Origin of the sequence: Pseudonocardia sp. (assembly GCF_035305885.1) — a bacterium.
Classification (GTDB): Bacteria; Actinomycetota; Actinomycetes; order Mycobacteriales; family Pseudonocardiaceae; genus Pseudonocardia.
This window is the reverse complement of sequence record NZ_DATGOP010000089.1, coordinates 57,672-112,612: the sequence shown is the minus strand read 5'-3', so window position 1 is coordinate 112,612 and position 54,941 is coordinate 57,672. Positions and strand designations below refer to the sequence as shown.

Genomic DNA, 54,941 nt, shown 5'->3' with positions numbered 1-54,941 from the left:
TTGTCCCAGATCACGCAGTCGCGCGGGGTGGTGACCTCCGGCGTGGAGAACTCCGGGTGAGCGTGGTCGACGTAGAGGCGCGCGCCGTTGGTGAGGATCACGTTCGCGGCGCCGAGGTCGTCCAGCTCCGACTCGGCGGGGTTGTGCATCGTGGGCGCCGACAGGTCGAAGCCGCGCGCGTCGCGCAGGGGCGACTCCACCTCGTAGTCCCAGCGGGCCCGCCGCGAACGCGGGATCTCGGCGGCCGCCGCGTAGGCGAGCACGATCTGCGTCGAGGTGATCACGGGGTTGGCGGTGGGGTCGCCAGGGCTTGAGATCCCGTACTCGACCTCCGTGCCCATGATCCGGCGGGCGGTCATCGGACGGTCCCGACGTGCGCACTCATGGTGTCAAGCCTAGCCGTCCGGGAACCGGCGGGGCGCCGCGCGCCGCCCCGGATCCGAGATGATGGGCGGCGTGCAGGACGCGGACGAGGAGGTGGCCCGCTACGACGCCGACGGCAACGAGGTCGGGGTGGCGCCGCGCGGGGTCGTCTACCGGGACGGGCTGTGGCACGCGAGCACCGGCGTGCTGGTGCGCAGCGGCGACGGCGAGCGGGTCTACCTGCACCGGCGCTCGACCGAGAAGCTGATCTTCCCGGGGCACTACGACTGCTGGGCGGGCGGCGTGCTCGGCCCGGGTGAGTCCCCCGACGCCGCCGCGGCGCGCGAGCTGGACGAGGAGCTCGGCGTGCGCGGGGTCGCGTTGACCCCGATCGACCGGTTCCGCTACGACGACGGTGCGCTGCGCTACCACGTGTTCCTGTACGAGGTGCGGTGGGACGGCCCGCTGCGCCACCAGCCGGAGGAGGTCGCGTGGGGCGGATGGGTGATGGTGCCCGAGCTGCGGGCCGTGCTCGCCGACCCGCAGCGGCCGTTCACCCCGGACGGGCGGATCGGGATCGAGCGCTGGCTCGACAGGCGCGGCGCGCGGGTGTAGCCACGGGCCGACGGAACGGGGACGGATGTGACCAGCACGGACAGCAGCACCGACAGCGGTAGCGGCAGCAGCACCGGTAGCGACCTGGGCTACCGGAGCGCGACGGAACTGCTCGCCCTGCTCGACCGGGGCGCGGTGTCGGCGGTGGAGCTCGCCGAGGCGGCCATCGCCCGCATCGAGCGCCACGACGGGACGCTCAACGCGGTCTGCGTGCGGGACTTCGACCGCGCCCTCGCGGCTGCCCGCGCCGCCGACGAACGCCGCGCGAGGGGCGAGCGGGCGCCGTTGCTCGGGGTGCCGATGACGGTCAAGGAGTCGTTCCACGTGGCCGGGCTGCCCACGACGTGGGGCATCCCGGAGTTCGCCGACTTCGTGCCCGACGCCGACGCGCTCGCGGTGGAGCGGGTGAAGGACGCGGGCGCGGTGGTGCTGGGCAAGACGAACGTGCCGCTCGCCCTCGGCGACGTGCAGACCTACAACGACATCTACGGGACCACCACCAACCCGTGGGACCCGCGGCGCACCCCCGGCGGCTCCTCGGGCGGCTCGGCGGCGGCCCTCGCGGCCGGCTACGGTGCGGTGTCGATCGGCTCGGACATCGGCGGCTCGCTGCGCACCCCCGCCCACTTCTGCGGCATCCACGCCCACAAGCCGACCCTCGGCCTGCTCCCGCTGCGCGGGCACACGGCGCCGGGGATGCCGGTCGTGCCGGCGGAGGACGACCTGGCGGTGATCGGGCCGATGGCGCGCAGCGCCGCGGACCTCGGCCTCCTGCTGGACGTCCTCGCCGGGCCCGACCCGCTCGGCAACGGGGCCGCCTACCGGCTCGAGCTGCCCCCCGCGCGGCACACCGCGCTCGCCGACTTCCGCGTGCTCGTCGTCGACGCCCACCCGCTGGTCCCGGTCGCGGGGAGCGTCCGGGCCGCGGTGGAGGGGTTCGCCGACCGGCTGGCGGCGGCCGGCGCCACCGTAGCCCGGCAGAGCCCGCTGCTGCCGGACCTGGCCGAGGCGGGGCGGCTGTTCATGCGCCTGCTGCTGTCGGTCCTGGGCTCGCAGTTCCCGCCGAAGGTCTACGAGCGGGCCCGCGCGGAGGCGGCGCAGCTGCCCGACGACGACCGCAGCCTCGCCGCGGAACGCACCCGCGGCACGGTGCTCAGCCACCGCGACTGGATCGCCGCCGACCTGCGGCGCGCTGTCGTGCGCGAACAGTGGCGCGAGGTGTTCACCGAGTTCGACGTCGTCGTCCACCCGGTCACCCCGACGCCCGCGTTCCCGCACGACCACACGCCCGTGTCCCGGCGCCGGATCGACGTCGACGGCACCGAGCTCGCCTACCTCGACCAGATCGCCTACGCGGGCGTGGCGACGCTGCCCGGCCTCCCGGCGACGGCGCTGCCGGTGGGTCGGTCCGACGAGGGCCTGCCGATCGGCGTGCAGGCCATCGGCCCGGCCTACGGCGACCGCACGACCATCCGGTTCGCCGAGCTCGTCGAGCGCGAGCTCGGCGGGTTCACCCCGCCACCGCTCGCGTAGCGCCGGTCAGAGGTTGATCATGTGGCCGGTGAGGCCGTGGAACGCCTCCTGCAGGCCCTCCGACAGCGTCGGGTGGGCGTGCACGTTGCGGGCGAGCTCGTGGGCGGTGAGGTCCCACTTCTGCGCCAGTGTCAGCTCGGGCAGCAGCTCGGTGACCTCGGGGCCGATGAGGTGCCCGCCGAGCAGCTCGCCGTGGGTCTCGTCGGCGATGAGCTTGACGAACCCGCCCGGCTCGCCGAGGCCCTGCGCCTTGCCGTTGGCGGTGAAGGGGAACTGGGCGACCTTGACCTTCCAGCCCTTCTCCTCGGCCAGCTCGCGGGCCTGCGCCTCGGTGTAGCCGAAGCTCGCGACCTGCGGGTTGCAGAACGTGGCCCGCGGCATCATCACGTAGTCGAGCGGCATGGTCTCCGCGCCGGCGATGGTCTCCGCCGCCACGACGCCCTGCGCCTCGCCGACGTGGGCGAGCATGAGCTTCGCGGTGACGTCGCCGATCGCGTAGATGTGCGGGACGTTGGTGCGCATGTGGTCGTCGATGGCGATCGCGCCGCGCTCGGTGAGCTGCACGCCGGTGTTCTCCAGGCCGTAGCCCTTCACCCGCGGGGTGAAGCCGATGGCCTGCATCACCTTGTCGGCCTGCAGCGTCCTGGTCTGCCCGTCCTTGCCGGTGACGGTGACGGTGACCTGGTCGCCGGAGTCGTCGATCGACTCCACGCGCGTCGAGGTGAGCACCTGGACGCCGAGCTTGCGGTAGCGCTTCGCCAGCTCCTTGGACACGTCGGCGTCCTCGAGCGGCAGCAGCCGGTCCAGGAACTCGACGATCGTGACCTCGACGCCGTAGTTGCGCAGGACGTAGGCGAACTCCACGCCGATCGCCCCCGCGCCGGCGATGATGATGCTGCGCGGCAGCTCGCGGGAGAGGATCTGCTTCTCGTAGGTCACGACGCGCTCCGACAGCGTGGTGCCCGGCAGCAGCCTGGTCTCGGCGCCGGTGGCGATGATGGCGTTGTCGAACGTGATCCGCTCGGTGCCGCCGTCGCTGCGCTTGACGTCGATCGTGTGGGCGTCGACGAACGAGCCCCAGCCGTCCACCTCGGTGATCTTGTTCTTCTTCATGAGGTAGTGCACGCCCTTGACCCGGCCGTCGGCCACGGTGCGGCTGCGGTCGAAGGCCGCCCCGTAGTCGAACGAGACGTCGCCGGAGATGCCGAAGGTCTTCGCCTCCGCGGTGACGAGGTGGGCGAGCTCGGCGTTGCGCAGGAGCGCCTTGGACGGGATGCAGCCGACGTTGAGGCACACCCCGCCCCAGTACTTCTCCTCCACCACCGCGACGCTGCGGCCGAGCTGGGCCGCGCGGATCGCCGCCACGTACCCACCCGGACCCGCTCCGAGGACCACGACATCGACGTGAGTTGCCATGGCAGCGACTCTAGGCTTCCTCAGCCGTTCACCTTGCGCGCAGTGGCCTCGCCCGAGCGGTCGGCCGCGGCGGGCCACACCGGCTTGTCGGACAGGTGGGCCACCAGCGTGTCGCTGATGTCGCGCAGCGCGGCGACCTGCTCGGGCGACAGCGCGTCGAACAGGCCCCTGCGCACGGCCTCGACGTGTCCGGGCGCGGCGGCCTGCAGCCCCGCGAGCCCCTCGTCGGTGAGCTCGGCGAGCTGGCCGCGCTTGTCGTGCTCACACCGCCTGCGGCGCACCCAGCCCATCTCCTCGAGGCGGGCGACGGAGTGCGAGATGCGGCTGCGCGACGACAGCGACGTCTCGGCGAGCTCGCTCATCCGCAGCGTGCGGCCGGGCACCTCGGACAGTCGCACGAGGATCTCGTAGTAGGCGTGCGGGAGCCCGGACTCCTGCTGCAGCTGCCGCTCGATGCCGTCGAAGAAGAGTCGGGTGGCCGTCATGAAGCTGCGCCACGTCTGCTGCTCGTTCTCGTCGAGCCATCGCGTGTCCGACACCACACCTCCGGAATAGTTGAGCGCTCATGCGCCTTTCAGCTAGCGTCACTCTCAACAAGTGAGAGTTCAACTAACTCTGGGAGCGAGCTTCGATGACGACCGCACCGACCACCACCCCGATCCCCGGCTACGTCGCGGGCACCTGGGACATCGACAAGGATCACTCCGACGTCTCGTTCACCGTCCGCCACATGATGGTCAGCAAGGTACGCGGCCACTTCCGGGAGTTCTCCGGCGAGATCGTCACCGCCGAGAACCTGACCGACTCGTCGGTCACCGCGAAGATCGACGCACGCTCCATCGACACGAACAACCAGCAGCGCGACGACCACATCCGCTCGGCCGACTTCTTCGACGTCGAGAACCATCCGGAGTGGACCTTCCGCTCGACCGGCCTGCGCGTCTCCGACGACGGCCTCGCCCTGGACGGTGAGCTGACGATCAAGGGCGTGACCCGCCCGGTGACGCTGGCCCTGGAGATCAACGGATTCGGCAAGGACGCGTGGGGCGGCACCCGTGCCGGCTTCTCCGCCTCCACCACGATCGACCGCAACGACTTCGGCGTCGACATCAAGATGCCGCTCGACGGCGGCGGCGCGGTGGTCGGCGACAAGGTGAACGTGAACCTCGAGATCGAGGCCGTGCTGCGCCAGTCCTGATCCCCGACCGACCTGCGGCGGCCCGGCCCCTCCCCCGTGAGGGCCGGGCCGCTCCGCTTCCTGCGCACGGCTACGGGTCCAGCCATCCCGCCTGGTCGGGCAGCGCGGGCCGGGCGCGCGCCGGGTCGGTGAGCGCCGCGACGAACGCCGCCGCGACCGGCGACAGGGGGCGGGCGGCCGCGTGGACCACCGCGGTCGTCCGGTGGGCGGCGGGCTCGTCCAGCACGACGCGGTGCACCCCGGCGAAGCCCATGAGCGGCAGCACCAGGCCCGGCACCACCGAGACGCCGAGGTCGGCCGCCACCAGGCCGGCCACGGCGGCGATGTTGCGCGCCGCCACCACCTGCCGCGGCGCCACGTCCGCCGCGGCGAGGCAGGCGTCGACGTGCTGGCGGATGCTCGTGGTGCGGTCGAAGGCGATGAACGGCTCCCCCGCGAGCTCGCGCCACGCCAGCCGGTCCCGGCGGGCGAACCGGTGCCCGGGCGGGACCACGCAGCAGAAGCGGTCGCGCGCGACCGGGGTGACGTCGAGGTCGGCGAGCGGGTCGGGCGCCTGCGAGACGACCGTGACGGCCAGGTCGGCCACCCCGCCGCGCACCCGCTCGAGGACCTCGTCCGACAGCGCGTCCTCGATCGTGACCTCGACCTGCGGGTGCTGCGCGCGGAACGCCGAGACCACCCCGGGCAGCAGGATCGCCGCGAGCGAGGGCAGGGTTGCGATGCGCACGCGCCCCGTCCGGCCCGCGAGGTAGCCCTCGACGTGGCGCATCTCGGCGTCCACTGCCTCGACCGCGCGCCGGGCCGCCGCCACGACCTCCCGGCCGGCCGGCGTCGGCTCGAGCCGGCGCGTCGTGCGTTCGAACAGCGGCGTCCCGAGCCGCCGCTCCACCTCGGCGACCGTGCGGCTGAGCGAGGACTGCGCCACGAGCAGCCGCTGCGCGGCGGAGGTGAAGCTGCCCGCCTCCTCGACCGCCACCACGACCCGCAGCTGCTGCAGCGTCAGATCCGTGCGCACAGCGCATGAATCTATCGACAACTGGTGTTTGACCTGCATGAGTCGGGCACCGAGGGTGAGCCGAGTCGATTCCGCTTCGACAGTGGTGCCCGCGCGCGGGCCGGCGCCGCCCCGCGGGGAGCGGCGCACCGGGAGCGAAGGGGCGAGCGACCGAGCACCGCAGGAGCGGGGGCGACAGACGGCCCGCGCGCACGCCGGAGCGCAGCGGGAGGCGATGAGGCACGGAGGTCAACGATGCTCGCCGCGACCGGTTTCCTGACGATCGCCGCCTTCCTGGCGGCCGTGCTGTCCCAGCGCGTTTCGGTGTTCGTCGCGCTCACCGTGCTGCCGATCGTCGCGGCCCTCGTGGTCGGGGCCGGGGACCGGCTCGGCGAGCTGATCCTCGGCGGGTTCGAGACCGTGGCGCCGGTCGCGATCATGATCACGTTCGCGGTGCTCTACTTCTCCCTGATGGTCGACGCCGGGCTGTTCGACCCGGCGGTGCGCCGCGTCGTGCGCTGGGCGGGCGGCGACCCGCTGAAGATCACCGTGGGCACGGCGGTGCTCACGTTGCTCGTCGCGCTCGACGGCGACGGCGCGTCCACATTCCTGATCATGGTGTCGGCGATGCTGCCCGTCTACCGGCGGCTCGGGATGCGCCCGCTCGTGCTCACCGCCGTGATCTGCCTCGGCGCCGGCGTGATGAACATGATCCCGTGGGGCGGCCCCACCGCCCGCGCGATGGCCGCGCTCGACCTGACCAGCGGCGAGGTGTTCGTGCCCGTGCTGCCCGCGATGGGCGCGGGCATCCTGTGGGTGCTCGTGGCCGCGACGCTGATCGGGCGCGCGGAGCGCAAGCGGATCGGGACGGTCGCCGAGGCGCCCGCGCCCGCCGACGCCCCGGGCGCGGCCCACGCCCCCGAGGCCGGAGCGACGCCCGTGGACCGGCTGCGGTTCTGGCTCAACGTGGCGCTCACCGTGGCGCTCGTGGTGGTCCTGCTGGCCCAGCTCGCCGACCTGCCGGTCGTGTTCGTGGTGGCGTTCGTGCTGGCGCTGCTGGTGAACCGGCCCGGGTGGGAGGCGCAGAAGGACCTGTTCACCCGGCACGGCCACAGCGTCGTGCTCGTCACGACGATGATCTTCGCCGCAGGGGTGTTCACCGGGGTGCTCGGCGGCACCGGCATGATCGAGGCGATGGCGCGGGCGATCGTCGGGCTCGTCCCGGGCGGCGCGGGCGACGCGCTCCCGGCGCTCGTGGCCGTCACGAGCATGCCGCTCAGCCTGGTGTTCACGCCCGACGCGTACTACTTCGGCGTGCTCCCCGTGCTCGCCGAGACCTCGGCCGCGCTCGGCGGCGACCCGGCCGAGGTGGCCCGCGCCGCCATCCTCGGCCAGATGACCACCGGGTTCCCGCTCAGCCCGCTGACGGCCTCGACGTTCATCCTCGTCGGGATGGCGGGCGTGCAGCTGGGCGCCCACCAGCGGTTCGTGTTCGGCTGGGCGTTCGGCACGACGCTCGTCATGACGGCCGTCGCGCTCGGCACCGGGGCGATCGCATGAGCCGGACGGTCCGGATCGGGGCGGGCGCCGGGTTCGCGGGCGACCGGCTCGAGCCCGCGGTGGAGCTCGCCGAGCGGGGCGGGCTCGCCGACATCGTGCTCGAGTGCCTGGCCGAGCGCACGATCGCGCTCGGCCAGCAGCGCAGGCTCGCCGACCCCACCGCAGGCCACGACCCGCGGCTGACCGCCCGGTTCGAGCGGCTGCTGCCCGCCGCGCTCGCGCACGACGTCCGCGTCATCACCAACATGGGTGCGGCCAACCCGTTGCGCGCGGGCGAGCTCACCCGCGACCTGCTGGCCCGGCTCGGCTCGACCGCGCGGGTCGGGGTCGTCACCGGCGACGACGTGCTCGACCGGATCGACCTCGACGCCCCCGCCCTGGAGGACGGCCTGCCGCTGCGCGCCCACGGCGAGGTGGTCGCCGCGAACGCCTACCTGGGCGCCGACGCGCTGCTGCCCGCGCTCGAGTCCGGGGCCCGGGTCGTCGTCACCGGCCGGGTGGCCGACCCGTCGCTCTTCCTCGCCCCGCTGGCCCACCGCCTCGGCCGCGACCTCGCCGACCCCGGCTTCGCGGCGGCGGGAACGCTGGTGGGACACCTGCTCGAGTGCGCGGGCCAGCTCACCGGCGGCTACTTCGCCGACCCCGGGGTGAAGGACGTGCCGGGGCTCGCCGAGCTCGGGTTCCCGTTCGCCGACGTCGCCGCGGACGGAAGCGCGGAGTACGGGAAGCTGCCCGGGACCGGGGGCAGGCTCGACCGCGCGACGGTGCGCGAGCAGCTGCTCTACGAGGTCACCGACCCCACCGGCTACCGGACCCCGGACGTCGTGCTCGACCTGCGCGGGGTCACCGTCACGCAGGTGGGCCCGGACCGGGTGCGGGTGGCAGGCGCGCGCGGGCGGCCCCGCCCCGACGCGCTCAAGGTGAGCGTGGGCTACCGGGCCGGGCACAAGGTGGAGGCCGAGATCTCCTACTCCGGCCCGCGCGCCGACCGCCGCGCCCGCCTCGCCGCCGACGTCCTCGCCGCCCGCCTCGCCGGGCTGCCGGTCCGGCCGCGGATCGACGTGCTCGGCGTGGCGCCCCCGGGCGCGGACGAGGACGCCGAGTGCCGGGTGCGGGTCGCGGCGCGCAGCGCCGACGCGGCCGTCCTGGACGCCGTCGGGCACGAGGTGGAGGCGCTGTACACGAACGGGCCCGCGGGCGGGGGCGGGGTGCGCGTGCTCACCGGCGAGGTGATCGGCGTGGTGTCGACGTTCCTGCCGCGGTCGGCGGTCACGCCGTCGGTCACGATCCTGGGGGTGGGGGATGCCCGTCCGGCTGCATGAGCTCGCCCACTGCCGGGCGGGCGACAAGGGCAACGTCGCCACGCTGTCGGTGATCCCGTACTCCGACGCCGACTACCCGCTGCTCGTGCGCGAGCTCACCGCCGAGCGGGTCCGCGCCCAGCTCGCCCGCCACGTGGGTGGCGAGGTCGTGCGCTACGAGCTACCGCTGCTGCCCGCGCTGCAGTTCGTCTGCACGGGCATCCGCGACGGCGGGGTGACGACCTCGCTCGCGCTCGACACGCACGGCAAGTCGCTCAGCTCGCGGCTGCTGGCGCTGGAGCTGGAGCTGCCGTAGGTCGTTCGAGTCGACAACGCCGTCACCGGGCCGGAACGGGCCCTGGCGGGTGCGGGTCTAGCGTCCGGGCGCGTCCGGGACGATGACGACCTTGCCGGCGACGGTCCGCGACTCGGCCAGCGCCAGCGCCGCGCCTGCCTCCGACAGCGGGAACCGCGCGGCGACCTGCGCGGTGAGCACCCCGTCGGCGAGCAGCCGCAGCACCGAGGTGAGGTCCTCCCGCAGGCGGGCGCGGAAGGCGTCGATGCGGCGCCGGCCCGCCCAGAAGTTGTAGAAGTGCGCCGACCGGCCGTTGGGCAGCAGGTTCCAGATGACCAGGCGGCCGATCAGCTTCAGCACCGGGAGCCGGGAGTTGCCCTCCTCGTCCTTCGTGGCCGCGGTGCCGTAGGACATCAGCGTCCCGCCGCGGCGCAGCAGCCGCCACGACTCGCGGATCCCGGGACCGCCGACGTGGTCGAACACCGCGTCCACGCCGTCCGGCGCGATCTCACGGATCCGCGCGTACACGTTCGGGTCGCGGTAGTCGACGGGGGTGGCGCCGAGCGCGCGCACCGCGGCGTGGTGCCGGGCGGACGCGGTGCCGATCACCGTGATCCCGGCGTGGCGCGCCAGCTGCACGAGGGTCGTCCCGACGCCGCCGTTGGCACCCAGCACCACGATCGTCGCCCCGGGGCGGACCCGCGCGGTGCGGTGCAGCATCTGCCAGGCCGTGATCCCGTTGACGACCACGGTCTCGGCGTCGGCCGCGTCCACGCCGTCCGGCACGGGAACCAGGTCGGCGACGTCGACCAGCTGGTGCGACGCCCAGCTCCCGACCTTCGTGACCGCGGCGAACCGGCGCCCGACCAGCGCGGCGTCCACCCCCGGCCCGACCGCGGTCACCGTGCCGACCACGTCGTAGCCGGGCACGAACGGGAACGGCGGCTGGTCGAAGTACTTGCCGCGGCGCATCTGCTGTTCGGCGAACGACACGCCGGTGGCCTCCATCCGCAGGACGGCCCGCCCGGCGGTCGGGGCCGGCAGTTCGCGGTTGCGCACCTGCAGCCCGCTCGGCTCGACCCGGCCCGGCAGGACGACCTCCGTGACGTGCGTGGCGGTCTGGATCATCACGACTCCGTTCACGATCGTAAGCTTACGCACGTAAAGCTACGCGCGTTCACGCGACGACGGTGAAGCAAACACGTGTAAGTTTCTATGTGTAAACTCACAGCATGCTGGAGCAACCGCACACCCCGACGGCCCGCACCCGCAACCGCCGCGGCGAGGGCGCGCGACTGCGCGACGAGATCGTGGCCGGAGCCGCCGCCCTGCTCGACGAGACCGGCGACGAGTCGTCGGTGACCCTGCGGGCCATCGCCCGACGGGTCGGGATCACAGCACCCTCGATCTACCGCCACTTCGCCGACCAACCCGCCATCATGCTGGCCGTCGTCCAGCAGGCCTTCTCGGAGCTCGCCGCCGAGCTGCACCGCGCGCGCGACGACGCCGGCGACGATCCCCGGGCGCGGCTCTTCGCGGTCTGCACCGCGTACCTGGACTTCGCCCGCAGCCGTCCCGCGCGCTACCGCACGATGTTCGGCGGGGTCTGGATGCCCGAACTGGGGACGAGCTCGGTGACCGAGGCCGACCTGCACGCGCTCGGCCGCGACACCCTGCAGCTGATCACCGAGGCGCTCCGGGGCTGCGTCGCCGCGGGCGTCGCCACCAGCACCGACCCGGCCGCCGATGCCGTGGCGCTGTGGCTCGGCCTGCACGGGCTCGCGCACCAGCAGTCGGTGACCGTCTCCTTCCCCTGGCCGGCCGACATCACCGAACGCCTCGTCAGTGCGCTGGCGCACCTGCGCGACGAAGCGGCCTGACGGCCCACGGGGCCGGCCCGAACGTCATTCGTCGACCTGTCGGCCGTCACGATCCTGTCGAACGTCGAGCGCCTCGACGACCTCGGCCGCGAGCGCGGCGGCCACCGGCTCGTACTGCGCCCGCAGGCGCAGCGCCACGTGTTCGGCGCGCACCGCGGGCCAGTCGGCGGGCAGGTAGTCGACCGGGAGACCGGGGTCGCGCCGGGCGAGCAGGCTCCACTCGCCGTGCAGCCACAGCTGGCGGGCGAGGTCGTCGGGCGCGCCCGGCAGCGGGTCGGGGCGGTCCCAGCGGTCGAGGAACTCCTGGTAGCCGCGGGCGATCCCGGCGACGTCCCACGCGTCCTCGATGAGCTCGGCGACCCGGGTCGGGGCGTCGACGTGGGCGCGGAAGACCTTGACGTGCCCCAGCACGTCCAACTCCTCGAGCAGGTGCTCGACGTCGACGGCGCGGGGGGCCACCCACAGCCCGCTCTGCAGCATCCCGAACCCGGCCCACTGCAGCCGCGATCGCAGCAGGTGGCGGTCGGTGCGCCTGCTCTCCGGCAGGGAGAAGCCGAGCAGCGTCCACCGCCCGTCCCAGGTGCGGTTGACCGGCGACTGCCAGGCGCGCACGCCGCCCTCCTCGAGCGCGGTGCGCGCCGACGGCGTCGGCGACAGGTAGACGCGCCGCCCGCGCCTGCGCCGTTGCAGCACGCCACGGGCGGTCATCCGCGCGAACGTCGCGCGGGCCGCGTGCTCGCCGACCCCGACCCGCGCCAGCACGTCGATCAGCCCGGCGGTGGAGACGGCGGCGCCCGGCCGCAGGAGGTGGATCCCGCTGAACATCAGCACGTGGGTCTGCGGCCGGACCTGTGGCAACCCGTCCGCACCGCCGGCCGGCCCGACGCGCGGGGCACTGCTCGTCATCCCGCCATCTTCGCAGCTCGCCCGCCGTCGCCGACGTTGGACACCTTGTTGACGGGCGTTTTGATCACGCCTAAAGTCTGGCCCCACCCGTTCCGAGAGGGCCTCTCGCAATGGCGCATCCCGCCCACTCCCCCGTCCAGCTGCGCCGTGCCGTGGCGTCGAGCTTCATCGGCACGGTGATCGAGTACTACGACTTCCTGCTGTACGCGACGGCGTCCGCCGTGGTGTTCAACCGGGTCTTCTTCTCCGACCTCGACCCGCTGGTCGGAACGGTCGCGAGCTTCGGAACGCTCGCCACCGGCTATCTGGCCCGCCCGCTCGGCGGCATCATCTTCGGCCACTTCGGCGACCGCGTCGGCCGCAAGAAGATGCTCATGGTGACCATGTCGCTGATGGGCGTGGCCAGCGTGCTCATCGGGCTGCTGCCCACCTACGAGCAGATCGGCGCGCTCGCGCCGATCCTGCTGGTGGTGCTGCGCATCACCCAGGGCATCGCGGTCGGCGGCGAGTGGGGCGGCGGCGTGCTGATGTCCGCCGAGCACGCCACCTCGCGCCGCGGGCTGTGGGCGAGCTTCACCAACGCGGGCGGGCCCGCCGGCATGGTGGTGTCCACGCTCGTGCTCGCGGCCGCCACCGCGATCTCCGGGGAGGAGCAGTTCCTCGTCTGGGGCTGGCGCATCCCGTTCCTGCTCAGCGCCGTGCTGCTGGTCGTCGGCCTGTTCGTCCGGGCCCGGGTCGACGAGACGCCGGTGTTCCGGGAGGCGGCCACCGCGCAGCCGAGCAGGGCCCCGCTGGTCGAGGTGCTGCGCAACCACCCGCGCAGCCTCGCGCTGTCGGTCGGGGTCGGCTTCGGCTCCTTCGTCGCGCAGAGCACGCTCACGACGTTCTCCATCTCCTACGCGGTGGAGGCCGGCTTCACCCGGCAGGCGGTGCTCAACGCGCTCACGTTCTCCTCGGCGGTGGCCGTGGCCGGCGTGATCGGCTACTCCGCGCTGACCGACCGCCTCGGGCGGCGGCCGGTGGTGCTCGCCGGCGCGATCGGCACCGGGATCTGGGCGTTCCTGCTCTTCCCGATGATCGACAGCGGCTCGACGTTCCTGCTCTGGACGTCCGTCGTGATCGGGCAGGGCGTGATCCACGCGGCGCTGCACGGACCGCTCGCCGCGCTCTACGCCGAGCTGTTCGCCACCCGGGCGCGCTACACCGGCGCCTCCCTCGGCTACCAGATCGCGGGCACCGGCGCGGGCCTCGGCCCCGTCACGTTCGCAGCGGTGCTCTCCGCGACGGGCAGCACGGTCCTCGTCTCGCTGGTCATCGCGGCGTTCTGCCTGCTGTCGGTGGTCTGCATCCTGGTGCTGGGCGAGACGTCCAAGGCCGACCTGCGCTCCGCGGGCGCGACCGCGCCGAGCCGCGCCCGGTAGCCCGGTCGCCCGCCGAGGTCTCCGGTTCGTCGGTGCCCGGCGCTACCGTGGCCCGGTGGGCTACCGCGAGATCCCGCCGCCGCGGCCGCTGCGCGGGGAGATCGAGTGCGCCTGGACCGCCGGCGTCGCCCCCGGCGCGCCCGCGGAGTCGGTGCAGGTGCTGCCCGACGGGTGCATGGACCTGGTCTGGACCGGCCGGGAGCTGCTCGTCGCGGGGCCCGACACCGGTCCGCACCCCACCCGGCGCGAACCCGGGGTGCGCAGCGCGGGCCTGCGTTTCGCCCCGGGCCGGCTCCCCGCCCTGCTCGGGCTCCCCGCGGCCGAGGTGCGCGACGAACGGGTGCCGGTGGCCGAGTTCCACCCCGCGCTCGCGGCGCGGGCGCTGGCGCGCCTCGAATCCGGCGAGCGCCCGCTCCCGGTGCTGCTGGGCCTCGCCCTCGCGCTGCCGGGCGACCCGGCCGGGCCGGCGGTGCGGGTCGTCGCCGACCAGCTCGCGCGGGGCGCCTCGGCCGCCGAGACGGCCGACCGGCTCGGCTGGACCGAGCGCTCGCTGCACCGACGCTGCCTCGCCGCGTTCGGTTACGGGCCCGCGGTGCTGCGCCGGGTGCTGCGCTTCCGCAGGGCGTCGCTCCTGCTGTGGAACGGCGTGCCCATCGCCACGGCCGCCGCCGAGGCGGGCTACGCCGACCAGCCCCACCTGTCGCGTGAGGTGCGGGCGCTGGCCGGCGTCGCGCCCAGCCAGATCTTCCCCGCTCAGCGCGCGAGCGGCGCGTAGAGGTCCACGGTGTTGCCGTCCGGGTCGTTCACGCTCGCGTAGCGCTGCCCCCAGAAGGCGTCGAACGGCTCCAGCTCGCCGTGGTAGCCCGCCGCGGTCAACTCGGCGTACGCGGCGTCGACCGCCGCCGCGTCCGGCAGCGACACGGCCAGGCCGATCCGCCCGGCCCCGATCGCGGGGCTCCAGGAGGGGTGGAACGAGCGCACCGTCTCCTCGGTGTCGAACAGCAACCGCAGCCCGCCGCCGAGCGGTACCTCGACGTGCGGGGCGTCCTGCACGCCGTCGGGGATCGGGAGGCCGAGCGCGCGGTAGAAGGCCAGCGACTTCGCCATGTCGGCCACCACGATGCCGATGGCGTCCAGCTTCGCGTCGATCGTCATGGCGGCGACGCTACGGGCGGGAGCCGTCGGCGGTCGTGAACGGATCGGACACCGCACCGGTGGCGCGGTGGTGCGCCCCGGGCGTGTGACCGTACGCGCGACGGAAGACGTCGATGAACGCGCTCGTGGACGACCAGCCGCAGGCGTGGGCGACGGTGGTGACCGCGGAGCCGTCGGCCAGCATCCGCAGCGCGTGGTAGAGGCGCAGCTGGGTGCGCCACTGCGGGAACGTCATCCCCAGGTCGGCGCGGAACAGCCGGGACAGGGTCCGCTCGCTCACCCCGACCTCGGCGCCGAGGGCGGCGAGGGTGCGGGGGTCGGCGGGGTCGCGGCGCAGGGCCGCGCACACCGCCGCGAGCCGCGGGTCGCTCGGCTCGGGCAGGTGCACCGGCCGCTGCGGCGAGGCGCGCAGCTCGTCGAGCAGAACGGCGAACAGGCGCCGCCGCTCGGGGGTGTCCTCGTGCGGGGCGCGGGTGTAGGCGCGGATCAGCTCCCGCAGCAGCGGGCTCACGACGAGCACGGTGGGCCGGTCGAGCCCCAGCGGGTTCGTCTGCGCGGGTACGCCGAGCATGTGCAGCTCGAGGTCGCCGTGGGCGCGGTGGGCGTGCACGGTGCCGGCCGGGACCCAGATCGCGCGGGTGCCGGGGGCGAACCAGGTGCCCTCGTCGGTGGTGATCGCCAGCACGCCGGAACCGGCGTAGAGGATCTGGTGGTCGTCGTGGCGGTGCGGGTCGATCCCCTGCCCGCTGGCGAGGGGCTGCAGCCGGGTCGGCGCCACCGGTTCGTGGCGGATGTTCGGCATGCATTGGCACTTTATCGGAAGCGCGACAGGGCGGGGCGCGGCGACGATCACGGTGTGACGCAGCAGCTCGCCGCCCGCACCGGGCCGATCACCCTGCTGGCCGCCGGCCACGCCTGCGTGGACGTCTACCAGGGCGCCATCGCCGCGCTGGTGCCGTTCTTCGTGGTCGAGCGCGGCTACTCCTACGCGGCGGCGGCCGGGCTCGTCCTCGCCGCGTCGCTGCTGTCGTCGGTGGTGCAACCGGTCTTCGGCGCGCTCACCGATCGGTGGCCGATGCCGTGGCTGCTGCCGGTGAGCACGCTGGTCGGCGGCATCGGCGTCGCGCTCTGCGGGGTCACCGACTCCTACCCGCTCGCGCTCGCCCTCGTCGCGCTGTCGGGCATCGGGGTGGCGGCCTTCCACCCCGAGTCCGCCCGCGCGGCGCGCGCCGCGAGCCGCGGCAGCCACACCGCGATGAGCTGGTTCTCCCTCGGCGGCAACCTCGGCTTCGCCACCGCCCCGGTCGTGGTCGCCGTCGTCGTGGCGCTCGGCGGGCTGCGGGCCACCCCGGTGCTGCTCGTGCCCGCCGTGCTGGGCAGCGCGTTCTGCCTCGCGGCCATGCGCGCCGTCGCCGCGCCCCGGCCCGCCGACGGGCGTCGGCGGGCCGCGGAGGGCACCGACGACTGGGCGTCGTTCGGCAGGCTGTCGGGCTCGGTCGTGTGCCGCTCGATCGTCTTCGTCGGGCTCTCGGCCTTCGTCGCGCTGTACGCCGCCGAGCGCACCGGTGGCGGCGAGGCCGTCGGCAGCGCGGCGCTGTTCGTGCTCTACCTGGGCGGCGCCGTCGGCACCGTGCTGGGCGGGACGCTCGCCAACCGGTTCGGGCGCGTCGCGGTCGTGCGCTGGTCCAACGCCCTCGCCGTGTTCGCGGTGGCGGGCGTGGTGTTCGTGCCCGGCCCCGCGATGCTCGGCTTCGTCGCGCTCACCTCGGCCTGCCTCTACGTGCCGTTCTCGCTCTCCATCACGCTCGGGCAGGACTACCTGCCGCGCCGCGTCGGCACCGCCAGCGGCGTCACGCTCGGCCTCACGGTCAGCGTCGGCGGGCTCGCGAGCCCGCTCATCGGGGCGCTGGCCGACCACACATCCCTGCAGGCCGCGCTCGCCCCGCTGATCGCGTTCCCGGCCCTCGGCTGGCTCCTGCTCTCCCGCCTGCGCGAACCCGCGCGTCCCTGACCGCCGGAACGCGGACGGCCCGCCGATCCGGGTGATCGGCGGGCCGTCCGCGACGGGGGGCTACAGGTACTGGCCGGTGTTCGACGCGGTGTCGATCGCGCGGCCGGTCTCGGCGTTCTTGCCGGTGACGAGGGTGCGGATGTAGACGATCCGCTCCCCCTTCTTGCCGGAGATGCGCGCCCAGTCGTCGGGGTTGGTGGTGTTGGGCAGGTCCTCGTTCTCGGCGAACTCGTCGACGATCGCGTCGAGCAGGTGCTGCACCCGCAGCCCCGGCTGACCGGTCTCGAGCACCGACTTGATCGCGGCCTTCTTCGACCGGTCGACGATGTTCTGGATCATCGCGCCGGAGTTGAAGTCCTTGAAGTACAGCGTCTCCTTGTCGCCGTTGGCGTAGGTGACCTCGAGGAAGCGGTTCTCCTCCGTCTCGTCGTACATCCGCTCGACGACCCGCTGGATCATCGCGTCGATGCACGCCTTGCGGTTGCCACCGAACTCGGCGAGGTCGTCGGCGTGGATCGGCAACGACTCCGTGAGGTACTTCGAGAAGATGTCCCGGGCCGCCTCGGCGTCCGGCCGCTCGATCTTGATCTTCACGTCCAGGCGGCCGGGCCGCAGGATCGCGGGGTCGATCATGTCCTCGCGGTTCGAGGCGCCGATGACGATGACGTTCTCCAGGCCCTCGACACCGTCGATCTCCGCCAGCAGCTGCGGCACGATCGTGGTCTCGACGTCGGAGGACACCCCGGACCCGCGGGTGCGGAAGATCGAGTCCATCTCGTCGAAGAACACGATCACCGGGGTGCCGGCCGACGCCTTCTCGCGTGCCCGCTGGAAGATCAGCCGGATGTGCCGCTCGGTCTCGCCCACGAACTTGTTGAGCAGCTCGGGGCCCTTGATGTTCAGGAAGAACGCGCGGCCCTCGTCGGGGTTGTCGCCGCGGACCGCGGCCACCTTCTTGGCCAGCGAGTTGGCCACGGCCTTCGCGATGAGCGTCTTGCCGCAGCCGGGCGGGCCGTACAGCAGCACGCCCTTGGGCGGGCGCAGCTCGTACTCCTTGAACAGCTCCGCGTGCAGGAACGGCAGCTCCACGGCGTCGCGGATCTGCTCGATCTGGCGGAACAGGCCGCCGATGTCCTCGTACTCGACGTCGGGCACCTCTTCCAGGACCAGGTCCTCGACCTCGGCCTTGGGCACCCGCTCGTAGGCGTAACCGGCCTTCGTGTCGACCAGGAGGGAGTCGCCCGGCTTGAGCGGCACCGCGTCCGGGTTGTCCTCGCGCGGGAACAGCGGGTCGGCCAGCCACACCACGCGTTCCTCGTCGGCGTGGCCGACGACGAGGGCGCGGCCCGCCATCCCGTCCTCGGTGGGCTCGGACAGGACCTCGCGCAGGGCGCAGACCTCGCCGACGCGCTCGAAGTCGCCGGCCTCGACGACGGTGAGCGCCTCGTTGAGCCGCACGGTCTGGCCGGGTCGCAGGGCGGAGGTGTCCACGGCCGGCGACACCGCGACGCGCATGCGGCGCCCGGAGGTGAAGACGTCGACCGTCTCGTCGGGGTAGCGGGTCAGGAAGACGCCGTAGCCGCTCGGCGGTTGGGCCAGCCGGTCCACCTCCTCGCGGAGGGCGACGAGCTGGCTGCGAGCTTCCTTGAGGGTCTCGGTGAGCTTCTCGTTGCGGGCGGAGAGCTGAGCGAGCCGGCTGGCCGACTCGGCGAGCCGCTGCTCGAGGACGCGTGCGTGCCGCGGCGACTCGGTGAGCTTGCGGCGGAGCAGCGCGACTTCCTCTTCGAGGAAACGGATCTGTGCGGCCGCCTCGGCAGGGCTCAGCTCGCCGCGATCACCTGGTTCCCGGTTGCCGGGACCGTCGTAGTGGTTCACGGCATCCTCCCTCCGTGTTCCGTTTCCATACGGTACCTGCCAATGGGCGGTTCCGACCTTGCGGCGAACCGGTGATCCACCACTCAACCGGACGGCACCTTGACGCGGAGCGATCGTCCTGGTCCGGTCACCTCCGCGACGTCCGGCGTTAAGCCGGTCGGACCCCACGGCCGGTCGGCCGCCGCTGCGGCCGCGGGGGGACGACACCCTCCGCGAGCCTGCGGGCCGTCACGAGGAAGGCGGTGTGGGCCTGCATGCGGTGCTCGGGCCGCACGGCGAGGCCCACGACGTGCCACGGGCGCATGAGCGTCTCCCAGGCCTGCGGCTCGGTCCAGCACTGCTGGGCGCGCAGGTCCTCCACGAGCCGCGACAGCTGCGTGGTCGTCGCGACGTAGCCGACCAGCACGCCGCCGGGAACCAGCGATTTCGCGACGGTCTCGAGGTGCTCCCACGGAGCGAGCATGTCCAGGACCACCCGGTCGAAACACTCGGGCGGGTCCGAGTCGGCGAGCGCGGCGAGGTCGGCGACCCGCAGGTCCCAGTGCGCGGGCAGCTCCCCGAAGAACTGCCGCACGTTGCGCTCGGCGTGCTCGGCGTGGTCGGCGCGCACCTCGTACGACACGACCCTGCCCCGCGGCCCGACGGCCTGCAGCAACGAGCAGGTCAGCGCCCCCGACCCGGCGCCCGCCTCCAGCACGCGCGCGCCGGGGAAGATGTCGCCCCACATCAGGATCTGCGCCGCGTCCTTCGGGTAGATCACCTGCGCTCCGCGCGGCATGGACAGCACGTAGTCGGCCAGCCGGGGCCGCAGCGCCAGGTAGGGCGTGCCGGACGGGGCGACGACCACGCTGCCCTCCGGCTTGCCGATGAGGTCGTCGTGGGCGATCCCGCCGCGGTGGGTGTGGTACTCCGCCCCGGCCTTCAGGGTGATCGAGTAGTTGCGGCCCTTCGGGTCGGTCAGCTGCACCCGGTCCCCGTCGCGGAACGGGCCGCCGCGGGTGCGCAGGTCGGCCGCCTCGACGGGTTCGGCGGTCTCGTCGGGTCGGCGCTCGGACACGAGGCGCAACGCTAACGGGCGCGCGGAAAACCGTTCACGGCGGTCCGTCCCGGGCGTGTCGCGGCCGCGTGACGGCCGGTCGAGTGGTCCGATCGAGTGGCCCGCCGCGGTGGTTGGTCCAACAGGTTGAGCACCGGCTCCTCGGCGAGCTGCGGCCAGCCCGGGTACGCGGGCGGCGTGCCGTCCCACGCCGGGCACAGCGCCTTGTGGCTGCACCAGTCGCACATGCGGGTGGGGTTGGGGCGGAAGTCGCCGCTCTCGCCCGCCTCGCGGATCGCCGCCCAGATCGCCTCGAGGGTGCGCTCGAAGCGGCGCAGCTCCGCCTCGTCGGGCTCGTAGGTGAGGTGCACGCCGTCGGCGAGGTAGAGCAGCCGCAGCTGGGTGGGTACCACGCCACGGTCCTGCAGCAGCGCGAGCGCGTAGAACTTCATCTGGAACAGGGCCGCGACCTCGCCCGCCTCGCCCGGCGCGGAGCCGGTCTTGTAGTCGACCACGCGCAGCTCCCCGGTGGGGGCGACGTCGAGGCGGTCGATGTAGCCGCGCAGCAGCACCCCGGAGGCGAGCTCGGTCTCGACCAGCAGCTCGCGGGCGGCCGGTTCGAGTCGGCGCGGGTCCTCCAGCCGGAAGTAGGCCTCCAACAGGTCCGCGGCCGACTCCAGCCACGGCGGCAGCTCCGGGTCCTCCGGCCCCTCGAACAGCTGCCCGAGGAGCTCCGGCAGGGCGGCGCACAGCTCCTCCCACACCGGACCGACGAGCCCGCGCGCGGCCTCGGGTGACCGCGCGGCGGCCGGCAGGTCGTAGAGCCGCTCCAGGGCCGCGTGCACGACGGTGCCGCGGACCTGGACGCGGGAGGGCTGCTCGGGGAGCCGGTCGATGGCGCGGAAGCGGTACAACAGCGGGCACTGCTTGAAGTCGCTCGCCCGCGACGGCGACAGGGCGGGCCTGCGCCGCGGCTCCGGGTCGGCGCTCGACCCGGCGAGGGCGCTGTCCGTGCTCGCCGTGTCCGTCACGCTCCGCAGCGTAGGGGACCCCTCTGACACTCCCGGGCGGCGCGGTCACCCGTGGGCGGCTGCTCTAGGTTGACCCCGATGAAGACGATCCGCACCGCGGTCGCCGCCGCCGCGCTGGTCGCCGCCCTCGCCGGGTGCGGCACCCCGGTGGCGGGAACGCCCGCAGCACAGCCCGCTCCCCCGCCCGCCCCGACGACGCCGCGACCCGCGCCGACGACGCCACCACGCGACCTCGCGGCCGACCGGCGGGCGATCGAGACCGTGTTCCAGGACTACTACCGCGCGCTGCGCGCCCGTGACTTCGCGGCCGCCTGCAGCTACAACGCCCCCGAGACGACGAGCAGGATGCTCGCGGACCTGCACGTCCGCGGCGTCGAGGCGAACACCTGCGAGGAGGGCATGACCGCGGTCTACGCGATCCCGGAGAACGCGCGGGTCGTGGAGCAGGTCGCCAAGAACGCGCAGATCGAGAACATCACCGTGAACGGCGACCAGGCCACCATCCAGTGGTCCTCGCGCGTGGGCGGCCGCAACGGGTCGGGCACCACGAACATGCGCCGCGTCGACGAGCGGTGGCTGGTGTCCGGCTCCGCCAACACCCCGGGCGGCAGCGGGGGCTCGGGGGCGGGCGCGGGCACATGAGCGAGATGGAGCCGTTCTACCTGCCCCTCGACGGGCCCGACGGGTCCCGCTTCCACGCCACCGGCTCCACCACGGGCCCGTGGTTCGCCGACGCGCAGCACGTCGGACCGCCGTCCGCGCTGCTCACGCGCGCGATGGAGCGGCTGCCGGGCGGCTCGTCGCTGCAGCTCGCCCGGGTCACGGTGGAGGTGCTCGGGCCGGTGCCCGCGGGCGAGGTGGAGGTCGGCGCCGAGGTGGAACGGCCCGGCCGGTCCATCGAGCTGGTCGCGGCGCAGATGAGCGCGGGCGGGCGCACGGTGCTGCGCGCCCGTGGCTGGCGGCTGGCCACGAACGACACCACCGGCGTGGCCGCGGGCCAGGCCGACCCGCTCCCGCCGCCCGCCGAGGCCACGCCGCAGACGGGCCGGGCCGAGGGCTGGCTGCCCGGTTTCCTCGACGCCGTCGAGTGGCGGTGGCTCACCGGTGGGCCGCTCGGGTCGGGGCCGGGCACGGCGTGGCTGCGCCAGCGGGTGCCGCTGGTGGCCGGCGAGAAGCCCACGCCGGTGCAGCGGCTCATGGTCGCCGCCGACTGCGCCAACGGCGTGGCCGCGCGGCTGGACGTGCGTGAGTGGCTGTTCGTCAACACCGAGCTGACCGTCCACCTGCACCGCACGCCCGTGGGCGAGTGGATCGGGGTCGACGCCACCACCGTGGTGGGCCCGACCGGGGCCGGGACCGTGTCGGCGGTCCTGCACGACGAGCACGGCCACACCGGCCGCAGCGCCCAGGCCCTGATCGTGCGGCCCCGCCAGGGGTAGGCACGACCAGCGCCCCGGTGCGCCGGGCGGGCTACGAGTTCGCGTACGGCTGGATCTGCGCGCCGTCGACCGCGCGGCAGGAGCGGATCTCCGAGGTCAGGATCGCTCGCACGCCCAGCGCGGCGAGGTCGTCCATGACCTTGTTCGCGATGTTGCGGCGCACCATCGACCGCACGGCCGACCAGCCCGGCTCCGTGAGCGGGGAGACGGTGGGCGCCTGCATGCCCGGCGTGATCCGCTTGGCCTGCTCGAGCACGTCGTTGGGGCAGTCGTAGTCGAGCATCAGGTACTGGCGGGCGTAGACCACACCCTGCAGGCGGCCGGTGAACACGGCCTTCGCCTGCTTGATCTCCGCCGTCTCCGGGCGGTCCGGGCGCGGCTCGCGCTCGATCAGGGTGGCCTGCGACTCCGCGATCGCCTCGTCGAAGGGGACCAGGCCGTGCTGGCGCAGGGTGCGCCCCGAGGACACGACGTCGGCGATCGCGTCGGCCAGCCCGAGCTGCACGGAGATCTCGACGGCGCCGTCGAGCTTGATGATGTCGGCGCGGACCCGGTTGCGCGCGAGGTGGGCCCGGACCAGGCGGGGGTAGGACGTGGCGATCTTCTTGCCCTCGAGGTGCTTGATCGTCCACTTCTCGCCGTTCTCGGTGAGCGGCGGCGCGGCGAAACGGAACTTGGAGGCGCCGAAGCCCAGCTCGATGACGCGCTTGACCTGGCTGCCGGACTCCTCCATGAGGTCGGCGCCCGTGATGCCCAGGTGCAGGTCGCCGGAGCCGACGTAGGTGGCGATGTCCTTGGGCCGCAGGTAGAAGAACTCGACCCCGTTCTCCTCGTCCAGCATGCTGAGGTCGCGCGAGTCCGTGCGCTGCCGGTACCCCGCTTCCCGCATCATGGTCGCAGCGGGCTCGGCCAGCGTCCCCTTGTTCGGGAGTGCGACGCGGAGCATGGGACTCTCCTCACGAGCTACGTGCGGTGCCGTCTGAGAACGGCACGGGTGGTTCTAAAGGTACTTGTAGACGTCCTCGGGCGTGATCTTGCGCCCGATCATGAGGACCTGGATCCGGTAGAGCAGCTGGGAGATCTCCTCGGCCAGCGCGTCGTCGGGTTCGTGCTCGGCCGCGAGCCAGACCTCACCCGCCTCCTCGAGCACCTTCTTGCCCTGTTCGTGGACCCCGGCGTCGAGTGCGGCGACCGTGCCGGAGCCGGGGGGCCTGGTGGCGGCGCGTTCGGCGAGCTCGACGTACAGCGCGTCGAAGGTCTTCACGTCGACTTCTCCTCTCCTGGTCAGTGTCATATGTTTCGCGGAAGCGACGCGAACGTGACCCGACCACGTGCTGCGCCCGGTCAGCGTGCTGCGCCGGACGGTCTCAAGCCTCGCACCACCGCTCGCGGGCCCGGCGAGCGGACCCCGAACGCGGACGAACGGTCACGCGGCGCGTTCACCTCGTGCCTGCGCGTAGCTGATCTCGATGTCGTCGGCCGTCAGCCCCAGCAGCGAGGTGCGCTGCACGCGCCGCGGCCCGGCGGGCACCGGGACGTCGCACGGCACCACGAGCACGGCGCAGCCTGCCCGTTCGGCCGCGAGCGCCCCGGTCGGCGAGTCCTCCACGGCCAGGCAGGCCTCGGGGGTGACGCCGAGCAGCTCGGCCGCCCGCAGGTACGGGTCGGGGTCGGGCTTGCCGCGTGGTACCTCGTCCCCGCACACGGTCACGGTGAAGTGCTCGCGCCCGATGCTGTCGAGCGCCTTCTCGGTGAGCGTGCGCAGCGTGTTGGTCACCAGCGCGGTGGGCCAGCCCGCCGCGCGGACCATGCGCAGCGCCTCCAGCGCACCCGGCCGCCACACCAGCCCGGCGGCGAACAGCTCGCCGGTCCGGTCGGTCAGGTAGCGGGCCGCCTCCGCCATGCGCCCCGGGTCGGCCTCGACGCCGAGGTCGTCGAACATCAGCGCGAGCGAGCGGCCCATGTTGGACCCGACCATCGCCTCGCGCGCCTCGGCGGACAGCTCACCGCCCAGCCACCGCGCCGTGTCGGCGAGCGAGATCGTCCAGACCTTCTCCGAGTCGACCAGCGTGCCGTCCATGTCCCACAGCACGGCCGCGGGGTTCAGGGGCCCGTCGATCCTGGCTGCGTCGATCCTCGCTGCGTCGATGTTCGGACCCGACACACGGTCCTCAGCCTGCATTGAAGTACTTCGCCTCCGGGTGGTGGGCCACGAGCGCGTCGGTCGACTGCTCGGGATGGAGCTGCAACTCCTCGGACAGCTGCACCCCGATCCGGCCGGGCTCGAGCAGCTCCACGATCTTCGTGCGGTCCTCGAGGTTCGGACAGGCGCCGTAGCCGAGCGAGTACCGCGCGCCCCGGTAGCCGAGCCGGAAGAACTCCTCGACCTCGTCGGGGTCCTCGGCGGCGACCGCGGGGCCGTCGGGGAAGACCAGCTCCTCGCGGATGCGCCGGTGCCAGTACTCGGCGAGCGCCTCGGTGAGCTGGACGCCGAGGCCGTGCACCTCGAGGTAGTCCCGGTAGGCGTCCTTCGCGAACAGCTCGTTGGCGTAGTCGGCGATCGGCCGGCCCATCGTGACCAGGTGCAGCGGGAGCACGTCGACCTCGCCCTCGGCGATCGCCCGCTCCCGCGGCCGCCAGAAGTCGGCCAGGCACAGGTGCCGGTCGCGGCGCTGGCGGGGGAAGGTGAACCGCAGCCGCTCCTCGGCGTCCGGCTTCGGCTCGGTGAGCACGACGAGCGAGTCGCCCTCGGCCACCGCGGGGAAGTACCCGTAGACGACGGCGGCGTGGGCGAGCACGCCCTCGGTGGACAGCCGCTCGAGCCAGTAGCGCAGCCGCGGGCGGCCTTCGGTCTCCACCAGCTCCTCGTAGGTGGGTCCGCCGCCACCCCTGGCGCCGCGCAGCCCCCACTGGCCCAGGAACAGCGCACGCTCGTCGATCATGGTGGCGTAGTCGGCCACGGCGAGGCCCTTGACCACCCTGGTGCCCCAGAACGGCGGGGTGGGGATCGGGTTGTCGTCGGCGACGTCGGAGCGGGCGGGCAGCGGCCCGGCCGCCGCCTCCTCGGCCGCCCTGCGCTTGGCGGCGATGCGCTGCGAGCGCTCGTGGCGGGCCTTGCGCTCGGCGCGCTTGGCCTCCTCCTCCTGGTCCACCTCCGGCTCGACGCCACGCAGGCGGGCCATCGTGGCGTCCATGAGCCGCAGGCCCTCGAAGGCGTCGCGGGCGTAGGAGACGCGGCCCTCGTAGATCTCGGCGAGGTCGTTCTCCACGTAGGAGCGGGTGAGCGCGGCGCCGCCGAGCAGCACGGGGAGCTTCTTGGCCACCCCGCGCGCGTTCATCTCCTGCAGGTTCTCCTTCATCACCACCGTGGATTTGACCAGCAGGCCCGACATCCCGACCGCATGGGCGCCGTGCTCCTCGGCGGCGGCGAGGATCGCCGAGATCGGCTGCTTGATGCCGAGGTTGATCACGGTGTAGCCGTTGTTGGTCAGGATGATGTCCACGAGGTTCTTGCCGATGTCGTGGACGTCGCCCTTCACGGTGGCGAGCACGATCGTGCCCTTGCCGGTGGTGTCGGCCTTGTCCATGTGCGGCTCGAGGTAGGCGACCGCCGCCTTCATCACCTCCGCGGAGGCGAGGACGAACGGCAGCTGCATCTGACCGGAGCCGAACAGGTCGCCGACGGTCTTCATGCCGGCGAGCAGCGTGTCGTTGATGATCTCCAGCGCAGGGCGCTGCTCCAGGGCGGCGTCGAGGTCGGCCTCGAGACCGTTGCGCTCGCCGTCGACGATGCGCCGCTCCAGCCGCTCGAACAGCGGCAGCGCGGCCAGCTCCTCGGCCCGGCCCGCCTTGGCCGAGGACGCGGTGACGCCCTCGAACAGCTCCATGAACCGGTTGAGCGGGTCGTAGCCCGGGCGGCGGCGGTCGTAGAGGAGGTCGAGGGCGACCGCGCGCTGCTCGTCCGGGATCTTCGACATCGGCAGGATCTTCGCCGCCGACACGATCGCGGTGTCCAGCCCGGCCTGCACCGCCTCGTGCAGGAACACCGAGTTCAGCACCTGGCGGGCCGCCGGGTTGAGCCCGAAGGAGATGTTGGAGACGCCGAGCGTGGTCTGCACGTCCGGGTGGCGGCGCTTGAGCTCGCGGATCGCCTCGATGGTCTCGAGGCCGTCGCGGCGCACCTCCTCCTGGCCGGTGGTGATCGGGAAGGTGAGCGTGTCGACGACGATGTCCTCGACGCGCATGCCGTAGTTCTCGGTGAGGTCGCGGATGAGCCGCTCCGCCACCCGCACCTTCCACTCCTTGGTGCGGGCCTGGCCCTCCTCGTCGATGCACAGCGCGACCACCGCGCAGCCGTGCTCGCGGACCAGCTCCATGGCGCGCCGGAACCGCGAGCCGGGCCCGTCGCCGTCCTCGTAGTTGACCGAGTTGATGATGCAGCGGCCGCCGAGGCGCTCCAGGCCGGCGCGCAGCACGTCCGGCTCGGTGGAGTCGAGCATGATCGGCAGCGTGGACGCGGTGGCCAGCCGCCCGGCCAGCTCGCTCATGTCGGCCACGCCGTCGCGGCCCACGTAGTCGACGCACAGGTCGATCATGTGGGCGCCCTCGCGGGTCTGCTCGCGGGCGATCGCGACGCAGTCCTCCCACGCGTCGGCGAGCATCGCCTCGCGGAACTTCTTCGAGCCGTTGGCGTTGGTGCGCTCGCCGATCATCAGCACGGAGGTGTCCTGGCGGAACGGCACCGCGGCGTACAGCGACGACACGCCCGGCTCGGGCCGCGGGGTGCGCTTCGCAGGCTCCACGTCGCGGATCGCGGCGGCGACCGCCCGGATGTGCTCGGGCGTGGTGCCGCAGCAGCCGCCCACGAGCGACAGCCCGTACTGGCGGATGAACGTGGCGAGCGCCTCGGCCAGCTCGTCGGGGGTGAGCGGGTACTCCGCACCCTTCGGACCGAGCCGCGGCAGGCCGGCGTTGGGCATCACCGACAGCGGGATCCGCGCGTGCTTGGACAGCGTGCGCAGGTGCTCGCTCATCTCGGCGGGGCCGGTGGCGCAGTTGAGCCCGATGAGGTCGACGCCCAGCGGCTCGATCGCCGTGAGCGCCGCTCCGATCTCGCTGCCCAGCAGCATGGTGCCGGTGGTCTCGACCGTGACCTGCGTGATCAGCGGCACGCGCCTGCCCTCGGCGTCCATCGCCCGCTTCGCGCCGTGCACGGCTGCCTTCACCTGCAGCAGGTCCTGGCAGGTCTCGATGATGACCGCGTCGACGCCGCCGGACAGCAGGCCGCGGCCGCACTCGGCGTAGGCGTCGCGGAGCCGGGCGAACGACTCGTGGCCCAGGGTGGGCAGCTTGGTGCCCGGGCCGACCGAGCCGAGGACGAACCGGGGCCGGTCGGGCGTGGAGACCTCGTCGGCGACCTCCCGGGCGAGCGCCGCCCCCTTGTGCGCGAGCTCGCGGATCCGGTCGGCGATGCCGTACTCGGCGAGGTTGGGCAGGTTGGCCCCGAACGTGTTCGTCTCGACGGCGTCGGCCCCCGCCTCGAAGTAGGCGCGGTGGATGCCGCGGACCACGTCGGGCCGCGTGTCGTTGAGGATCTCGTTGCAGCCCTCGAGCCCGCCGAAGTCGTCGAGGACCAGGTTCGCCGCCTGCAGCATCGTGCCCATCGCGCCGTCGGCGAGCACGACGCGCTCGGCGAGCACGTCGAGGAACGTCGAGTCGAGATCGGACCGCACCAGTCCACGGTAGCCGCCTGCGGGGTGTGCACCGGTCGGGGAAGGCCCAGGGGCCGTAGGCTGGACGGATGACCGATCGCGATCCACGAACCGGAGCGTCGGGCGGCCTGCCGCGTCTCGTCGAGCCGGTGATGATCGCCGCCTTCGAGGGGTGGAACGACGCAGGGGAGGCGGCCAGCACCGCGCTGGAGCACCTCGAGTTGAGCTGGGACGCCACGCCGTTGGCGTCGATCGACCCCGAGGAGTACTACGACTTCCAGGTCACGCGCCCGCACGTCCGGTTGACCGACGGGGTCACCCGGAAGATCGAGTGGCAGACCACCCGCCTGTCGTGGGCGAAGCTCCCGGGCACCGACCGCCACGTGGTCCTCGTCAACGGGATCGAGCCGAACCTCCGCTGGCGCGCCTTCTGCCGCGAGCTGCTCGACTACGTCGACAAGCTCGGCGTGACCAAGGTCATCACGCTCGGGGCGCTGCTCACCGACACGCCGCACACCCGCCCCACCCCGGTGAGCGGCATCTCCTACGACAAGACGTCCGCGGGCGACCTGCGCGTCGAGCCGTCCAGCTACCAGGGCCCCACCGGCATCGTCGGGGTGTTCCAGAACGCCTGCGTCGAGGCCGGTGTGCCGGCGATGTCGTTCTGGGCGGCGGTCCCCCACTACGTCTCGCAGGCCCGGGTGCCGAAGGCCGCCGTCGCGCTGCTGCACCGCGTCGAGGAGGTCCTCGACGTCGAGGTGCCCCTCGGTGGCCTGCCCGCGCAGGCCGAGGAGTGGGAGCGCACCGTCTCGGAGATGGCCGAGGCCGACGACGAGGTGCGCGAGTACGTGCGCCAGCTGGAGGAGCAGGCCGAGGCCGAGAACGACGTGCTGCCGGAGGCCGACGGCGACGCCATCGCCGCCGATTTCGAGCGGTACCTGCGCCGCCGCGGCACCGGGGGCTCGGGCAACTGAACGGGGCCCTCGCACGCGCGGGGCTCTACGCGGGGGCGTTCCTCGGGCCGTTCGGGGCGGGGATCACCGTTGCGATGCTGCCCGAGCTCGGCTCGTCCTTCGGGGTGTCGCCGGGTACGGCGTCGCTGTCGGTCACGAGCTACTTCCTGCCGTTCGCGGCCGTCATGCTGTTCTCGGGCGCGCTCGGCGAGCGGTGGGGGCGGCGGCGGACCGTCGTCGTCGGGTACGCGGGGTATGTGCTCGCGTCGCTGGTCTGTGTCCTGGCCCCGACGTTCACGCTGTTCCTCGCCGGGCGCGCGCTGCAGGGCGTCGCCAACGCGTTCACCACGCCGCTCCTGCTCGCCGCGGTCGGGGCCGCGGTTCCGGGCAACCGGCTCGGCCGCGCGCTCGGCTGGTTCGGGTCGCTGCAGGCGGCGGGGCAGACGTCCGCCCCGCTGGTCGGCGGGGTCGCCGCCGAGGCCGACTGGCGGCTCGCGTTCGGCGGCGTCGCGGTGGTGGCGGGGGCCCTCGCCGTGGCCGGGATCCCCGACGACCCGGCGGGCGGTGCGCGGCGGGAGTCCCTGGTCGCCGCGCTGCGCCAGGCCGTGCGGCCCGACGTGGTGCGCATCGGCGCGGTCGCCGCGCTGGGCTGGGGGTGCCTCACCGGGCTGAGCTTCATGGTCGCGCTGCGCCTGGAGGAGTGGTTCGCGATCGGTGCCGGGCCGCGCGGGCTCGTGCTCACCGCGGCGGGCGTCGCAGGCCTGCTCACGGCCCGGCTCGTCGGCGGGGCGGTCGACCGGATCGGGCGGCGCCGCAGCGTGCTCATCGGCGCGGTGGCCGGGGCCTTCGTCGTGGTGGCGGTCGGGACGCTGCCGGGGGTCGGGATGGTCGCGCTCGCCTGGGCGGTGGGCGGGGTGGCCACGCAGATGCTGCTCGTGGGCGTGAACGCGCTCGTGCTGGGGTCGGCGCTGGGCGGCGGCGCGGTGTCGGTGGTGCAGGCGCTGCGGTTCGGGGGCGGCGCGCTCAGCCCGGTGGCGTTCACGCCGCTCTACCACGCCGACCCGCTCGCCGGGTTCCTGGTGCCCGCGGCGCTGCTCGCGGGCGCGGTCCCCGCGGTGCTCCCCCGCGACCCGGGGCCCGCGCTCAGCCGGTGAGGACGGCGAGCAGGGCGCGGGCGTAGGCGCGCTCGGCGTCGACGTCCACGTGGCGCTGCTCCGCGCCGTCCGGGCCCTCGATCACCACCGCGAAGCCGTCGCCGATCGGTTCCAGGCGGCGGAACCGCGGTCCGAGCGCCTCCCGCAGCTGGTACTCGTGCGGCAGCCAGACCACCACCTCCTGCGGGACGCTGTCGAGCGCCCACTCGGTGGTGCCGTTGAAGCGGATGAGCGGGCCGGTGGGGGCGTGGTGGACGTCGATCGTCAACTCGGATACGACGAACACGTCGCCGTCCATCCCACGCCCCGGGATGACGAAACGGTCGCCCGACGCGGGCGTCCACTCCAACCCCGCCGCGCGCAGGCGCAGCGCCAGCTCCACCGAGATCATGGCGCGGGGACGGCGTGCGCGCGCAGCTCGGCGAGGTCGACCCACTCCAGGGTGCGGGCGTGCGTCGCCTCCAGCACGACGGGCGGTGCGACGCCCGCGGCGAGCGCCTCCACCCACCGGTCGGCGCACAGGCACCAGCGGTCCCCCGGCTGCAGGCCGGCGAACCCCCACTCCGGCCGCGGGGTGGACAGGTCGTTGCCGCGCTCGGCGGAGAACCGGAGGAACTCGGCCGTCACCTGCGCGCAGACCGTGTGCACGCCGGCGTCCTCGGCGCCGGTCTCGCAGCAGCCGGTGCGGTAGAAGCCGGTCATCGGATCGGTGCTGCAGGTCTGCAGCTCACCGCCCAGGACGTTGCGCGCCATGTGCGCAAGCCAACCAGAACGGGTAGCCCGCGCGCATGACCGAGCCGAGCGAGACCCCCACCGGTCCGCGCCCCGACCCGGACCCGCCGCCCGGCACGCCGGACCTGGACGTCGACCTGCCCGCCGACGCGGACATCGACGACCAGCCGGGCAACCTGCCCGCCGACGACGACGTCACCCCGGCCGCCGGCACGCCCGAACCCCCCGACTGACCCCGCGAGTCGCGCCCTGGGCGCCGGCGAGTCGCGCCCTCGGTGCGCGCGAGTCGCGCCCTCGATGCGGACGCCCGTCAGAGCGCCACGCCGAGGAGCGCGTCGACCGCGTCCCGGACGAGCGCGGGCGCGCCCTCGTCGCGGCCCCGCCGCTCCAGGGCCTCCCCCACCCACGCGTCGACGGCCGCGAGCGCGCCCGGGGTGTCGAGGTCGTCGGCGAGGTGGGTGCGCAGCCGGGTGACCAGGTCGTGCGCGGGCGGGCCCGCGGGGAGCGCCACGGCGCTGCGCCAGCGCGCGAGCCGGGCCTGGGCGGTGGCGAGCAGCTCGTCGGTCCACGCCCGGTCGCTGCGGTAGTGCCCGGCGATCAGCGCGAGCCGGACCGCGTTCGGGTCGACGTCCTCCGCGCGCAGCTTGGAGACGAACACGAGGTTGCCGCGCGACTTGGACATCTTCTCGCCGTCGAGCCCGATCATGCCCGTGTGCACGTAGTGCCGGGCGAACGGGTGCACCCCGGTGAACGCCTCGGCGTGCGCGGCGCCGAACTCGTGGTGCGGGAAGATCAGGTCCGAGCCGCCGCCGTTGAGGTCGATCTGGTTGCCGAGCCGGTTGAGCGCGATCGCGGTGCACTCGACGTGCCAGCCCGGGCGGCCCGGACCGAGGTCGGACTCCCAATGCGGCTCGCCGGGCCGGGCCATCCGCCACAGCAGCGCGTCGGTCGGGTGCCGCTTGCCCGGCCGGTCCGGGTCGCCGCCGCGCTCCCGCGACAGCTCGATCATCGTGGCCTCGTCGTAGCCGGACTCGTAGCCGAAGTGCCCGCTGGCGGTCGAGTCGAAGTAGACGTCGGGGTAGTCCGGGTCCGGCACGCGGTAGGCCGCGCCGGCGGCGAGCAGCTTGCCGACCAGCTCCGCGATCTCCCCCATCGCCTCGACCGCGCCGACGTAGTGCCGCGGCGGCAGCACCCGCAGCGCCTGCATGTCCTCGCGGAACAGCGCCGTCTCGCGCATGCCGAGCACGACCCAGTCGTCGTTGTCGCGGGCGGCGCGCTCGAGCAGCGGGTCGTCGATGTCGGTGACGTTCTGGACGTAGTGCACGTCGTGGCCGAGGTCGCGCCACACCCGGTTGATCAGGTCGAACGCCAGGTAGGTGGCCGCGTGGCCGAGGTGGGTGGCGTCGTAGGGGGTGATGCCGCAGACGTACATCGTGGCCGTCCTACCCGGCGCGGTTGGCCGGATCCTGGCCGAGGCGGTGTCGTGCAGCCGAAGCGGCGGGCCGCCGCCTTCGAGCCGGGGGACGTCGACGGATGCCCAGGTCTGCATGCCCAACAAAGTACGTGATGCTATTGTTTGGACAATCGCCCAAGGCGAATGACCAAGGCGAGCGACCGAAGAGGAAGCATGGCGGAGACGGCGGCGGGCAGGGGCCGGGACGTGCGCAGACGCCTGGTGGCGGCGGCGCGCGAGCTCGTGCCCGAGCGCGGGTGGAGCGCGGTGAGCACGCGCGCCGTCGCCGAGCGCGCCGGGGTCGCCCCGGGGCTCGTGCACTACCACTTCGCCTCCGTGCAAGCGCTCCTCGCCGAGGCCGCGCTGGGCGAGCTGCGGGAGATGGTCACGGGCGTCGACGCGGTGCTGCAGCGCGCCGGCTCGCCCGAGGAGCTCGTCGAACTGCTCGCCGCCGAGGTCGACCGGTTCGACGGCACCGACCCGGCGTCGCTGCTCGCCGTCGAGACCTACCTGGCCGCCACGCGCGACCCGCAGCTGCACGCCGCGCTCACCGAGGTGCTCGACGACTTCCGGCGGAGGCTCGCCGCCCGGCTCGCCGACCTCGCGGTGCCCGACCCGGAGGCCACGGCCGCGGTGCTCGCCGCGGTGGTCGACGGGGTGCTGCTGCACCGCGCGCTCGCCCCGCTGCCGGGCGGCGCGGTCACCCCCGTCGTGCGCAGGCTCGTCGGGACGGGGGCGCGCCGGTGAAGGTCGCGATCGCGGGCGCGGGGATCGCCGGGCTCGCCCTGGCCCACCGGATGCGCGCGCACGGCTGGGAGGTCGTCGTCCTGGAGCGGGCGCCCGGTCCGCGCGACCAGGGCTACATGATCGACTTCTTCGGCCCGGGCTTCGACGCGGCCGAGGCGATGGGCCTGGCCCCGGCGCTGCACGCCCGCGCACACCCCATCGACGAGGCGACCTACGTGGACGGCGACGGCCGCCCGACCGCCCGGCTCACGTTCGCCCGGTTCGTGGCCGGGGGCGGCGGCCGCCTGGTGAGCCTGCTGCGCTCCGAGCTGGAGGCGGTGCTGCGCGAGCGGCTGCCCGCCGGGGTCGAGCTGCGGTTCGGCGCGGGCGTGACGGACGTGCGGCCCGAGCCCGACCGCGTCGAGGTCGGCCTCGCCGACGGCAGCCGCGTCCGCGCCGACCTGCTGGTCGGCGCGGACGGCATCCACTCCACCGTCCGCGGGCTCGTCTTCGGACAGGAGCACCGGTTCCTGCGCTACCTCGGGTTCCACACCGCGGCCTGGCAGTTCGACGACCCGGTCGTCGAGGCGGCCACCCGGCACCGCGTCTGCCTCACCGACACCCCGCAGCGCCAGGTCGGGATCTACGGCCTGGGCGGCGGGCGGGTGGCGACCTTCACCGTCCACCGCACCCCCGATCCGGCCCTGCCGGCGGACCCCCGGGCCGCGCTGCGCGCGGAGTACGGCTCGCTCGGCTGGCTCGTCCCCCGCGCGCTCGCCGCGTGCCCGCCGCCGTCGGAGGTCTTCTACGACCAGGTCGCCCAGATCGAGATGCCGCGCTGGAGCCACGGGCGGGTCACCCTGCTCGGCGACGCGTGCGGCGCGGTGTCGCTGCTGGCGGGCCAGGGCGCCTCGCTCGGCGTCGCAGGCGCGGACGTCCTCGCCGCGCAGCTCGCGGCCGCCCCGACGGTCGAGGCCGGCCTGGAGCGCTACGAGCGCCGCTGGCGCCCGGTGGTGGCCCACCGGCAGGCCACGGGACGCCGCGTGGCGCGGTGGTTCCTCCCGGCCACGCGGCGGCAGGTCCTGCTGCGCAGGGCCGTGCTGCGGCTTTCCGGGCTGCCCGGGATGGACCGCACGATCGTCCGGGCGATCGTGGGCGAGCCCGTGGGGTCGGGCGGGCGGGCGCGCTGACGCCCTCAGCCCCACAGCTCGTGCGGCAGCTTCGCCTCGATGTCGCGCACGTGCTCGCGGGCGCAGGAGGGGCAGAGCCAGTGCTCGCGGCCGTCCGCGTCACGTTCGCGCGCCCAGGCGAGCGCCCGCGCGGCATCCTGTTCCCGGGCGGCCCCGCAATTGCGACACGTGTCCACACCGACAGGATGCCGACTTGCCCGCGCCCGGGACGCGTGACAACCTGGGCCCAGTCATCTAGACCAAACGTCTACTCGCGGGGGAACGGGTGCGCACCGTCATCGGGGTCGACATCGGCGGCTCCAAGACGCACGCGATCCGCGCCGTCGACGGCACGCCGGTCGCGGAGGCGGTGGCGGGCAGCGCCAACATCGCGGCGGTCGGGGAGGCCGAGGCGGGCAGGCAGCTCGCAGCGGTGATCGGACAGCTCGACCCGCGCGGCGTCGAGGCCGTGTGCGCCGGGGCGGCCGGCGCCGACGGCACCGGGTCGATCGGCACCATCACGCGGCTCATCGCCGACCTCGTGCCCGGCGCACGGGTGAGCGTGGTGCACGACGCGCGGCTCGTGCTCGCCGCGGAAGGGCTCGACGCGGGCGTCGCCCTCATCGCGGGCACCGGCTCGGTGGCCTGGGGCCGCCGCGCCGACGGCGCCGAGGCCCGTGCGGGCGGGTGGGGCCACCTGCTCGGCGACGAGGGCAGCGGCTACCACGTGGCGCTCGACGCGGTCCGCCACGCGCTCGCCCGGATGGACTCGGGCGAGCCCGCCGACCGGCTCACCGACGCGATCGTCGCCCGGTGCGGGCTCACCGACCGCACCGAGCTCATCGACTTCGTCTACGCGAACCAGGACAAGCGCTACTGGGCCGAACGCGCCGGCGTCGTCGCCGAGCTCGCCGCGGACGGCGACCCGGCGGCCGGCGCCGTCCTCGCCGCTGCGGCCGACGCCCTCGCCGCGCTCGCCGCCCGCGTGCTCGGCCGGCTCGACCTGCCCGGCCCCGTCGTGCTCGGCGGCGGGTTCGCCGTGCACCAGCCGCTGCTGCAGCGCGCCGTCCGCGAGCGGCTCGCCGGCCGCGACGTGCGCGTGCTGTCCCACGCGCCCGCCGTCGGCGCGGTGCGGCTCGCGGCCGCCCTCCCCCGCCCCGAGATGGAGACGCTGTGACCCCAGCACCGACGACCCCAGCACCGGCCCCAGCACCGGCCTCCGCGCCCCCCGGCCACCTGATGGCCGCCGAGATCCGCGAGCAGCCCGCGGTCTGGCGCACCCTGCTCGCCAACAGCGAGGCGGCGGGCGTCGACGCCGCCGCCGCGGCGATCCGGGCCCGCCGGCCGCGGGCGGTGCTGTTCGTCGCGCGCGGCACCAGCGACCACGCCGCGCTCTACGCGAAGTACCTCGTGGAGATCCGCCACGGCCTGCCCGCGGGCCTGGTCTCCCCGTCGACGATGACGGCCTACGGCGCGCGGCCCGACCTGCGCGACGTGCTGATGGTCGGGGTGAGCCAGTCGGGCGGGTCGCCGGACCTGGTGCGCTCGCTCGCCGTGGCCAGGGAGCAGGGCGCGCTCACCGTCGCCGTCACCAACGACGCGTCGTCGGCGCTGGCGCGCACCGCGCACGCCCACGTCGACGTGCTGGCCGGGCCGGAGCGCTCGGTGGCGGCCACCAAGTCCTACACCGCCCAGCTGCTCGCGCTGTACCTGCTGCTGGAGCGGGTGCGCGAGGTCGACGGCCGGGAGGCGGCCGCGCCGCTGCCCGACCTGGGCGAGCAGGTGCTCGCCCGCACCGGCGAGATCGTCGCACTCGCCCAGCGCTACCGCTTCGCCCAGCGCATGCTCACCACGGCGCGCGGTTACTCCTACGCCACCGCGCGGGAGGCGGCACTGAAGCTCATGGAGACCTCGTACGTCTCGGCGCAGGCGTTCTCCGGCGCCGACCTGCTGCACGGCCCGCTGGCCCTGGTCGACCCCCAGGTGCCGGTGCTCGCCGTGGTGGCGGCCGGCATCGGCGGCGCCGCGATGGGCGACGTGCTGCCCCGGCTCGCCGAGCGCAGCGCCGACGTCTTCTGCGTGGGCCACCCCGCCGCGGTGGCCGATGCGGCGGTGGGGTTCACGCTGCCCGACGGTGCGCCCGAGGAGCTCTCCCCGCTGCTGGAGATCCTGCCGTTCCAGCTGCTCGCGCTGCACACCTCGGTCGCGCGCGGGGGCGACCCGGACGCGCCGCGCGGCCTGAGCAAGATCACGGAAACCCTGTGATCCTCGCGGCCGGGACGCTCGTCGCCGCCGACCTCCCGGTCGGCCCCGGATGGGTGCAGATCGACGGTGACCGGATCACCCGCGCCGGGGCCGGGGCGGCGCCCGCCCCGCCGGACGTCGACCTCGGCGACGGCGTGCTCGTGCCCGGCTTCGTCGACATGCACGTGCACGGCGGAGCGGGCGCAGCCTTCCCCGACGGCGACGCGGCGGCCGCGCTGCGGGCGGTGGCGTTCCACCGCGCCCACGGCAGCACCAGCATGGTCGCGAGCCTCGTGGCCGCCGGGCCGGACGAGCTGCTGAAGACCGTCGACGCGCTATCCGAGCTGGTCGCCGACGGGGAGCTCGCCGGGGTGCACCTGGAGGGCCCGTGGCTCGCGAAGGGCCGCTGCGGCGCCCACGACCCGCGCCAGCTGCGCGACCCCGACCCCGCCGAGCTGGAGCGCCTCCTGCGCGCGGGCGACGGCGCCGTCCGGATGGTCACGCTCGCGCCCGAGCGGGAGGGCGGCCTCGACGCGGTGCGCCGGATCGTCGGCGCGGGGGCGGTCGCCGCGCTGGGGCACACCGACGCGAGCTACGCGCTGACCCGCGAGGCCATCGCCGCCGGCGCGAGCGTCGGCACCCACCTGTTCAACGCGATGGCGCCGGTGCACCACCGCGAGCCCGGCCCGGCCGTCGCGCTGCTGGAGGACGACCGCGTGACCGTCGAGCTCGTCACCGACGGCCTGCACGTGCACCCGGCGCTGTGGGAGCACGTCGTCCGCAGCGCGGGCACCGGGCGGGTCGCGGCGGTGACCGACGCGATGGCCGCGGCGGGCATGCCCGACGGCGACTACCACCTCGGGGCGATGCGGGTGACCGTCACCGACGGCGTCGCCCGGCTCGCCGCGGACGGCGGACGCCCCGGGGCCATCGCGGGCAGCACGGCCACCGCCGACGCCCTGTTCGCCAACGTGGTGCGGCACGCCGCCGTGCCCCGCGCGGACGCCCTGCGCCGGGCCGTCGCGCTCACCGCCACCACCCCGGCGCGCGCCCTCGGCCTCGACGACGTCGGCGCCATCGCCCCGGGGCGGCGCGCCGACCTCGTGGCGCTCGACCCGCAGCTGCGCGTCACCGCGGTCTACCGGGCCGGCGTGCCGGTGCCGCCGCACCGCACCCCGTAACGGGCCGCTCACCGCCGGCGAGTGCCTGACCAGCTCGCGAGGGGCGGGAGGCGGCGATGGGCGGACGTCGCGTGGTGGAGCTACGGGTGCACGGCGTCTCCGGGACGTCGCCGGAGGAGCTGCTGGGGGACCCCCACCCGAGGCCGGCCCCGCCGGGCGGCGATCGCGGCCGGCGGGGCCGGCGTCCCCTCACCGGCTTCTACCGGCCCGCCGCGGGCACGTCCCTCGAGGGCTACGCGTGGGGAGGGCTCACCTCCGGGCGCGGGCTCCGCGCGCTGTGGCTGCTGCTGTTGCCGTTCGCGCTGGCCAACGTCGCACCCCGGATGCGTCCGCCCGGCGGGGCGCGCTCGCGCCCCGCGGTGTGGGCGCTGCTGACGCTCTCCCGGCTGCTCGCCCTCGCCCTGACCGCGACGTTCGTCGTCGCCGCGGCCGGGGTCGGGGTGGACCTGCTCGCGTGGCAGTGCGGCGGTGAACCGGGCCGCTGCCGCGCGTTCGTCGACGCCGTCGTGCCGCCGTCGTGGCCCCCGGGCGACCGCCTGCTCGTGGGCCTCGTCCTGCCCGCGGGCATGCTCGCGCTCGTCCACGTCCTGAGCCGGGCGACGGCGCGGCGCTACGAGGCGGTCGCCCGGCCGAGCGCCCCCGGCCCTGGGTCCGAGCGCGGCGCGGCGGACGACCTCGACCCCGGCCTCACCCACCCGTGGCTGTGGCGGGGCGAGCGGATGGTGCGCCGGACGCGCGGGATCCACCTGCAGGTCGGCGCGCTCGCGGTGGTGGTACTGGTGGCCGGGTCGCTCGCCGACCCCGGCTACCGGGACCTCGTGCGCGCGATCGGGCTGGCCACGATCGCCGCCGGGGCGCTGCTGCTCGCCTTGCCGCCCGTGGTGGGCAGGCGGGACCGCTCGGCGCTGCGGGGGCCCGTGCCGACGCTTTGGCTGCCGACGGCCGTGGCGTGCCTGATGGTCGTCTGGCCGCTCGCGACCGACCCCGCCGCGGTCCGGCCGGACCTGGGCGGGGCCCTCCGGTCGTACGACGCGATGATCACCTGGCTGTTCGCGGTGCAGGCCGCGTTGATCGTGCTCATCGCGGTCGCCGTGTTCGTCCTGCGCCGCGACACCCGCACCGACCTGCGGGAGGGGCAGGCGTTCCACGGGTTCGGCACGGTGCTCGCCGCGTCCGTGGCCTTCCAGTTGGGCGCGGCGTTCTCCGCCGGCGTGTACCTCGCGGCGGCCGGCTGGCTGTCGGAGGGCGACGTGCTGCCCGACCTGGTCGGCGCGCCGCGCGGGCAGGGCCTGCTGTTGCCGCCGTCGCTCCAGGTGACCGCGGTGGCGTTCGTGGCGGGCGCCGCGCTCGTCGGCGTGGCCGGGCTCACCGTGCTCCCGCGGCTGCTGGCCGGGTGGCGCTCCGAACGGATCGGCGAGCTGCTCGCCACCTACCCCGAGCGCTGCGCGGGCCGCGACCCGGCCCGCGACGAGGAGATCCGGAAGGTCTTCTGGCGGGCCCGGCTGGTCGACCTCGCGCCCGCGGTGCTCCTGCCGCTGCTCACCGCGCTCACGATCGGCGCCCTGCTCGTCACGGGGCTCCTCACCGCGGCGCTCTGGAGCGACGGCGCCCGGGCGGTCGTGGCCGCCATCGGCGAGCTGGACGGCGTCAGCGCCGTCGGGGCAGCCGGGATCGTGATCCTCCTGCTCGTCGCGACCGCCCTGGCCGTGGCGGCCCTCTCCGTGGAACGCACGCGGCGCGTGGTGGGGATCGTCTGGGACATCGCGGCGTTCTGGCCGCGGGCGGTGCACCCGCTCGCCCCGCCCTGCTACGCGGAGCGGACGGTGCCCGAGCTCATCGACCGGATCCGCTACCACGTCGGGTCGGGCGAACGGCCCGAGCCGGACGACTACCCGCGGGGTGCTCTGGTGCTCTCCGCGCACAGCCAGGGCAGCGTGATCGCCGCCGCCACCGTGCTGCAGCTCGGCGACGAGCCGGACCCGGCGACCACCGACGGGCTCGCCCTGCTCACCCACGGCTCCGTCCTGCGCCGCTTCTACAGCCGCTACTTCCCCGCCTACTTCGGTCGCCACGTGCTCGCGGAGTTGGCGGGGCGGATGCCGCGCTGGCGCAACCTGTGGCGGCTGAGCGACCCGCTCGGCGGGCCGGTGCTGGCCGACCTCGACGAGGCCCTGCACGCGGACCTGCGCGTCGACCGGCGGCTGGTCGACCCGCCCTACCACGCTCCGCCGGGCAGCCGCCCGGCCGGCCACTCGCGCTACCCGGACGACCCCGCCTACGGCCGGCAGCTCGAGGGGCTCGCGGCCGCGCTGACCTGCGCGCCGGCCTCGGTGTGCCGGGAGTGCCCGTGACGAGCCCCAGCCACGTCCTCCTGCGGCTGGTCCCGCCCCGGCCGAGCTTCCCCGCGGACATGACCGAGGCCGCGGCCGCGGCGATGGCCGAGCACTCCGCGAACTGGCACCGGCTGATGGCCGGGGGCCGCGTCGTCGCCTCCGGGCCGGTCGCCGGGCCGACCGGCGCTCGGGGCCTCGCCGTGCTCGAGGTCGGGTCCCGCGACGAGGCCGAGGCCATCGCCGCGGGCGACCCCGCGATCGCCTCCGGGACGCCGGCGCGCTTCGAGATCCACCCCGTGCCGGGCGCGGTCGTGCGGCCGCACCCGGCATGAGGGGGGTCAGCGTCTGCGGGTGCGCAGGTAGTCGGCCACGACCTCCGCGCCGAGCCCGTCCAGCGTCGGGGCCACCACCCGCCCGCTGCACCGGCGCGCCACGTCGTCGACGAACATCGCAAGGCGCGGGTCGTCGCCGAGCATGAAGAACGTTATCGAGGCCCGCAGGGCCGCGATCCTGTCCAGGGCGCCGATCGTGGCCCGCAGCGTCTCCGGGCTCGGCGGCCAGTCGAAGACCGCCTCGCCGTCCGGCTCCAGGTGGGCGGTCGGCTCGCCGTCGGTGACGACCAGGACCACCGGCTGGGCGTCCGGGTTGCGGCGCAGGTGCTCCCCGGCCAGCAGGAGCGCGTGGTGCAGGTTCGTGCCCTGCTCCCACACCCCCTCCAGGCCGACCAGCTCGCCGAGCTCCACCGTCCTGGCGTGCCGGCCGAAGGTGATGAGCTTCAGGTCGTCGCCGCGGAAGCGGGTGGAGATCAGCTGGTGCAGCGCGAGCGCCGTGCGCTTCATCGGCACCCAGCGCCCGTCCTGCACCATCGACCACGACGTGTCGACCAGCAGCGCCACCGCCGCGCGGGAGCGCTGCTCGGTCTCCACGATCTCCACGTCGGTCACGTCGAGCGGCCGATCGTCACCGCCTGCGCGGCGCAGCTGCGCGTTGAGCAGGGTGCGGGGCACGTTCCAGGCCTCGGTGTCGCCGAACGCCCACGGCCGGGTCGCGCCGGTCGCCTCGCCGGACGGGCCCGACCGGCGGTCCTCCCGCTCACCGCGGCGCGCCCCGATCCGGTCGACCACGTCGCGCAGCGCCGACTCGCCCAGCCGCCGCAGCGCCTTCGGCGACAGCTGCAGCGACCCGTCCGGGGCCCGCTCGAACAGGCCCTGGCGCTGCAGCTCGCGCTCCAGCTCCGCCAGCGCCTGCGCGTCCACCCGGGCCTGCTCGCCCAGGTGCTCGCCGAGCGCGTCGAGGTCGATGTCCTCCATCCGCGCGCCCGGGTAGCTCTGCGACAGCTGCTCGGCCAGCGCGTCGAGCTCCCCGAGCTGTTCCATCACCCGGGTGGCCTCGCCCATCCCGAGCGGGTTGTCGCCGCGGAACCGCCCGCGCCCCTCCCAGTCCTCGCCCGGGCGCAGGGACTGCAACTGGGCGTCCAGCTGGGAGAGCGCCTGCGCCAGGCGCGGGTCGCCGAACGCCTGCTGCGCGAGCTCCATGAGCTCGGCCCGCTGCTCGGCCGACATCGAGTTGAGCATCCGCTGGGCCGCGGCCGCGCGCTGCGCGAGCAGGTCGACCAGCTCGTCGGTGTTGCGCGGGTTCTCCGGGAAGAACTGGCCGTGCTTGGCCATGAACTCCTCGAACTGCCGCTGCGTGTCCCGGCCCTGCGCGTGGTTGGCCAGCAGGTCGTTCAGGTCGTCGAGCATCTCGCGGATCCGCTCGACGTCCTCGGGCGTGGCGTTCTGCATCGCCTGCTTCATGCCCTGGAAGCGCTGGTCGAGCATCTCCCGGCCGAGCAGGTCGCGGATCTCCTCGTAGGCGTCGCGGGCGTCCGAGGACTGCCAGTCGTAGTCGGCGAGCTCGCGGACCGCCGCGCCCGGGTTCGACGGGAGCGCGTCGAGCTGCATCTCCCGGAACCGCGCGTCGTCGGTGTCCTGGCGGCCCAGCACGTCGCGCTCGGCGTCGAGCGCCCGCTGCAGCAGCTCGCGGACCTGCTGCAGCGTCCCGTCGAGCCGGTTCTCGCGCTGCAGCCTGCTGCGGCGCTGCCACACCTCGCGGGTGAGGTCGTCCAGGCCGCGGCGCTCGCGGGTGCCGCGGCGCAGCAGCTCCTGCAGCGCGGTGCGCGGCGACGACCCCTCCATGACGTCCCGGCCGATCGCGTCCAGGGCTTCCCGGATGTCGACGGGCGGGGCCAGCGGGTCGGGCCCGCCGACGTAAGGGCCGTACCGCAACCACCGGTCTCGTCTTGCCATGATTACAACGCTACGCCCGATGGGGCGATCAGCGCGTGGTTCCCGGACACCGCGAGCACCGGACCGGGCAGCGGGACCCGCTCCGGGCGCACGGCGTGGTAGGCGCGCGGCGACCGCGCGCTCGACAGCTGGATGCCCCACGTCCACAGGCCGCCGTCGCGGTCGATCGCGACGGCGGTACCCCTGCCGGCGCCGATCCAGCGAGCCGGGGGCAGGCCCTCGATGCGGGTCGGCACCGCGCTGACGTGGTCGTCCTCCCGCCCGTCGGCCAGCAACCCGTTCCCGCCGCGCCCCCACGCCCACACCCCACCGTGGCGATCCAACGCGAAGGCGGCGTGGTTCGCGCCGGCCACCTGCACGACGTCGGCGAGGCCCGCGATCGCTCGGGGACGGCCCGTCTGCCCGCCGAGGGGGGTCACGGCGAGCAGGCCGAAGGCGTTGTTGCCCCAGGCGCAGACGCTCCCGTCGCCCCGCGCCGCGACCACGGCACCGCCGGCCGCCGCGAGGGAGACGACACCCGAGACGCCGCGCACCGTCGTCAACGCGGTGCCGTCGCGGTCGCCGAGCTGGGCGGTCACGTTGATCCCCCAGCCCGCGACCCGGCCGTCGGTGCGCAGGGCGAGCGCGGTGAGGTCGCCCTCGGCGATCGCGTGCACGTCGCGCAACCCGTCGAGCGGGACGGGTTGCGCGACGTGGTCGCGACCGCTGTTCACGGCCCCGCCGTTGGCGAGGAGCCCCTGGCCCCAGGCCAGCACCGTGCCGTCGGCCCGCACCACGAACGCCGCGTCACCGACCGCGTGGACCGAGCGCGCGTCGGTGATACCGGGGACCGGCTGCGGCGCCATGGCGATGTGCCGGCCGAGATCCCCGTCGCCGAGGCTGCCGTGGAACCCGAGGCCGTACCCCTCCACCGTGCCGTCCGCCCGTACCGCGAACGCGGTATGGCCCGTGCTCGCGATGGACACGACGTCGGTCCAGCCGGGCACGGGTTCGGGGCCGTTCTCGCCGAACGTGGGCGTGGGCGAGTCGGCCGTCGTGAACGGCGGCCGCCACGCGTAGACGGTGCCGGGCACCGCCCGGTCCGACGACGGGCCGCCCGGCACGTCACGGCACTCCGGCGCCCCGAGCACCGCCCGGTCCGCGGGCGTGCACCCGACGAGGCCGAGCAGGGCCGAGACCGAGACGGCGAGGACCGCACGGAGTGCGGACGGGGAACGCATGCCGAGCAGTCTTGCGCCCGTTCCCCGCCGGCGGATCCGTAGATCCCCGGAGGGGGCGGCTCAGCCGTAGCTGACGGCGTCGCCCTCGTCCGAGGCCTCCTTCGCCAGGCGGCGCGTGAGGTACAGCAGCTCGAGCGCGAGCTCGGCCGCGCTCGCCATCGGGCCAGGGTCCTCGGTGCCCGCCGCGTCGAGCCGACGGGCGACCTCGGTGAGCTCCGGGGCGGCCGGCAGCGCCGACACCACCTCGACCGCGGGCACCCGCTCCCCGGTGCGCACCGGGGCCTCGGCCACGGCCTCGGCCAGCGGGTTCAGGTCGATCCCGCGCAGCCGGGCCCGGGCGGTGTCGGCCGTGGCGCGGCGCAGCAGGTGCTCGAGGTGCTCCATCTCGCGCCCCTCCTCACCGGAGGCGAACTCGAGCTTCCCGCGCAGCACCGCGGGCACCGCCTCGAGGTCGACGGGCCGGGCGAAGGCGCGCTCCTCGCCGGTGATCGCGGCCCGCCGGAGGGCCGCCGCGGCGACGGTCTCGGCGGCCGCGACGGCGAACCGGGCCGAGACGCCGGAGCCCTGGTCGATCGCGCTCGACTCGCGCAGCGAGCGGGTGAACCGGGCGATCACCTCGATCAGGTGGCGCGGCACCTCCGCGACGAGCTCGGCCTCCTGCTGGACCAGCGCGATCTCGTCGGACAGCTCCAGCGGGTAGTGCGTGCGCACCTCGGCGCCGAACCGGTCCTTGAGCGGGGTGATGATCCGCCCGCGGTTGGTGTAGTCCTCCGGGTTGGCGCTCGCCACGAGCAGCACGTCGAGCGGCAGCCGCAGCGTGTAGCCGCGGACCTGGATGTCGCGCTCCTCCATGACGTTGAGCAGCGCCACCTGGATGCGCTCGGCGAGGTCGGGCAGCTCGTTGATCGTGACGATGCCGCGGTGGGCCCGCGGCACGAGGCCGTAGTGGATGGTCTCCGGGTCGCCGAGCGATCGGCCCTCGGCGACCTTGACGGGGTCGACGTCGCCGATCAGGTCGGCGACCGCGGTGTCGGGGGTGGCGAGCTTCTCGGTGTAGCGCTCGTCGCGGTGGCGCCACGCCACCGGCAGGTCGTCGCCCAGCTCGGCGGCGCGCCGCTTCGACGCGGGCGTGATGGGGGCGTACGGGTGCTCGCCGATCTCGGAGCCCTCGATGACCGGGCTCCACTCGTCGAGGAGGTTGACCAGGGAGCGCAGCAGGCGGGTCTTGCCCTGGCCGCGCTCGCCGAGCAGCACGACGTCGTGGCCGGCGATCAGGGCGCGTTCCAGCTGCGGGATCACGGTGGACTCGAACCCGACGATGCCGGGCCACGGGTCGCGCCCCTCGGACAGCGCGGCGAGCAGGTTGGAGCGGATCTCGTCCTTGACGCCACGGAGCTCGTGGCCGGACGCGCGGAGCGCGCCCACGGTGCGGGGGAATCCAGAAGGCACGTAATCAACGTTACGCCCGTCACCTCGGGCGCGGCGCCCGAGATCCCGTTGACCTCAACTTAACTTCAACTCCTAGTGTCCGTGGCGAGATCGGAACGAGCGAGGAGACGACACGGTGAAGGCCATCCGGCAGTACGAGTTCGGACCGGCGGAGACGCTGCGCCACGAGGAGGTCGCCGACCCGGTGCCCGGCGAGGGACAGGTGCTCGTCCGGGTCGCCGCAGCGGGCGTGCACCTGGTGGACACCGCGATCCGCTCCGGGAAGAGCGGCGGGCCGTTCCCCCTCCCCCAGCTGCCGATGACGCCCGGCCGCGAGGTGGCCGGCACCGTCGCGGCCGTCGGGCCCGGGGCCGACCCGGCGTGGGTGGGCAAGCGGGTCGTGGCGCACCTGGGCATGGCGAGCGGCGGCTACGCCGAGCTCGCCGTCGCCCAGGAGGCGTCGCTGCACGAGATCCCGGACCCGCTCACCGACGAGGCGGCGGTCGCGATGATCGGGACCGGGCGCACCGCGGTCGGCATCCTCGACGCCGCGGAGATCGAGGCCGAGGACGTCGTCCTCATCCCGGCCGCGGCGGGCGGGCTCGGGAGCCTGTTCGTGCAGGCGGCCCGCGGGGCCGGGGCCGTCGCCGTCGGGCTCGCCGGCGGGCCGGAGAAGGTGCGGCAGGTCGAGGCGCTCGGCGCCGACGTCGCCGTCGACTACCGCGAGCCGGACTGGCCGGAGCGGGTCCGCGCCGCGCTCGACGGGCGCGAGCCCACCGTGCTGCTCGACGGCGTGGGCGGCGCGGTCGGCCGGGCCGCGTTCGAGATGCTCGGCACCGGCGGGCGGATCGTGATGTTCGGCTGGACCTCCGGCGAGGTCACGCCGTTCACCGGCGCCGACATCGCCGAGAGGTCGCTGTCGGTCGGGTGGGTCACCGGGCCGCGGATGGTGAAGCGCTACGGCGGGCTGCGCGGGCTGGAAACCCGCGCGCTGTCGGAGGCGGCGGCCGGGCGGCTCGTGCCGCTCGTGAACCCGCCGTTCCCGCTGGCCGACGCCGCGGGGGCGCACCGGGCGCTGGAGAACCGGGAGACGACCGGCAAGGTCGTCCTCGTGCCCTGACCCCGACTCACCCGCACCCAGCGCGCGACTCGCCGGCACTCGGAGCGCGACTCGCCGGGGTTCTCGGCGAGTCGCGCTCTCGCTGTGCGCGAGTCGCGTTCCCGGTGCGGGTGAATTGTGATCTGAGTGCGCCCCGGGAATGCGCTCCCACCGGACGCGGTTCCACCTCGACGTGCGTTCTCCTGGGCGATCTGCCACCTTGCTCGGTCTGCTGTTCGGCCTCGCCGGCATGTCGACGTCGGCGGTCACCGTCGCGCTCCCGGAGCTCGGGGCGGACCTCGAGGTCAGCGCCGCCACCGCGGCCTGGATGGTGAGCGCCTACACCGTGGCGCTCGCCGTCGCGACGCCCGCCCACGGCCGGATCGCCGACATGATCGGCATCCGGCTCCCCCTCGCGCTCGGCACGGGCGCGATGGCCGTCGGCGCGCTGGTCTCCGCGCTCGCCCCCTCGTTCGGCGTGCTGATCGTGGCGCGCGTGCTGCAAGGTGCCGGCGCCGCCGCCGTTCCGGTGCTCGCGACCGCGCTGATCAGCGCCCGGTTCACCGGCGCGGACCGCGGGGCGGCCCTCGGCCGCATCGCGGGCGTGGCCGCCACGCTCGGCTCGCTCGGCCCGCTGGTCGGGGGCAGCCTCGAGGCGCTCGGTGGATGGCGGCTGGCCGTGGCGCTGCCCGTGCTCGGCGCGCTCGCGATCGTGCCGCTCTGGCGGGTCTCCCCCGCGGTCGGCACCGGCGAGCGCATCGACGTCCTCGGCGCGCTGCTGGTCGCGGTCGCGGCCTCCGGGCTGGTGCTGCTCATCCAGTCCCCCTCGGCGGGGGCCGTCGCCGCCGCCGTCGGCGCGGTGCTGCTCGTCGTCGGGGCCCCGCTGCTCGCCCTGCGCGTCCGCGCGCACCCGCACGGGTTCCTGCCGCGCGAGATCGTCACCAACACCACGGTGCTGCGCAGCGCGTTCGCAGCGGCCGCCGTCCCCGCGAGCTGGTTCGCCCTGCTCCTCGGGGTGCCGCTCTCGGCCGCGTCGTGGGGCTGGTCCCCGTTCGCGACGGGCCTGCTGCTGGTGCCGTCCGCGGTGATCGGTTTCGTCTCCCCGCGGATCGCCCGCACCCTGCTCGCCCGGATCGGCCCGCGCCGCTCGATCGCGCTGGCGTGCCCCACCGCCGTGATCGCCCTGCTCACGGCCGCCACGGGCGCCTTCCTGGAGTCCCCGACGCTCCTCGCGCTCGCGGTGGTGCTGGTCAGCGGGGCGTTCGGGATCGGCCAGCCGGCGATGATCTCGTCGGTCGGCTCCGCGGTCCGCGAGGCCCAGCGCGGCGTCGCGCTCGGCATCGCGACGCTGGTGTTCCTCACCGGCGCCAGCGTCGGTGCGGCGCTCGTGGGCGGGCTCGCCTCCCTCATCGGCGTGCCCACGGCGTTCTGCCTGCTGGTGGTGCTCCCGCTGGCCGGCCTCACCGCGCTGCTGCTCGGCGGGCCGGACCGGGTGGAGGCCGAGCCGGTCCCCGCCTGACGGATCAGGCCGAGGTCGGCCAGCGCCCCACGGTGCGGCGCCCGCCCTCGGCGTCGACGAGCAGCGCCGGGAGGCCCAGCTCGTCGAGCCACTCGGGGGCGGCCGCCCCGCGCAGCAGCGCCCCGGCGCACGCCGCGCTGGCCGCCGGCGCGTCGGCCGCCGCCACCGTGACCGACCGCCACGCCGGCACGACCGTGCGCCCGGTGGCCGGCACGACGAACGGCTGCAGCCGGTCGGGCCGGCCCGGCCGCACCGCGCTGACCGACGAGATCGCGCCGCCGTCGATCGCCACCAGGTCGCACTCGGCGCCCGGCGCGTCCCGCAGCTGCACCCGCCAGCCGCCGACCGGGGCGAGCCCGGACGTGGCGACGTGGTCGCCGAACGCCACGAGCACCCCGCAGGAGAAGTCCTCCGCCACGCGCTCGGCGCAGCGCTGGGCGATCAGGGCCGCCGCGGCGGGCCCGGGCGCCACGTGCCAGCCGTCGCGGGTGCGCATCGCGGCGGTGAACGCCATCTGCCACGCCGTCGGCGCCGTCCGGTGCACGTCGGTGCCTGCCGCCACGCCCGCGATGCCGTAGGGGAACGGGCGGGGCGCGGGGCGCGCCGCCCCGCCGAGCAGCTCGACGAGCCGCGCCTCGCGGCGGGCCGCCGGGAGCCGCCGCCTGCCGACCGCCTCCACGATCGCGCCGAGAAGCTCCGCCACCTGCAGGCGGGCGTGGTGCATCGCCCAGGGGTCGGTGACCACCAGCCGGAACGGTTCGTCCCACGCCGTCCAGGCGGTGCTGACGGTCGCGGTGCGGATACCGGTGTGCAGCGAGATCGTCATCGTGCGCCTCCCGGGTCGTGCAGCCGGAAGCACACGTTGGCAGATGAACGCTGTGACGACGCTGTGAGCAGATCCCCGATCGGGGGTGATCCCCACCCCCGGTCCGGGGGCTGCCCGGCTCACCAGCGGCGCGCGCCTCGCGCAGGGTCGGGGCATGACCAGCAGCACGATCACCGACGCGTCGGCGGGCCCCGCCGGCAGCGACTTCGCCCGCCTGTCCGCGCGGGTGGCGGCCGCCGGCCTGATGCGCCGCCGGCCCGGCTACTACCTGGCCCGCTTCGCGCTCGTCGGCGCGTTCGCCGCGGCCACCGCCGCCGCCTTCGTCCTGCTCGGCGACTCGCCCTGGCAGCTCGCCGTGGCCGTGGCCGCCGCCGTCCTCCACGGCCAGATCGCGCTGCTCGCCCACGACGTCGCCCACCGGCAGGTCTTCCGCACCCGCCGACCCTCGGCGATCGTCGGGCGGATCCTCGGCAACCTCGGCATCGGCATGTCCTACGGCTGGTGGATGGACAAGCACACCCGCCACCACGCCAACCCGAACCACGAGGGCCTCGACCCCGACGTCGAGCCGGGCGCGCTGGCCTGGACCGGCGAGCAGGCCGGCGCGAGCCGCGGGATCAACCGGTGGCTCAACCGGCATCAGGCGGTCCTGTTCTTCCCGCTGCTCACCCTCGCCGGCCTCGACCTGCGCCGGGCGAGCCTGCAGGGCCTGCTCGGCGCGAACGGGGCGCGGGTGCGCCGGCGCGGGCTCGAGCTCGCGCTGCTGGCCGCGCACGCCGCCGGCTACCTCGGGGCGCTGTTCACCGTGCTGCCGCCCGGGCTCGCGCTGGCGTTCCTCGCCGTGCACCAGGGCCTGTTCGGCGTCTACCTCGGTTCGATCTTCGCCCCGAACCACAAGGGGATGCCCATGCCCACCGAGCGCATGGACTTCCTGCGCAAGCAGGTGCTCACCTCGCGCAACGTCGCGGGCGGGCGCCTCACCGACGGTCTGGTGCACGTCGTCATGGGCGGGCTGAACCACCAGATCGAGCACCACCTGTTCCCGAGCATGCCGACGCCGAACCTGCGCCGGGCCCGGCCGATCGTGCGCGGGTTCTGCGCCGAGATCGGGGTGCCCTACCACGAGACGGGGCTGGTGCGGTCGTGGGCGGAGTCGCTGCGGCAGCTGAAGGAGGCGAGCGCCCCGCTGCGGTCCTGACCGCCGGAGCCGGGCGCGGGAGGCCGTAACGGGGCGGGCCCGGCGGGCGACTCCACCGGCCGTCAGGCCATGTTGCGGGACGGGGCCCCGGCTGCTGGGGAGCGGGCCGGGGCCCCGTCACAACCCCGAACAGCCACAACCCCGAACAACCCCGTCAGGACAGCAGCAGGAGCCCGGTCGGGATCGCGACGAGCCCGACCGCGGCCAGCCGCACCAGCAGCCGCACCGCGGCGGGCAGCGGCGCGGGCGGGCGGGTGATCCGCAGCAGGCGCCGGTCGAGCGCGTCGGTGAACGAGCTGAGCGCGGCCGCCGGGGCGGCGCCGCCGACCGTGCGCAGCGCCCCCGTGAGCTGCTTCGGGGTGACCGCGGCCGAGGCGACGTCGTCGGCGCGCATCTCCACGAGCGCGGCGACGGCGACCTGCGCGCACACCATCCCGCGGACGAACGGGGCGGTCGCCCCCCACGCGACGAACGGCAGCACGACGAGGTCGTGCCGCTCCCGCAGGTGGGCCTGCTCGTGGGCGAGCACGGCCTTCACCGCCGGCGGGTCGAGCGCGTCCAGCACCCCGGCGGAGACCACGAGCCGCGACCGCAGGCCGGGCAGGCAGTAGGCGACGGGCACCGGGTGGTCGAGCACCTGGGCGTGCGGCACGTCCGGCCACGGCGTGGCGAGCAGGTCGAGCAGGTCGCGGTGCCGCTGCCGGGCCCGCAACGTGCGCACGGTGACCAGGATGAGCACCCCGACCAGCCGCAGTGCCAGCACGAACGCCGCGACGAGCGCGAGCACGTGGCTGACGCCCAGCTCCGGCAGCTCCCCGGCCGAGAGGACGTCGACGGCGTTGCCCACCGCCGCGGGCAGCGTGGGCCCCAGCGGCGCGAGGCCGTAGACGACCCCGGAGCCCAGCAGGGCCAGGCCCCCGGCCAGCCCGATGGCCTGCCACACCAGCAGCGCGCCCACCGGGTCGCGCGCCGGCCACTGCGCACGGGCCAGCGAGCGGCTGACCGGCTCGGCGAGCAGCACGCCGAGCGCGAGCAGCAGCAATGCCGCGACCTCCATGCGGCCTAGTCTCCCGGACCGCCCGAACGGCACGGCACCCGGCGGTACCCACGTTGCGCCGAGTGACGTCGCGGCCACCACCCGGTGTGGGGCACGGCCGAGGTCAGTCGAGGAGCTCGCGCAGGGCGGCGCGTTCGTCCTCGGGGATCGAACCGAGGAAGCGGGCCAGCGCGGCGCCCCGGTCGGGAGCGGCGTCGAGTGCGTCGCGCATCAGCTCGGCGACGTGGTCCTCGCGGCTCGCGACGGCCCGGTAGCGGTGGGCGCGGCCCTCCCGCTCCCGGGTGACGAGCCCCTTGCGCTCCAGCCTGCCCAGCACCGTGAGCACGGTCGTCGTGGCGAGCTCGCGGCCGGCGAGCGCGTCCTGGACGTCACGGGCCGTGACAGGTGCGCTGGCCGACCAGAGGGTCTCCATCACGGCACGTTCGAGCTCACCCAGTGTCGGCACGAAGGCCATTCTACTTGAGGTAGAACCCCCGACACCACCTAGTGGATCTGGACTTCGTCACCGACCTGCAGGAAGTAGAAGAACGCCTGCGCGTTCTCCCGGTCGAGCTTGACGCATCCCGCGGACGGCGTGTCCTGCGCACCCTCGTGGAAGGCGATCCCGCCGTCGGCGAAGAACACCGAGTACGGCATCTGCCGCAGGTACTCGCGGCTCGTGTACTCCTCGGCCTTCCACTGCACCGTGAACGTGCCGCGCGGGGTCGGGTCCGCCGCGTCGCCGTGCTGGATCGACACCGGGCCCCGGACGATCCTGCCGTTGTCGATCAGCCAGGCCTGCCGCTCGTCGAGCGCCACGCAGGCGCGCGCGGTGGCTGTGCAGGGCGTGCCGTGGACCAGCGGCGGCGGCGGGGGCGGCGCGGGGGCCGGAGCCGGCTCGGCGGGCGGAGGTGCCTGCTCCGGCGACGGGGCCGGGGCGGGAGCAGGAGGTGCGGCGGCGTTGAGCCGCGCGGGTGCGGCGGTGCGGTCCGCGTCGTCGACATCGTCGAGGTCCGCCCCGCGATCGCGCGCGGCGGTGCGGTCCGCGCCGCGGGAGGGCGCGGCGGTGCGCGTGTGCTCGACGGGACTCGCGGGCGCCGCCACCGGCGACTCCGCGGGAAGATCGGGCCCGACGAGCGGCGGGGCCGCCTGCGCGTACCCCAGACCCAACAGACCAGTGGCGACCACCGTCACCAGTGCGCCCACCGCAACCGCCACACCCGGTTGCCGCCGCGCGTGTCTTCCCATCTCGCCTCCTGAATTCCTGACCCGTCAACGATCAGTCGCCTCGGAGGTGACGGACCGTCATCCGGCGTGCACGCGGAGTTCCGCCCGGTGTGAGCATGATCACGAATCCGGCCGGGGTCGCCGTAAGCTGCGGCGCATGGTGGCGGGGGAAGTGCGCATGGGCACGGCGGCCGGGCGCTGGGTGCTCGCCACGACGGTGCTGGGCTCGGGGCTGGTGTTCATCGACGGCACCGTGGTGAACGTGGCGCTCGAGCGCATCGGCACCGAGCTCGACGCGGGGTTCACCGGCCTGCAGTGGACGGTGAACGCCTACACGCTCGCGCTCGCGTCGCTGATCCTGCTCGGCGGCTCGCTCGGCGACCACCTCGGCCGCAGGCGGGTGTTCGTCATCGGGGTCGCCTGGTTCGCGCTGGCCTCGCTCGCCTGCGGGCTCGCCCCCGACATCGGCACGCTCATCGCCGCGCGGGCGCTGCAGGGCGTGGGCGGCGCGCTGCTGACGCCGGGCAGCCTCGCGCTGATCTCGGCCTCGTTCCACGGGCCCGACCGGGCCGCCGCCGTGGGCGCGTGGTCCGGGCTGGGCGGGATCGCGGGCGCGGTGGCGCCGTTCCTCGGCGGCTGGCTCGTCGAGTGGAGCTGGCGGGCGGTCTTCCTGATCAACCTCCCGCTGGCCGCGCTGATCATCGCCATCGCGCTGCGCCACGTGCCGGAGAGCCGCGACACCGAGTCGGCACCCGGGCTCGACGTGGCGGGCACCGTGCTGGCGGTGGTGGGGCTCGGGGCGCTGACCCACGGCCTCACCGGGCTCGGCGAGCGCGGCCCCGAGCCGGTCGCGCTGGTCGCCGTCGCCGCGGGCGCGCTCGCCCTGGCGGTGTTCGTGCTGGTCGAGCTGCGCTCACCGCACCCGCTGGTGCCGCCCGCCCTGTTCCGGGACCGGACGTTCAGCGCCGCCAACCTCGCCACCGTCCTCATCTACGGCGCGATGGGCGTGGTGTTCCTGCTGCTGGTGCTGCAGCTGCAGACCGTCGCCGGGTTCCCGCCGGTCGCGGCGGGCGCCGCGCTGCTCCCGGTCACCGCCCTCATGCTGGTGTTCTCCGCCCGGGCCGGCGCGTTGGCCGGGCGGATCGGGCCGCGGCTGCCGATGACGGTGGGCCCGCTGGTCGCCGCCGCGGGGCTGCTCCTGCTGCTGCGCGTGGGGGTGGGCGCGTCGTGGCTCGCCGACGTGCTGCCGGCGATGGTCGTGTTCGGGGCCGGGCTCACGCTCACCGTCGCCCCGCTCACCGCCACCGTTCTCGACTCCGCCCCCGACCGCTACGCGGGCGCCGCGTCCGGGGTGAACAACGCGGTGGCGAGGGCCGCGGGGCTGCTCGCCGTCGCCGTCGTGCCCGGGATCGCCGGCATCTCGGGCGGCGACTACACCGACCCCGTGGTGTTCGACGCAGGCTTCCGCACGGCGATCCTGATCGGCGCCGGCTGCATGGTCGCCGCCGCGCTCACCGCGTTCGCGTTGGTCCGCAGGCCGCCCGCAGCGGCGGAACCGGCGCCGGGCGGCCTGCGGGTGGAGGAGTGCCTGCACTGCCCGATGACGGGCCCGGCGCAGCACCCCTCCGACGCCCCGCGGTGACGAGGGTCAGGTCAGGTTCAGCGCCGCCGAGAGCTCGCGCAGCGCAGGCAGCGGGTCGCCGGCGGTGAGCACCTGCGCGCAGACGTGGTCGGCACCCGCGTCGAGGTGGGCCCTCAGCCGCGCGGCCACCGCCTCGACGTCCCCGTGGGCCACGAGCGCGTCGACGAGCGCGTCGCTGCCGCCGTTGTCGAGGTCGGCCTCGCTCCAGCCGAGCCGCTGCAGGTTCGACCGGTAGTTGACCAGGTGCAGGTAGGGCCGGTCGACGGCCGGGCGGGCGATCGACCTCGCCCGCTCGACGTCGGTGTCCAGCACCACCTTCTGCTCGGGGGCGAGCAGCACGCCGTCACCGACGATCTCGCGCGCCTGCCTCGTGTGCTCGGGCGTCGTCAGGTAGGGGTGGGCCCCCGCCGTGCGGTCGGCGGCCAGCCGCAGCGCCTTCGGCCCGAGCGCGGCGAGCACCCGGCCCGCGGTGGGCACGCCGGCGACGTCCAGCTCGTCGAGGTAGGCGACCATCGTCGCGTACGGGCTGCGGTACTCCTTCGTGGCCTCGGGGTGCCCGATCCCGACCCCGAGCAGGAACCGGTCGGGGTGCTTGGCGGCGATCCGGTGGTAGGACGCCGCCGCCTCCGCCGCGGGCGTCTTCCACATGTTCACGATCCCGGTGGCGACGGCGATCCGCTCCGTCGCGTCGAGCAGCTGTTCCGCCAGCGCGAGGTCCCCCGAGGGCGACCCGCCGATCCAGATGGCGCCGTAGCCGAGCTTCTCCGCCTCGGTCGCGAACTCGGGCGTCAGATCCGTGCAGCGTCGCCAGATCCCGTACCGTCCAACATCGACCGTCATGACCCCGACCAACACGGCCGGCGGCAGCGGCATTCCGCGGAACCGTCGGCTCCCCCGCATAAGGTCGGGCCGTGAGTCGTGAACCGCGCACACGGGTGCTCGTCCCGGCGGACCCCGCACGTCCCCGCGAGGCCCCGCCCGGCACCGAGGCGGTCGTCGTCGGCGGCGGGATCGCCGGGGTGAGCGCCGCGGTCGTGCTGGCCGAACGCGGGGTCTCCGTCACGCTGCTGGAGGCGGCGCCCACGCTCGGCGGCCGGCTCGGCGCCTGGCCGCACACGCTGCCCGACGGCACCGAGCAGGTGGTCGAGCACGGGTTCCACGCGTTCTTCCGCCACTACCACACCTGGCGGGCCGTGCTGCGGCGCATCGACCCTGAGCTGGGCTTCCTGCGCCCCGTACCCGGCTACCCGGTGATCTCCCGCGACTGGCCGGCCGAGGACCTCACCGACCTGCCCGCGGCGCCGCCGCTCAACCTCGTCGCGCTGTTCGCCCGCTCGCCCAGCCTCGGCCTGCGCGACCTGCTCGGGTCCCGCACCGCGCTCGCGGCGGAGCTTCTGGCCTACGACCGCCGCCGCACCACGGAGCGGTTCGACCACGTGCCCGCGGCCCGGTTCCTCGCCTCGCTCGGCCTGTCCGACCGCGCCCAGGCGATGCTGTTCGAGGCGTTCGCGCGCTCGTTCTTCGCCGATCCCGGCGCGCTGTCGGCGGCCGAGCTGATCGCGATGTTCCACTACTACTTCCTGGGCAACCCGCACGGCATCGGCTTCGACGCGCCCGACACCGACCACCGCAGCGCGATCTGGGAGCCGCTCGCCGCCCACCTCGAGAAGCTGGGGGCGCAGGTGCGCACGGCCACCCCGGCCCGCGCGATCGCGCCCGCCGCGGGGCACGGCTGGCGGGTCGAGCTCGACGACGACGCCCTCCACACCCACC

At 74.8% G+C, this 54,941-nt stretch carries 54 protein-coding genes (2 of these 54 cut by a window edge); 27 read left to right on the top strand and 27 right to left on the bottom strand.

All coding sequences use genetic code 11. The features are described 5' to 3' along the window. Positions 1-359: the start of a depupylase/deamidase Dop gene (gene dop / locus VKZ81_RS18960; protein WP_324242927.1), read on the bottom strand. It extends 1,159 nt beyond the left edge of the window; the window shows 359 of its 1,518 coding nt (coding positions 1-359); the start codon lies at positions 357-359; its stop codon lies off the left edge, out of view. Positions 360-447: 88 nt separating this feature from the next. Between dop and VKZ81_RS18955 the strand changes: the two genes are divergently transcribed. After that, a complete protein-coding gene (locus VKZ81_RS18955) occupies positions 448-978 on the top strand; it encodes an NUDIX hydrolase (protein ID WP_324242926.1) in 531 nt (176 codons plus the stop codon). 84 nt (positions 979-1,062) lie between these two features. Beyond that, the gene (locus VKZ81_RS18950) at positions 1,063-2,511 is read left to right on the top strand and encodes an amidase (RefSeq protein WP_324242973.1); all 1,449 of its coding nucleotides are present in this window, start codon (positions 1,063-1,065) and stop codon (positions 2,509-2,511) included. A gap of 6 nt (positions 2,512-2,517) precedes the next feature. On the opposite strand, the gene lpdA is transcribed toward VKZ81_RS18950, so the two are convergent. Both lpdA and VKZ81_RS18940 read right to left on the bottom strand, forming a co-directional pair. Next, the gene (gene lpdA / locus VKZ81_RS18945; protein ID WP_324242925.1) at positions 2,518-3,927 is read right to left on the bottom strand and encodes a dihydrolipoyl dehydrogenase; all 1,410 of its coding nucleotides are present in this window, start codon (positions 3,925-3,927) and stop codon (positions 2,518-2,520) included. 20 nt (positions 3,928-3,947) lie between these two features. Next, positions 3,948-4,466, bottom strand: coding sequence for a MarR family winged helix-turn-helix transcriptional regulator (locus VKZ81_RS18940; protein WP_324242924.1), 519 nt, complete (start codon positions 4,464-4,466; stop codon positions 3,948-3,950). 92 nt (positions 4,467-4,558) lie between these two features. Between VKZ81_RS18940 and VKZ81_RS18935 the strand changes: the two genes are divergently transcribed. Then, positions 4,559-5,125 carry a YceI family protein gene (locus tag VKZ81_RS18935; protein ID WP_324242923.1) on the top strand — a complete coding sequence of 189 codons (567 nt, stop codon included), beginning with the start codon at positions 4,559-4,561 and terminating at the stop codon, positions 5,123-5,125. 70 nt (positions 5,126-5,195) lie between these two features. Here VKZ81_RS18935 and VKZ81_RS18930 read toward each other — a convergent pair whose 3' ends face one another. Continuing rightward, entirely contained in the window at positions 5,196-6,140 is a 945-nt protein-coding gene (locus VKZ81_RS18930; protein WP_324242922.1) for a LysR family transcriptional regulator, read from the bottom strand. 234 nt (positions 6,141-6,374) lie between these two features. On the opposite strand from VKZ81_RS18930, the gene VKZ81_RS18925 reads away from it, so the two are divergent. From VKZ81_RS18925 to VKZ81_RS18915, 3 genes are read left to right on the top strand one after another with little or no spacing between them, the layout of a single operon-like run. After that, complete coding sequence (locus VKZ81_RS18925) at positions 6,375-7,679, top strand: CitMHS family transporter (protein ID WP_324242921.1); 1,305 nt, start codon at positions 6,375-6,377, stop codon at positions 7,677-7,679. After that, complete coding sequence (locus VKZ81_RS18920) at positions 7,676-9,001, top strand: acyclic terpene utilization AtuA family protein (RefSeq protein ID WP_324242920.1); 1,326 nt, start codon at positions 7,676-7,678, stop codon at positions 8,999-9,001. Before VKZ81_RS18925 ends, VKZ81_RS18920 begins: the two co-directional genes overlap by 4 nt. Continuing rightward, positions 8,982-9,296 carry an AtuA-related protein gene (locus VKZ81_RS18915; protein WP_324242919.1) on the top strand — a complete coding sequence of 105 codons (315 nt, stop codon included), beginning with the start codon at positions 8,982-8,984 and terminating at the stop codon, positions 9,294-9,296. Before VKZ81_RS18920 ends, VKZ81_RS18915 begins: the two co-directional genes overlap by 20 nt. 57 nt (positions 9,297-9,353) lie before the next feature. Here VKZ81_RS18915 and VKZ81_RS18910 read toward each other — a convergent pair whose 3' ends face one another. Continuing rightward, a complete protein-coding gene (locus VKZ81_RS18910; RefSeq protein WP_324242972.1) occupies positions 9,354-10,403 on the bottom strand; it encodes a medium chain dehydrogenase/reductase family protein in 1,050 nt (349 codons plus the stop codon). 104 nt (positions 10,404-10,507) lie between these two features. Here VKZ81_RS18910 and VKZ81_RS18905 point away from each other — a divergent pair, with 104 nt between their 5' ends. Beyond that, positions 10,508-11,155 carry a TetR/AcrR family transcriptional regulator gene (locus tag VKZ81_RS18905; RefSeq protein ID WP_324242918.1) on the top strand — a complete coding sequence of 216 codons (648 nt, stop codon included), beginning with the start codon at positions 10,508-10,510 and terminating at the stop codon, positions 11,153-11,155. A gap of 24 nt (positions 11,156-11,179) precedes the next feature. Here the strand turns inward: VKZ81_RS18905 and VKZ81_RS18900 are convergent, their stop codons facing one another. Beyond that, positions 11,180-12,061 carry a PaaX family transcriptional regulator gene (locus VKZ81_RS18900; RefSeq protein ID WP_324242917.1) on the bottom strand — a complete coding sequence of 294 codons (882 nt, stop codon included), beginning with the start codon at positions 12,059-12,061 and terminating at the stop codon, positions 11,180-11,182. A gap of 110 nt (positions 12,062-12,171) precedes the next feature. Here VKZ81_RS18900 and VKZ81_RS18895 point away from each other — a divergent pair, with 110 nt between their 5' ends. Next, positions 12,172-13,482 carry an MFS transporter gene (locus VKZ81_RS18895; protein ID WP_324242916.1) on the top strand — a complete coding sequence of 437 codons (1,311 nt, stop codon included), beginning with the start codon at positions 12,172-12,174 and terminating at the stop codon, positions 13,480-13,482. A 55-nt stretch (positions 13,483-13,537) separates the two neighbouring features. After that, positions 13,538-14,257 (top strand): DUF6597 domain-containing transcriptional factor, encoded by a 720-nt coding sequence (locus VKZ81_RS18890; protein WP_324242915.1) that lies wholly within the window; start codon positions 13,538-13,540, stop codon positions 14,255-14,257. On the opposite strand, the gene VKZ81_RS18885 is transcribed toward VKZ81_RS18890, so the two are convergent. Together VKZ81_RS18885 and VKZ81_RS18880 are read right to left on the bottom strand one after the other, a co-directional pair. Next, entirely contained in the window at positions 14,236-14,637 is a 402-nt protein-coding gene (locus VKZ81_RS18885) for a VOC family protein (RefSeq protein ID WP_324242914.1), read from the bottom strand. The two genes, VKZ81_RS18890 and VKZ81_RS18885, sit on opposite strands and share 22 nt — an antisense overlap. A gap of 10 nt (positions 14,638-14,647) precedes the next feature. Next, on the bottom strand, positions 14,648-15,439 hold the full coding sequence (locus VKZ81_RS18880) for an AraC family transcriptional regulator (RefSeq protein ID WP_324242913.1): 792 nt from the start codon (positions 15,437-15,439) through the stop codon (positions 14,648-14,650). 54 nt (positions 15,440-15,493) lie between these two features. On the opposite strand from VKZ81_RS18880, the gene VKZ81_RS18875 reads away from it, so the two are divergent. Then, entirely contained in the window at positions 15,494-16,648 is a 1,155-nt protein-coding gene (locus VKZ81_RS18875; RefSeq protein ID WP_324242912.1) for an MFS transporter, read from the top strand. A 60-nt stretch (positions 16,649-16,708) separates the two neighbouring features. Here the strand turns inward: VKZ81_RS18875 and arc are convergent, their stop codons facing one another. The 3 genes from arc to VKZ81_RS18860 all read right to left on the bottom strand — a co-directional run bounded on the left by arc (position 16,709) and on the right by VKZ81_RS18860 (position 20,590). Then, positions 16,709-18,523, bottom strand: coding sequence for a proteasome ATPase (arc, locus tag VKZ81_RS18870; protein ID WP_414709412.1), 1,815 nt, complete (start codon positions 18,521-18,523; stop codon positions 16,709-16,711). Positions 18,524-18,671: 148 nt separating this feature from the next. Then, entirely contained in the window at positions 18,672-19,529 is an 858-nt protein-coding gene (locus VKZ81_RS18865) for a tRNA (adenine-N1)-methyltransferase (RefSeq protein ID WP_324242970.1), read from the bottom strand. Between the two features lie 62 nt (positions 19,530-19,591). Next, positions 19,592-20,590 carry a RecB family exonuclease gene (locus tag VKZ81_RS18860; protein ID WP_324242911.1) on the bottom strand — a complete coding sequence of 333 codons (999 nt, stop codon included), beginning with the start codon at positions 20,588-20,590 and terminating at the stop codon, positions 19,592-19,594. 78 nt (positions 20,591-20,668) lie between these two features. Between VKZ81_RS18860 and VKZ81_RS18855 the strand changes: the two genes are divergently transcribed. Further along, the gene (locus VKZ81_RS18855; RefSeq protein WP_324242910.1) at positions 20,669-21,232 is read left to right on the top strand and encodes a Cif family virulence factor; all 564 of its coding nucleotides are present in this window, start codon (positions 20,669-20,671) and stop codon (positions 21,230-21,232) included. After that, entirely contained in the window at positions 21,229-22,029 is an 801-nt protein-coding gene (locus VKZ81_RS18850; RefSeq protein ID WP_324242909.1) for a thioesterase family protein, read from the top strand. Before VKZ81_RS18855 ends, VKZ81_RS18850 begins: the two co-directional genes overlap by 4 nt. A gap of 31 nt (positions 22,030-22,060) precedes the next feature. Here VKZ81_RS18850 and hisG read toward each other — a convergent pair whose 3' ends face one another. The 4 genes from hisG to metH all read right to left on the bottom strand — a co-directional run bounded on the left by hisG (position 22,061) and on the right by metH (position 27,761). Next, positions 22,061-22,975: an ATP phosphoribosyltransferase gene (hisG, locus tag VKZ81_RS18845; protein ID WP_324242908.1), complete on the bottom strand. Its 915-nt coding sequence runs from the start codon at positions 22,973-22,975 to the stop codon at positions 22,061-22,063. Positions 22,976-23,029: 54 nt separating this feature from the next. Beyond that, complete coding sequence (locus VKZ81_RS18840; protein ID WP_324242907.1) at positions 23,030-23,293, bottom strand: phosphoribosyl-ATP diphosphatase; 264 nt, start codon at positions 23,291-23,293, stop codon at positions 23,030-23,032. A 162-nt stretch (positions 23,294-23,455) separates the two neighbouring features. After that, on the bottom strand, positions 23,456-24,193 hold the full coding sequence (locus tag VKZ81_RS18835; protein ID WP_414709411.1) for an HAD family hydrolase: 738 nt from the start codon (positions 24,191-24,193) through the stop codon (positions 23,456-23,458). 7 nt (positions 24,194-24,200) lie between these two features. After that, positions 24,201-27,761, bottom strand: coding sequence for a methionine synthase (metH, locus tag VKZ81_RS18830; protein WP_324242906.1), 3,561 nt, complete (start codon positions 27,759-27,761; stop codon positions 24,201-24,203). Between the two features lie 68 nt (positions 27,762-27,829). On the opposite strand from metH, the gene VKZ81_RS18825 reads away from it, so the two are divergent. Together VKZ81_RS18825 and VKZ81_RS18820 are read left to right on the top strand one after the other, a co-directional pair. Beyond that, positions 27,830-28,714: a PAC2 family protein gene (locus VKZ81_RS18825; protein ID WP_324242905.1), complete on the top strand. Its 885-nt coding sequence runs from the start codon at positions 27,830-27,832 to the stop codon at positions 28,712-28,714. After that, the gene (locus VKZ81_RS18820; RefSeq protein ID WP_324242968.1) at positions 28,711-29,847 is read left to right on the top strand and encodes an MFS transporter; all 1,137 of its coding nucleotides are present in this window, start codon (positions 28,711-28,713) and stop codon (positions 29,845-29,847) included. Before VKZ81_RS18825 ends, VKZ81_RS18820 begins: the two co-directional genes overlap by 4 nt. Here VKZ81_RS18820 and VKZ81_RS18815 read toward each other — a convergent pair. Both VKZ81_RS18815 and VKZ81_RS18810 read right to left on the bottom strand, forming a co-directional pair. Next, a complete protein-coding gene (locus VKZ81_RS18815) occupies positions 29,837-30,238 on the bottom strand; it encodes a hypothetical protein (protein WP_324242904.1) in 402 nt (133 codons plus the stop codon). The genes VKZ81_RS18820 and VKZ81_RS18815 overlap by 11 nt on opposite strands. Beyond that, positions 30,235-30,600: a DUF2237 family protein gene (locus tag VKZ81_RS18810; RefSeq protein ID WP_324242903.1), complete on the bottom strand. Its 366-nt coding sequence runs from the start codon at positions 30,598-30,600 to the stop codon at positions 30,235-30,237. The genes VKZ81_RS18815 and VKZ81_RS18810 overlap by 4 nt, the downstream gene beginning before the upstream one ends. Before the next feature lie 35 nt (positions 30,601-30,635). Here VKZ81_RS18810 and VKZ81_RS18805 point away from each other — a divergent pair, with 35 nt between their 5' ends. Further along, entirely contained in the window at positions 30,636-30,812 is a 177-nt protein-coding gene (locus VKZ81_RS18805; protein WP_324242902.1) for a hypothetical protein, read from the top strand. Positions 30,813-30,889: 77 nt separating this feature from the next. Here the strand turns inward: VKZ81_RS18805 and mshC are convergent, their stop codons facing one another. Beyond that, positions 30,890-32,128, bottom strand: a complete 1,239-nt coding sequence (gene mshC, locus VKZ81_RS18800; protein WP_324242901.1) for a cysteine--1-D-myo-inosityl 2-amino-2-deoxy-alpha-D-glucopyranoside ligase — start codon at positions 32,126-32,128, stop codon at positions 30,890-30,892. A 78-nt stretch (positions 32,129-32,206) separates the two neighbouring features. Here mshC and VKZ81_RS18795 point away from each other — a divergent pair, with 78 nt between their 5' ends. Further along, on the top strand, positions 32,207-32,779 hold the full coding sequence (locus VKZ81_RS18795; protein ID WP_324242900.1) for a TetR/AcrR family transcriptional regulator: 573 nt from the start codon (positions 32,207-32,209) through the stop codon (positions 32,777-32,779). Next, entirely contained in the window at positions 32,776-33,948 is a 1,173-nt protein-coding gene (locus tag VKZ81_RS18790; RefSeq protein ID WP_324242899.1) for an FAD-dependent monooxygenase, read from the top strand. Before VKZ81_RS18795 ends, VKZ81_RS18790 begins: the two co-directional genes overlap by 4 nt. A 5-nt stretch (positions 33,949-33,953) precedes the next feature. On the opposite strand, the gene VKZ81_RS18785 is transcribed toward VKZ81_RS18790, so the two are convergent. Beyond that, positions 33,954-34,124 carry a hypothetical protein gene (locus VKZ81_RS18785; RefSeq protein ID WP_324242898.1) on the bottom strand — a complete coding sequence of 57 codons (171 nt, stop codon included), beginning with the start codon at positions 34,122-34,124 and terminating at the stop codon, positions 33,954-33,956. 89 nt (positions 34,125-34,213) lie between these two features. Here VKZ81_RS18785 and VKZ81_RS18780 point away from each other — a divergent pair, with 89 nt between their 5' ends. The 5 genes from VKZ81_RS18780 to VKZ81_RS18760 all read left to right on the top strand — a co-directional run bounded on the left by VKZ81_RS18780 (position 34,214) and on the right by VKZ81_RS18760 (position 40,017). Then, on the top strand, positions 34,214-35,104 hold the full coding sequence (locus VKZ81_RS18780) for an N-acetylglucosamine kinase (RefSeq protein ID WP_324242897.1): 891 nt from the start codon (positions 34,214-34,216) through the stop codon (positions 35,102-35,104). Positions 35,105-35,166: 62 nt separating this feature from the next. Continuing rightward, complete coding sequence (locus VKZ81_RS18775) at positions 35,167-36,192, top strand: SIS domain-containing protein (protein ID WP_324242967.1); 1,026 nt, start codon at positions 35,167-35,169, stop codon at positions 36,190-36,192. Continuing rightward, positions 36,189-37,352, top strand: coding sequence for an N-acetylglucosamine-6-phosphate deacetylase (locus VKZ81_RS18770; protein WP_324242896.1), 1,164 nt, complete (start codon positions 36,189-36,191; stop codon positions 37,350-37,352). The genes VKZ81_RS18775 and VKZ81_RS18770 overlap by 4 nt, the downstream gene beginning before the upstream one ends. A 56-nt stretch (positions 37,353-37,408) precedes the next feature. Beyond that, entirely contained in the window at positions 37,409-39,703 is a 2,295-nt protein-coding gene (locus tag VKZ81_RS18765; RefSeq protein WP_324242895.1) for a hypothetical protein, read from the top strand. Then, positions 39,700-40,017 carry a YciI family protein gene (locus VKZ81_RS18760; RefSeq protein ID WP_324242894.1) on the top strand — a complete coding sequence of 106 codons (318 nt, stop codon included), beginning with the start codon at positions 39,700-39,702 and terminating at the stop codon, positions 40,015-40,017. Before VKZ81_RS18765 ends, VKZ81_RS18760 begins: the two co-directional genes overlap by 4 nt. Positions 40,018-40,023: 6 nt before the next feature. Here VKZ81_RS18760 and VKZ81_RS18755 read toward each other — a convergent pair whose 3' ends face one another. The 3 genes from VKZ81_RS18755 to VKZ81_RS18745 are packed head-to-tail and all read right to left on the bottom strand — an operon-like array spanning position 40,024 to position 44,642. Next, entirely contained in the window at positions 40,024-41,973 is a 1,950-nt protein-coding gene (locus VKZ81_RS18755; protein ID WP_324242893.1) for a vWA domain-containing protein, read from the bottom strand. A gap of 2 nt (positions 41,974-41,975) precedes the next feature. Further along, positions 41,976-43,193: an RCC1 domain-containing protein gene (locus VKZ81_RS18750; protein ID WP_324242892.1), complete on the bottom strand. Its 1,218-nt coding sequence runs from the start codon at positions 43,191-43,193 to the stop codon at positions 41,976-41,978. Positions 43,194-43,253: 60 nt separating this feature from the next. Further along, a complete protein-coding gene (locus VKZ81_RS18745; RefSeq protein ID WP_324242891.1) occupies positions 43,254-44,642 on the bottom strand; it encodes an ATP-binding protein in 1,389 nt (462 codons plus the stop codon). Between the two features lie 115 nt (positions 44,643-44,757). Between VKZ81_RS18745 and VKZ81_RS18740 the strand changes: the two genes are divergently transcribed. After that, a complete protein-coding gene (locus VKZ81_RS18740) occupies positions 44,758-45,741 on the top strand; it encodes a zinc-binding dehydrogenase (protein WP_324242890.1) in 984 nt (327 codons plus the stop codon). Positions 45,742-45,940: 199 nt separating this feature from the next. Continuing rightward, complete coding sequence (locus VKZ81_RS18735) at positions 45,941-47,239, top strand: MFS transporter (RefSeq protein ID WP_324242889.1); 1,299 nt, start codon at positions 45,941-45,943, stop codon at positions 47,237-47,239. A gap of 4 nt (positions 47,240-47,243) precedes the next feature. Here the strand turns inward: VKZ81_RS18735 and VKZ81_RS18730 are convergent, their stop codons facing one another. Continuing rightward, a complete protein-coding gene (locus VKZ81_RS18730) occupies positions 47,244-48,065 on the bottom strand; it encodes an FAD:protein FMN transferase (protein ID WP_324242888.1) in 822 nt (273 codons plus the stop codon). Positions 48,066-48,219: 154 nt separating this feature from the next. Here VKZ81_RS18730 and VKZ81_RS18725 point away from each other — a divergent pair, with 154 nt between their 5' ends. Continuing rightward, complete coding sequence (locus VKZ81_RS18725) at positions 48,220-49,263, top strand: fatty acid desaturase family protein (RefSeq protein ID WP_324242887.1); 1,044 nt, start codon at positions 48,220-48,222, stop codon at positions 49,261-49,263. Positions 49,264-49,417: 154 nt separating this feature from the next. Here VKZ81_RS18725 and VKZ81_RS18720 read toward each other — a convergent pair whose 3' ends face one another. The 3 genes from VKZ81_RS18720 to VKZ81_RS18710 form a co-directional block, all read right to left on the bottom strand. Further along, positions 49,418-50,320 carry a M56 family metallopeptidase gene (locus tag VKZ81_RS18720; RefSeq protein WP_324242886.1) on the bottom strand — a complete coding sequence of 301 codons (903 nt, stop codon included), beginning with the start codon at positions 50,318-50,320 and terminating at the stop codon, positions 49,418-49,420. Between the two features lie 103 nt (positions 50,321-50,423). Continuing rightward, on the bottom strand, positions 50,424-50,774 hold the full coding sequence (locus VKZ81_RS18715) for a BlaI/MecI/CopY family transcriptional regulator (protein WP_414709408.1): 351 nt from the start codon (positions 50,772-50,774) through the stop codon (positions 50,424-50,426). 29 nt (positions 50,775-50,803) lie between these two features. Next, entirely contained in the window at positions 50,804-51,487 is a 684-nt protein-coding gene (locus VKZ81_RS18710) for a L,D-transpeptidase (protein WP_324242884.1), read from the bottom strand. A 196-nt stretch (positions 51,488-51,683) separates the two neighbouring features. On the opposite strand from VKZ81_RS18710, the gene VKZ81_RS18705 reads away from it, so the two are divergent. Next, positions 51,684-53,168 (top strand): MFS transporter, encoded by a 1,485-nt coding sequence (locus tag VKZ81_RS18705; RefSeq protein ID WP_324242883.1) that lies wholly within the window; start codon positions 51,684-51,686, stop codon positions 53,166-53,168. Positions 53,169-53,174: 6 nt separating this feature from the next. On the opposite strand, the gene VKZ81_RS18700 is transcribed toward VKZ81_RS18705, so the two are convergent. After that, complete coding sequence (locus VKZ81_RS18700; protein WP_324242966.1) at positions 53,175-54,008, bottom strand: LLM class F420-dependent oxidoreductase; 834 nt, start codon at positions 54,006-54,008, stop codon at positions 53,175-53,177. Between the two features lie 71 nt (positions 54,009-54,079). Between VKZ81_RS18700 and VKZ81_RS18695 the strand changes: the two genes are divergently transcribed. Further along, a protein-coding gene (locus VKZ81_RS18695) for an FAD-dependent oxidoreductase (protein WP_324242882.1) crosses the window boundary here: on the top strand, positions 54,080-54,941 show its 5' portion. 656 nt of this gene lie beyond the right edge of the window; only the first 862 of its 1,518 coding nucleotides appear in the window; it begins with the start codon at positions 54,080-54,082; the stop codon falls past the right edge of the window.

Bases quoted from the DNA above. Each gene is read 5' to 3' on its own strand.
- VKZ81_RS18855 (WP_324242910.1), top strand. From the start codon at position 20,669: ATGAAGACGATCCGCACCGCGGTCGCCGCCGCCGCGCTGGTCGCCGCC.
- VKZ81_RS18775 (WP_324242967.1), top strand. From the start codon at position 35,167: ATGGCCGCCGAGATCCGCGAGCAGCCCGCGGTCTGGCGCACCCTGCTC.
- VKZ81_RS18750 (WP_324242892.1), bottom strand. From the start codon at position 43,193: ATGCGTTCCCCGTCCGCACTCCGTGCGGTCCTCGCCGTCTCGGTCTCG.
- VKZ81_RS18905 (WP_324242918.1), top strand. From the start codon at position 10,508: ATGCTGGAGCAACCGCACACCCCGACGGCCCGCACCCGCAACCGCCGC.
- VKZ81_RS18715 (WP_414709408.1), bottom strand. From the start codon at position 50,774: ATGGCCTTCGTGCCGACACTGGGTGAGCTCGAACGTGCCGTGATGGAG.
- VKZ81_RS18955 (WP_324242926.1), top strand. From the start codon at position 448: ATGGGCGGCGTGCAGGACGCGGACGAGGAGGTGGCCCGCTACGACGCC.
- VKZ81_RS18885 (WP_324242914.1), bottom strand. From the start codon at position 14,637: ATGACGATCGACGCGAAGCTGGACGCCATCGGCATCGTGGTGGCCGAC.
- VKZ81_RS18895 (WP_324242916.1), top strand. From the start codon at position 12,172: ATGGCGCATCCCGCCCACTCCCCCGTCCAGCTGCGCCGTGCCGTGGCG.
- VKZ81_RS18815 (WP_324242904.1), bottom strand. From the start codon at position 30,238: ATGATCTCGGTGGAGCTGGCGCTGCGCCTGCGCGCGGCGGGGTTGGAG.
- hisG (WP_324242908.1), bottom strand. From the start codon at position 22,975: ATGCTCCGCGTCGCACTCCCGAACAAGGGGACGCTGGCCGAGCCCGCT.
- VKZ81_RS18850 (WP_324242909.1), top strand. From the start codon at position 21,229: ATGAGCGAGATGGAGCCGTTCTACCTGCCCCTCGACGGGCCCGACGGG.
- VKZ81_RS18795 (WP_324242900.1), top strand. From the start codon at position 32,207: ATGGCGGAGACGGCGGCGGGCAGGGGCCGGGACGTGCGCAGACGCCTG.
- VKZ81_RS18700 (WP_324242966.1), bottom strand. From the start codon at position 54,008: ATGACGGTCGATGTTGGACGGTACGGGATCTGGCGACGCTGCACGGAT.
- VKZ81_RS18730 (WP_324242888.1), bottom strand. From the start codon at position 48,065: ATGACGATCTCGCTGCACACCGGTATCCGCACCGCGACCGTCAGCACC.
- VKZ81_RS18880 (WP_324242913.1), bottom strand. From the start codon at position 15,439: ATGCCGAACATCCGCCACGAACCGGTGGCGCCGACCCGGCTGCAGCCC.
- VKZ81_RS18810 (WP_324242903.1), bottom strand. From the start codon at position 30,600: ATGGCGCGCAACGTCCTGGGCGGTGAGCTGCAGACCTGCAGCACCGAT.
- VKZ81_RS18725 (WP_324242887.1), top strand. From the start codon at position 48,220: ATGACCAGCAGCACGATCACCGACGCGTCGGCGGGCCCCGCCGGCAGC.
- VKZ81_RS18755 (WP_324242893.1), bottom strand. From the start codon at position 41,973: ATGGCAAGACGAGACCGGTGGTTGCGGTACGGCCCTTACGTCGGCGGG.
- VKZ81_RS18910 (WP_324242972.1), bottom strand. From the start codon at position 10,403: ATGATCCAGACCGCCACGCACGTCACGGAGGTCGTCCTGCCGGGCCGG.
- VKZ81_RS18915 (WP_324242919.1), top strand. From the start codon at position 8,982: ATGCCCGTCCGGCTGCATGAGCTCGCCCACTGCCGGGCGGGCGACAAG.
- lpdA (WP_324242925.1), bottom strand. From the start codon at position 3,927: ATGGCAACTCACGTCGATGTCGTGGTCCTCGGAGCGGGTCCGGGTGGG.
- mshC (WP_324242901.1), bottom strand. From the start codon at position 32,128: ATGCAGACCTGGGCATCCGTCGACGTCCCCCGGCTCGAAGGCGGCGGC.
- VKZ81_RS18935 (WP_324242923.1), top strand. From the start codon at position 4,559: ATGACGACCGCACCGACCACCACCCCGATCCCCGGCTACGTCGCGGGC.
- VKZ81_RS18805 (WP_324242902.1), top strand. From the start codon at position 30,636: ATGACCGAGCCGAGCGAGACCCCCACCGGTCCGCGCCCCGACCCGGAC.
- VKZ81_RS18900 (WP_324242917.1), bottom strand. From the start codon at position 12,061: ATGACGAGCAGTGCCCCGCGCGTCGGGCCGGCCGGCGGTGCGGACGGG.
- VKZ81_RS18765 (WP_324242895.1), top strand. From the start codon at position 37,409: ATGGGCGGACGTCGCGTGGTGGAGCTACGGGTGCACGGCGTCTCCGGG.
- VKZ81_RS18705 (WP_324242883.1), top strand. From the start codon at position 51,684: ATGGTGGCGGGGGAAGTGCGCATGGGCACGGCGGCCGGGCGCTGGGTG.
- VKZ81_RS18825 (WP_324242905.1), top strand. From the start codon at position 27,830: ATGACCGATCGCGATCCACGAACCGGAGCGTCGGGCGGCCTGCCGCGT.
- VKZ81_RS18920 (WP_324242920.1), top strand. From the start codon at position 7,676: ATGAGCCGGACGGTCCGGATCGGGGCGGGCGCCGGGTTCGCGGGCGAC.
- VKZ81_RS18925 (WP_324242921.1), top strand. From the start codon at position 6,375: ATGCTCGCCGCGACCGGTTTCCTGACGATCGCCGCCTTCCTGGCGGCC.
- VKZ81_RS18720 (WP_324242886.1), bottom strand. From the start codon at position 50,320: ATGGAGGTCGCGGCATTGCTGCTGCTCGCGCTCGGCGTGCTGCTCGCC.